The organism is Euzebyales bacterium, assembly GCA_035461305.1.
Lineage (GTDB): Bacteria > Actinomycetota > Nitriliruptoria > Euzebyales > JAHELV01 > JAHELV01.
The window spans coordinates 1-56,164 of the sequence record DATHVN010000109.1; the positions used below are offsets into that span (position 1 = coordinate 1).

Below are 56,164 nucleotides of genomic sequence, written 5' to 3' on the forward strand. Positions count from 1 at the left end.
GACCGGCTGGCCCGCACGATCCGGCGGTGGGAGACCGCCGTGCTCGCGTACTACGCGACCGATGGGCTGTCGAACGCCAAGACCGAAGCGATCAATGGACTGATGAAGAAGATCCAACGCGTCGGGCATGGCTTCCGCAACTTACGCAACTACCGGCTACGGTTGCTGCTGCATTGCGGCGGCGTCACATGGCAAGATCAACCCGCCGCGAGACTACGGAAGCGCGCTCCCCGCAAAGCGGTAGAGCCGGCAAAGGTAACTGACCGGGTCAACGCCGCGATGGACCTCCCGACGGCGCCGGCAAGAGGCGTGCCCACGCCGGCGTCGAGAATGGGCAGGCCGGGCCACGGTGGCCCGGCCCGACGTTGGTGGTTCGAACGGCTAGCGGCCGCAAGCCTCTCCGGTCAGGTGGAAGTGGATCACCTCGGCGATGGTGCCGGGTGGGCTCGTGCTGGCCACTCCTCCGATACTCCCACGCAGGCTTTGCACGCCCTGCGAGACACACGCGCCGTCCGCCGGACCGCCGAACCGCGGCTGCGCGGCAGCAGGCCCCGCCAGGAGCGTCAGTCCGAGCAGCGCCGAAGCAAAGACGGTCAACATCCGTCGGGTCATGACTGGGTTCCTTTCGAGTCGGTAGGGAACTGCACACTCGCTTCTTCGTTCGCGAGGCACAGTTCGGACGCACCTTTCTTCCACGCCAGGGCACCCGTGAAACGACAAGCTCTGCTACATGGCACGCCCGCCTCAGCGCGTCGGACTATCTCGCATGCCGAGATCGCCGCCGTTATCACGAGTGAGTGACGCACCGAGTGTGAGCCGTTCGTGACCGGCGGCCGCGTGCTGGTCGCACAGCTGGATCCGCCGCGGGCCGGGCTTGTCGAACCGCCACACGGCGCGGACCGTCGCCGGCCGAGGGCAGTTGCCGCCACCCTTGCCCATGTTGTAGTCGGTGAGGATCGCGCAGGCGTCCGGGAGTGGTCGCAGGCTCGGCATACGACGAGGCTAGAACGTACGTTCGACTGGCGTCAAGTGTGACGGCGGCGCTCTGCCCCTTGTCGCGTTCACGCGCTTCTGATGAGATTGGAGCCGACACTGAACGCTGTTCACGAACCGAGGTGATACGGGCCCGTGGAACTGGTCGTCCTCGTCATCACCGGCGTCGTCGTCTACTACGTAGTAACGGGCTTGACGAGGTGGTGGAACGGCTACCGGAATCGCCACAATCTGCCCCTCCAGGTCGTAGCGTTGACCGTGGTCGTGCTCGTGGCCGTCTGGGTCTCCCAGTCGGCGACCGGCGCGCGCGTCGCTGACCTGGCGATCGGCGCCGTGTTGGTGTTCGGCGTGCTCGCCGTTGCGGTGCTGGCGGTCGCTGGATGGCGGCGTGGCAGATCGCGACGGGCGGCTGAGTCGGAGGCTATGACGCGGCCGCGCCGGCCGCCGACGCGACGCAGCGGATCCAGATGGAAGAGCGTCGACAACGCGGCGGGCCGCGAAGTCTTCGTCTACGCGATGGGCGCGTTCGATAAGCGCAACGGCGAGTGCCGCACGATCAAGATCGGCTCCTCCACGGCGCCCGAACTTCGCTTGGCTCAAGTCCAGGACGAACAGGTCGGCCGGACCGAGACCGTCAGGTTGCTCGGCTGGGGCCCCGGTGGTGAGCGTCGCGAGAACATGATGCACCGACGGCTCAACGACTGGAGGTACGAGGCGTCGGAGTGGTTCGAGCCGTCACCGGAGGTGCTGGCCGCGGTGGCCAAGTTGGAGCGGTTGACCGACGACGGGCGACAGTTGACGCAGGCGACGACCACCCGTAGCGCATCACAGGGGTAGGTCAGTCCTCGACCGTGGCGTCATAGAACTGGACGACCCGCTCAACCGCTCATGGCCGGCGAGCTCGACCGCATGCTGGTCGCAGAGCAGGATCCGCTTGGGGCCTTCGGGCGGCTCGAACCGCCACACCGCTCGCAGCGTGGGTGGCTGCTGGCAGTTCCCGCTGCCGCGGCCGCTCACGGCGCACCCGTCGCGGCGTGGCTGTAGTGGCATCGCTCCGACAGAATGCCCGCGATGCCTCGAATGTATGTTCGTAGATGGCCGAACCCCCCGCTCCGCGAGTGGTGCGAGGGGCTCTACTGTTCATCTACCCAGCGAACGCCAGGGTCATGCCGGCGCCGACCAAGGTTCACGCAGAATGTGGATACGCCACCGGTCGCCGTCAGTGTCGACCACCGACAGGGCGATGCGGTCCTTGTAGACGGTGTGCGCTCGGGACACCGACGCGACGTCGTGCTCGGCGGTCAGCGACCGCGACACGAGGTATGCGAGACGTTCCGCGTTCACCGGTCGGCCCCGTCGAGGACGGCCGGAACGTCGCGTAGCAGCTCCTCGAGCCGCTCGACGGGCTCGGCTTCCCACGCGCCCGGCCGGTCGGCTGGCAGCGCTAGGAGCGCCCTGAGTCGGCTACTACCTGGAGCCACCGACCGCCTGAGCTGTGGAGCGTGAGGGGCACCGGGTGCATGGTTCTGCGACAGCGGTGGATGGGCGGCGCCGGACGTCTATGCTGGCGGAGCCTGGTCGCACCCGACTGACGGGGGACCAGGCTCCGTTCGGATCACGGTCCGGCGGAGTGGTCGACCGCCATCCGTGCGACGCGGATGCGGCGGCCCCGCGACCGTTCACGGTGCCAGTTCCACACTGAGGGGCGATGCGATGGCGCGACCGGGCCCGACGATCCCCGGGGTGGACCAACGTGCCGCCGACCGGGTGCTCGGGGATCCCGTGACCGCCATCGTGTTCGTCAGGGACCTCCTGCTGCTGTTCAAGGACTGTGCGTTCGATGCGCGCGTGCCGCGGCGTGACAAGTGGGTGCTGGCGGCCGTCGTCGCGTATGTGCTCAGCCCCGTCGACCTGATCCCTGACGTCATCCCGATCGTCGGTCAGGTCGACGACCTCTCGATCGCCGTCCTCGGGTTGCGACGTCTACTCCGTGGGGCCGGCCGGGGGGTCGTGGAGGATCTCTGGCGGGGTACCGACGACGGGCTGGCGCTGCTGTTCAGCGCCGCCGGCATGACGACTTGGAAGGACACGGCGTGAGCAAAGGCAGCCGTAGGAAGCGTGCGACCCGGCCATGGCAGAACCCGAGCGCGCTGCGTGACGTGAGCGACCTCGTCACCGCGTCCCGGTATGATGACGACTTGGAGCTGCCGGGTTACGAGGTCCGACGGATCGACGGTGCCAGCGCCGCCAAGGAGTACGCCTGCCCCGACTGTGGCAACGTGGTCGCCGAGGGCGAGGACCACGTGGTCGTATGGCCGGTAGGTGACAGCGACCTGCGGCGCCACTGGCACCACCATTGCTGGCGCATGGAGGTCCGCCGCAGCGACGGCGCGGCCCGCTGACCTGCTTCGTCCACCGGCGGCGCGTGCCGCCGGGTTCCGACGTTCGCGGACATCCGACGCAGGCCGCCGCGAGGTTGCCCACCCACATCTGACACGAAGACGCAGACAGTGAGAGTCGTTGTGCCCAACGTCGAACGCAAACAGACCAGACGAGAGCTGAAGGCCGCCAAGCAGGCCGCGCGCGAGGCGGCCAAGCGCGCCGAACGGCGGCGTGCGCTGGTGACCGCGGGCATCGTCGCCGCCGTCCTGCTGGTCGGCGGCGGACTGATCGCGTTCACGATCTTCGAAGAGCAGCAGGCCGCCGCCGAGCAGGAGCGGCAGGCGGCGCAGGCCGCAAGCGAAGCGGCCCAGCAGGCCAGCGAGGCCGCCGAGGAGGTGGCAAGCCGTCAAGTGGCGTGTGGTGCCGAGGCACCCGCCGCGGCCGATCCTGAGCGCCAGACGTTCGACGAACCGGAGCAGGTGCTCGAGGAGGGCACCGACTACGGCGCCGTTATCATCACGTCGTGTGGCGAGGTGACCATCGATCTCGCCGAGGACCGCGCGCCCGAGACGGTCAACAGCTTCGTGTTCCTCTCGCAGCAGGGGTTCTTCGACGGCCTGGAGATCTTCCGCAACGCCACATCCATCGGCGCACTGCAGACCGGGTCGGGGACCAACGAGGCGAGCTGGCAGATCGGTTACACGCTGCCCGACGAGCTGGATCTCGCCGAGTCCGAGGGTTATCCACCGGGAGCCGTCGCGATGGCGAACGCCGGTCCGGACACCAGTGGGAGCCAGTTCTTCTTCGTCTACAACGACCAGTTCGCCCTCGAGCCGAGCTACACACGGTTCGCCACGGTCACCGACGGCCTCGACGTGCTCGAGGAGATCGGTGCCATCGAGACCATCGGGCCGTCCGGTGAGACACCAGGCGAGGTGGTCTACATCGAGAGCGTCGAGATCGTCGAGGGCCCCTCGGGTGGCGGGGATGCGGCGTCCGAGGCGGACGACGCCGACGCCGGCGGCCGTTCCGAGGCGCCGGATGGCGAGCGCTGAACATGCGGCCCGTCCTGCGGGCTGATCACGACGAGGAGTTGATGTTGTCATGGACGTTGCCTGCGACGGTCAGGTCCCCGAAGGCTACGGCGACCGCAAGCCACAGTTCACCGCCGCCGAACAGGTGCTCGACGCGGGACGACCCACCGCCCGGATCACCACATCGTGTGGTGACATCGAGATCGAGCTGTACGGCGACGGCGCGCCGGTCACCGCGAACAACTTCGCCTTCCTCGCGGGGAAGCAGTTCTACGACGCCACCATGGTCCACCGCGTGGTGCCGGGCTTCGTGATCCAGATGGGCGACCCGACCGGGACGGGGACCGGCGGTCCCGGCTACCGGTTCGCCGACGAGCTCGCGCTCGCCCGGGAGCACGGCTACGCGCGTGGCACGGTCGCGATGGCCAACGCCGGTCCGGACACCAACGGCAGCCAGTTCTTCATCTGCCTCGACGACGTCGGGCTGCCGCCGCAGTACTCGGTGTTCGGTCGTGTGACCGCGGGCATGGACGTCGTCGACGCGATCGCCGACGTCCCCCTCCGTGGTGAGTCACCGATGGAGACGGTCTTCGTCGAGGCCGTCACCCTCGACTGACGTCTCAGGCGATCCACGTCGCCTGGGGCCTGTCGCCCCAGGTGAGCTGCACGGTCCAGGCGCGCCCGCAGGCCGGGCACCTGACCTGGGCGCGGCCGTCGGCGGCACCCTGCGGGATGACAACGGCCCGCAGGTGGCAGGGCGTGTGGCTGACGGCTCGCTGCCCGTCTCGGCGCGCCGGTACGTCGTACGTACTGCCCCATGGGAACAACCCTGTACGTGAGTAGGGCGACGAGGCACGGCCTGACCGCTCCTCTCGTTCGGCCATGGCGGCAGCTCCTCCCTCGTGCCCGCGTAGCATCCAAGAGACTGAGCACTTCGCACGACCACGGGCTGTCGGTTTGTGCGAGACTGCTCTACGCTGCGTTCTGCGTGAGCAGGCCGTTGCCTGTTGTGATACCTATACCAGTTGTCCCATACAGGTGTCATCTTGGCTGAGAGCCCAGTTCCCGTCAAGTCGGGTGGTGCGTCGGCGCATCATGGACGCCGGTGGAGGTGCCGGTGATGTCACTGGACGAGCGGACCAGCCGGCCCCTGTACCGGCAGGTCGCCGACGAGTTGCGCGTGCAGATCCAGGAGCGGCAGCTGGCACCGGGGCGCCAGCTGCCGACGGAGGCCAGGCTGATGGATCGCTACGGCGTGTCGCGCAACACGATCCGGCTGGCGCTCGGGGTGCTGCGGACCGAGGGCCTGGTCGTGACCGGTCAGGGACGCGGGTCGTTCGTGGCCGACGTGGCCGTCCGACGACGTCCGCGTGGCTCCGCCGCACTGCAGCGGCACATCGCGCGTGGCGACGGCGACCCCCTCGACAGCGACCTGAGCGAGGCGACCGACGGTGCTCGGGTCGAGGTCAGCGTGTCGACGCGGCCGGCCCCGCCCTTCATCGCTGACCGCCTCGGCCTCGAGGCAGGTGACAGTGTCGTCATCCGTCACCGCCTGCGGTTCCGCGACGCCGGTCCGGACCTGAGCAGCGAGAGCTTCCTGCCGGCCGATCTCGTAGCCGACAGCCCGTTGGGCATGCCCGGGCCACTGCGGGCCGGCGTCGTCGGCCTGCTCGCCGACCTCGGGCACCCGATCCGGCGGATTGCCGACGAGATCGGTGTGCGGATGCCCTCGCCCGCCGAGGCGCAGGAGCTGCAGATCGCAACCGGGGTGCCGGTGCTGACGGTGCAGCGGACCGCGTTCGACCGCGGGGACGCGCCGGTGCTGACCGTGAGTGCCCTGCTGCCCGGCGACCGCCACGTCCTGCGTTACGACGCCGCGATCTCCACCGTCGACGAGCAGCCCGTCGACGGTGGCTGATCCGCCGGCCGGTGTCAGTCCTCGTGCTCGTCGATGGTCTCGAGCGGAGGCAGCTCGTCGAGGCTGATCCCCGGTGACCGGACCCCGCGGTCGTATTCGCGCATCCGCCGCGGGTAACCCACGATCCGGGCGTCATAGAGCGGGACGCCGTGCTTGCGCGTCAGCGACCTGGCTTGCCTGTCGTCCTTGACCGGCCGACGCAGGTACTCACCGTCGGCCGCGACCACGACCATGGTCATGGCGTAGATCGAGGTGGGCGGCTCCGCGAACGCCTCGACCCCCGACCGGCTGGACATGAACTCCTCGAGCTCGCCCAGCGTCTTCGCGGTTGGACCACCGCTCGCGGGCTTCTTGCCGCGACGCCGGAAGCGGTCGAAAAGGCTCACCCGGTCAGTGTAGCGGCGCATCACCGCAGCGTGGGATCCTCGACCAGTTCGACCAGTACGCCCATTGCCGACGCGGGGTGTACGAAGGCGATGGTGCATCCACGCGAGCCACGTCGCGGATGGTCGTCGACGAGGCGGATCCCGTGTCCGTGCAGCTCGTCGAGCGTCCGCGCCACGTCGCGGACGCCGTAGCCGACGTGGTGGATGCCGGGACCGCCGTTGCGCTCCATGAACCGTGCCACGGGCGACGCGTCGGACAGCGGCTCGAGCAGCTGGATGTAGCTCTCGCCGATCGCCAGCAATGCCTCGGCGACCCCGTCGGACTCCATGCGCTCACGGTGGACGACGGTGAGCCCATACAGATCGCGGTGGTACGCGATCGCGTCCTCGAGGTCCTCGACGGCGTAGCCAACGTGGTCGATCCGCTCCAGTGGCATGTGCCGTCCTCCAACCGCCGTGTGCCGCCCGCGCCCACGCTAGCGGTGACCCTCCGACCGGGACGGCGCGGGGTGCGGTGCACCTTGGGCCAAGGGCCGGTGTGGGGGACGCCCGCAGCGACAGCGCGCGTGCACTCCCTCCGCCGTCGGCAGCGTGGGGTGTTCCTCCGGGTGTTCCTCAGCTCTCATCAGCGGCTTCGTGAGGTTCCTGGTCCTCAGGACTACGACCGACCCGCGAGACCGCGCAGCTGTCGGTCCGCGGACGACGTAGCCCTCTCTGCGTGAGATCGGCAACGAGCCGGGTCGCCCGGGGCGGCCAACCGCTGATCCGGTCGTGCTTCCGCCCGGCCGGCGGCATGGCGGGAGTCGTCGGCGGGCACGCTCGATCGTGACCCAGAGGGGAGGCACCCATGGACGATGCCGTAATCGTCGGCTACGCACGGACACCCATCGGCAGGTTCCAGGCCGGACTTGCGCCACTGACCGCCATGCAGCTCGGCGGCGCCGCCGTCGCGGCCGCCCTCGAGCGTGCGGGCGTAGCTGTGGGGCGGGTCGACCAGGTGTTCATGGGCCACGTGATCCAGGCTGGCCAGGGCCAGATCACGGCCCGGCAGGCCGCGCGTCACGCGCACATCGGCATGGACGTCCCCGCGACCACCATCAACAAGGTCTGCCTGTCCGGCACGAGCGCCGTCGCGCTTGCGGCGCAGCAGATCCAGCTGGGTGAGGCCGACGTCGTCGTCGCGGGTGGGATGGAGTCGATGAGCAACGGCCCCTATCTGCTATCCAGGGCGCGTGGAGGCTACCGCATGGGGGACGCGGAGACCGTCGACGCGACCGTCCACGACGGCCTGTGGTGCGCGTTCGACGATGCGCACATGGGGGCCGGCAGCGACCGGTCGAACGAGCGGTACGGCATCGATCGTGTGCGGCAGGACGCCTGGGCCGCGCGGTCGCACGAACGAGCCGCAGACGCGTGGAAGAACGGCCGCTTCGGGGAGGAGGTCGTCCCCGTCGAGGTGCCGCAGCGCCGTGGTGACCCGGTGCAGGTCGACGCGGACGAGGGAGTCCGCGCCGACACGACGGCAGAGTCGCTGTCGCACCTCCGCCCCGCGTTCAGCTCCGACGGCACGATCACGGCAGGCAACGCCAGTCAGTTCTCCGACGGCGCGGCGGCGCTGGTGCTGATGAGCGCGGCCCGGGCCCCCGAGCTCGGCATCGAGCCGCTGGGGCGCATCGTCGCCTACGGTACGGTGGCCGGCCCGGATCCGTCGCTGCACCATCAGCCTGCGGCGGCCGTGCGCCGTGCGGCCGCGAAGGTGGATCTGCCGCCCGACGGATTCGACGTCTACGAGATCAACGAGGCGTTCGCCGCGGTTGCGATCTGCTCGACGGATCTGCTCGGCGTCGACGAGGACAGGGTGAACCCCAGTGGCGGCGCGGTTGCGCTCGGCCACCCGATCGGCTGCACAGGAGCGCGGCTGGTGGGTACCACGCTGCTCGAGCTGCGCCGCCGTGGAGGTGGGCGTGGAGTGGCCAGCCTGTGTGGGGGAGGCGGGCAGGGCGACGCGCTGATCGTCGAGGTCTCCTGAGCCCACCGACTAGGCTCCTCGCACAGATGGCGTCTCGAAGCGGAACCGCAGACCGTCTGGAGGCACCGGACGGCGGGGCCGTCGGCCGCGTCCCCGCGGCCGATGCCCTGGTCGACGGACTCCTCGCCGGTGATCGCCGGGCGCTCGCGCGGGTGCTGACGCGTATCGAGGACGGGGCGGCCGACGTGGTGCGCGCGGTCGTCCGGCGCCTGCATCCCCACACCGGTCGAGGTGCGCTCGTCGGGATCACCGGGGCGCCCGGCGCCGGCAAGTCGACGCTTGTCAACGCGCTGATCGCCTCGTGGCGGTCGCAGGGCACCACCGTGGCCGTGCTCGCAGTCGATCCCAGCTCACCATTCTCGGGTGGCGCGTTGCTCGGCGACCGCGTGCGTATGCAGGACCACGTGCTCGACGAGGGTGTGTTCGTCCGCTCGATGGCCAGCCGCGGACAGCTCGGTGGGCTGAGCTGGACGACGCCGCAGGCGCTGCTGGCGCTCGATGCGGCAGGCTATGACCGGATCGTGGTCGAGACGGTCGGAGTCGGGCAGGCGGAGGTCGAGGTCGCTGCGCTGGCTGACACGACGGTCGTGGTCGTGGCGCCCGGCATGGGCGACGCGATCCAGGCCGCAAAGGCGGGCATCCTCGAGGTCGCCGACGTCTTCTGCGTCAACAAGGCCGACCGGCCCGACGCTGCCCGCACCGTGCGCGAGCTGCGCGAACTGCAGGCTCTCGGTGACGCCGACGGTCTCGACACGCCGATCGTGTCGACGAGTGCGAGCACTGATCAGGGGATCGGGGAGCTGCGCACGACGATTGACGCCCACCACGACGCGATGGTCATCGACGACCGGTTGCAGGAACGCAGACGCGCACGGGCACGGGTGCAGGTTCGCGAGCTCGCGCTGGGCACCGTCCGCGAGCGCGCGTCCGCGGTCGCGGGGGCCAGCGGTCTCGACGAGCTGGCGGCGGCGGTGGCGCGGCGCGAGTTGGATCCCTACAGCGCCGCGGATGAGCTGCTCGCTGCGCTCGATACAGGCTGAGCTCCGCCACGAACGGATGCGCAGGAGGTCACCCGGTGGCGTCCTCCTCCGGTGCCGCGGGCTCCGGGGCGGCGTCCGGCGCTGGCTCCGGTGCAGCCGGCGCCGCCTCGTCCGGAGCGGCCGGCTGCTCGTTGGTCTCCGGCTGCTGCTGCTCCCCGGCGCCCGCAGGTGCCTGCTGGCCGGCGTCGGGTTCGGCCGGCGCCGGCTGGCCGGCGTCGGGTTCGGCCGGTGCCTGCTGGCCGGCGTCGGGTTCGGCCGGCGCCTGCTCGGTGGTTGGCTCGTCGGTCGGTGCGGGCGCCTCGGTGAAGCGCTGCACCGCGAGCAGCACGGCCATCGTGAGCAGCGCGCTGATGATCAGGGCCCACAACCATTGCAGTGACCCGCCTCGGCGCGGACGAGTGACCGGTGTGGGTGGGGTGGGCGGGGTCGACGTCGGCGGAGGTGGTGCATCGGCGTCGCCGACCGACTGTGTGTCTGCTTCGGGTTCCTGCAGCAGGTGTGTGCCGCCAGACGACGGCGCCACACGCAGCAGCGCCGCGCGCATCTCCTTGGCATCGGCCGGCCGCTGCTCAGGATCCTTCGACAGGGCCTGGTGCACCAGCGCGACCAGCTTGGAACCCAGGTCCGGCCGCAGCTCCGCGAGGGGCGGCGGGTCGTCCTCGCGGTGGGCCAGTGCGAGTCCCACCGCACTGTCGTGCTCGAACGGTGGCCGGCCGGCGAGCATCTCGTAGAGGACGACCGCGGTGGCGTAGATGTCGGACCGCGGTGTCGCCCGTTCGCCCTTGACCTGCTCTGGGGACAGGTACCTGGGCGTGCCGATGACCTGGCCTGCCATCGTCAGCCCGGTCGTCGCGCCGTGCGTCGCCTTGGCGATGCCGAAGTCAGCCAGCTTGACACCCGGCAGCTCGTCGGGCCGCCCGGGGACGACGCCATCCGGCAGCAGGATGTTGGCGGGCTTGACGTCGCGGTGGACCAGGCCCCGCCGGTGTGCCGTGTGCAGCGCATCAAGCACCTGACTGCCGACGGCGACGGCGTGGTCCGTGTCAAGCCGTCCGTTCCGCTCGAGCACGTCCTCGAGGGTGTCGCCGCGCACGAGCTCCATGACGATGAACGGCTGCTCCAACGACGTGTTCACGTCGTAGACGGCCACCGCGTGGGGGTGGGTCAGGCTTGCGGCGTTCCGCGCCTCGGCAGCGAAGCGCTGTCGCGCCGTCGCCTGATCGTCCACGCGCAGCACCTTCACGGCGACCGCTCGATCGAGCAGGTCGTCGTGCGCTTCGTACACCGTCGCCATCCCGCCGCGGCCGAGTTGCTCCCGCAGTTCGTAGCGACCGGCGAGCACTGTGCCAACCACTGAGGCGATCGTAGTCGCTCATTCGGCGTGTGCCGGTATCATGCGGACGACGGGCCGAGTGCAGCCAGCGCACGTAGGTCGGCCTCGTCGAGCAGGCCCGGGATGAGCGTCCGATCGTAGGAGATCGTGGGCACCCCACCGACCCCGTCGCGGCGATGGGCGGCGAAGCGCTGGCGGATCTCGAGCAGCGCCATGCGGTCGCCGATGCGCCGTGCGGCCTCCTCGGGGGGCAGCCCGACGTCGCCGGCAAGCCGCCGCAGCACGGCGTGGTCGCCGATGTCATCACCGTCAGCCCAGAACGCGCGGTAGCAGCGTGCCCGCCACGCGTCCGCGCGGTCGAGCTCCCGTGCGAGCTCCTCGAGCAGGTGGGCGGCCGCGGTCGGTGGCAGCCCGGCGGGCCGCCGCAGCACGACGCCCTCGGCGCGTGCCTGCGCGGCGACGGCGTCGAGCTCGGCGATGAGGTCGAGCGTCACCGGCAGTGTCGCCTCGACGCCGACGACCTCGGTCCCCTCGATCCGCGCGGGCATGCCCTCGGCGATCAGACGTGTCACGCGGGCCACGGCGACCGCCGATGCGGGCGACGTGTAGTCGTGGAGCAGGACCAGCACGCCTGGCCTGCTCAGATCGCCCGGCGCACGGCGGCCATGTCGTCCTCGCCCACGCCGGCGTCGATCGCCGCTGAGAACTGCGCGGCGACCGCCTCGGCGACCCGCAGCGACAGGTCGTCGCCCGCCGCCTCCAGGATCAACCCCACGTCCTTGCGGGCCAGCCGCACCGGGAAGCTGGTGGGGTACTCGCCGGCGATCATCATCGGACCCTTGATCTGCGCGTACGGCGCGCCGACGGCGCCACCGTCGATCGCGTCGAGGAACTGCCGCGGATCGACGCCGAGGTGCTCGGCGAGCGCCATCGACTCGGCGAGCGCGACGGTCAGCGCGGCGATCCACGCGTTGATGACGAGCTTGAGGCGGCTGGCCTGCCCGACCTCGTCCAGCCAGATCGTCCGCGAGCCGACCGCGTCGAACACAGGGGTCACGCGATCGCGGACATCAGCCGTCCCGGCTGCGAGCACGACCAGTTGCCCGTCCTCGGCCGGCTTCCTCGTGCCGAGCACCGGTGCGTCGACGTGGACGACCCCCAGGTCCGCGGCGCGGGCTGCGAGCCTGGCCGACCATGCGTCGCCGACGGTGCTCATCTGCAGCCAGACGACGTCGGATCCGAGGCCCTCGGCGGCGGCGTCGATCACCTCGGCCACCACCGGGCCGTCGCTGAGCATCGTGATCACGATGTCCGCGCCGTCGACGGCGCCGGCCGGGGAGTCGGCGACGGTCACGCCGGCGTCGGCGAGCTGCTCGGCCCGTTCCCGGGAGCGGTTCCACACACGCACGGAATGGCCCGCGTCGGCGAGGTTGCGCGCCATCGGCGCGCCCATGTACCCGGTCCCGAGCACGGCAACGGTTGTCATCGCTGTCTCTTTCGGTCGCTGTCGTCGTGCCCGCCGCGTGGTCCGGCGGCGCCTGCGACCGCTACTCTCGCCGCCCGCGGCGGCTGTCAACCGTCATGGCTTGTTCGGTCTGGGACCTACAGGCGGTCGATCAGCCGGTCGACGTCCGAGGCGTCGTGGTACACGCCGAATCCGAAGCGCACCCACGAGCCGCGGTGGTCGACGACCACGCCGCGGCGGGCCAGCGCGGCGGTGACGTCGGCGGCCTGCGGCACCTCGAACGCCAGCAGGTGGCCATGCCGTCCCACCGTGGATGGTCCCACGACCGGGGTCCGGGTGCCGAGCACCGTCGGACCGCGCTCGGCGAGTGCCCCGAGGAATCGCCGCTGCACGCCACGCACATGGGCGTGGATGTCATCGACGGCGACGCCGGCGTCGTCCAGCCACCGTTGCACGGCGTTGAAGCGGTACAGCGGCGTCACGTCGAACGTCGCGCCCATGAACCGCTGGCCGCCCGGGCCGTAGGCCACCCGTGACGACCCCTCGGCCAGCGAGGAGAAGTCTGCGAACCATCCCGTGTCCCGTGGCCGCGGTCCGTAGCCCGGCGGGCAGTGCGCAAAGCAGACCCCCTCACCCGCCATCGCGTACTTGTAGCCGCCGGCCACGTAGAAGATCCGGTCCGCCAGCGCGCCGAGATCAGTGGGGACCGCCATGAACCCGTGGTAGCCGTCGACCACGACGTAGGGGCGCTCGTCGGGGACCGCCGCCACGACCGTGGCGACGTCGACCACCAGGCCCGTGCCGTACAGGACGTGGCTGAGGAACAGCAGGTCGTACGCGCCGGTCGCGGCCTCCGCCGCCAGTCGCGAAGTCATCGTGTCGGCCGGGTGGACCGGCACCCGGCGGACCGTGACCAGGCCGTCCTCGGTCAACCGCCGCACCTGCCGCTCGAAGCTTGTGAACTCACCGGCGGTGGTCAGGATGCGCACCGGCACGTCGAGGCACGACATGATCCGCGTCACCAGCTCGTGGGTGTTCGGCGCGATCGCGATGGACGCCGGATCCGGCAGGCCGACCCGCCGTGCGATCCAGCCCTGCGCTGCGGGCAGCACCGCGTCGAAGATGTGCGCCCACTTGTGATCGGCCAGCCGCGTGGCGTCGTGCCAGGCCTCGCGCTGGGCGGCATAGGTCACGTCGGGCCACGGGTGGTGGCTGTGTGCGGCGACGTGCAGTCGCTCGGGATCGGCCTCGAAGAACCGCGTGAAGCCGACCCGCAGTGCCGCGACGTTCATGATGTCTGGCTGTCGTCCCAGCGGAAACCCAGCTGCTCGCGGACGTGAGCGGGCAGACGGGGCAGCGCAGAGCGGGGGATGCAGAACGTCGGGAGGGCGAACAGATCAGGGAACGCGCGGTGGCGCTCGGCCGCCTTCTGCAGGTACACGTGCCCCGATGTCCCGCCGGTGCCGACCTTGTCGCCGATCATCCGGCGGACCAGCAGCGCGTGACGGTAGCGCCACGCGGTGAATCCCTCGTCGATGTCGATCAGTGCGACGAGCAGCTGGAACGGCAGGTGGAACATCGGCTCGTCGCGGTACAGCGTGATCAGCAGCGCTGCGAGGAACGCGTCGTGGGACAGGTGCCGCTGTCCGCGCGCGACGAGCTCGTCGTGGTGGTCGCGGTCGAACAGCGCCGTGAACCCCTCCACGGTCTGCTCGTGGGCCGTGAGCTGCTCGGCGCGCGCGTCGTCGTCCAGGCTGGGGTTGTCCACGATGATCCGCCGCTCTCCGCTGAGCATGGCGTCGACCGCACCGCGGTACGCGGTCCAGAAGTCGTAGTCACCGAACCGAAGGAAGGGGGTGCGCGCCAGCCACCGGTCGAGGTGGTCGCGCAGCGTCGGAGCGCGCTCGGCCGCGACGACGCGCTCGCGGTCCTCGGGAGTCAGGCGGGAGTGGTAGACCGCCCCCTTGATGCGTAGCCGGGTCTCCGCCGGCACCCCGAGGCGGTTCTCGATCAGCCGGAACTGCGCGCTCTGGAACCCCGACGCGGGCACAAGCGCGTCGCGGAAGTCGAGGAAGTCCAACGGGGTCATGGTCTCGAGCACCTCGAGCTGTCCGCGCAGCAGCGGCTGGATCGACACGATGCGGCGCAGGCGCGCCACCGTCCGGCCCAGCTCGCTGGTCGGAACCGTGTCGGCTGCCATCGTCTCCAAGACCGCGTTGAGCTCCCAAAGGATCTGCTTGAACCACAGCTCGAACGCCTGATGGACGATGATGAACAGCATCTCGTCGTGGGCGGGTGCGCCGTCGAGCGAGCTGACTGGACGCTGCGCGTCGAGCAACTTGTCCAACTCGAGGTAGTCGGCGTAGTAGCGCGGGGCTGCCATGGTCACCTGCCTCGGCCGTCGGGTCCGTCGGCCGATGCTACCCAGCCGTGCGGGCTCAGGGGGTCCCGGCGGTCCGCTCCGCCAGGCTCCACGCGAGGAAGGCCAGCAGCTCGGCGGCCTGGTGCGGTTCGAGCGGCGCGCTGCCCGTGCACCGGTCGCCCGACCACAGCGTGAGGACCATGACGTCGGCCTCGCCATGCCACGTTGCCCGCAGGTCTGAGTGCGACGTGGGCAGTAGCACCCGTCGAGTCGTTGGTGTCGGCTGGTCGGGCATCGCGACCCTCTCGTCCAGCACCATCAAGCCGCGTACGGCGCCCGACGTCAAGGCCCGGGAACCACCGGCAGATGACGCCGCCACCTGTGATACTGCGCCCGTGCATCCCTTCCTCGACGCACCGCTGCCGCTCGCGATCGCGCATCGCGGGGGCTCGGCCGACGGTACAGAGAACACCATCGCGTCCTTCGCGCGCGCGGTCGAGCTCGGCTACCGCCACCTCGAGACAGACGTCCGGGTGACCGCGGACGGCGAGCTGGTCGCCTTCCACGATCCCGGCCTCGAGCGGGTCGCCGGCACGGATCGGCGGCTGCGGGACCTGACCTGGGCGGAGCTGTCCCGGCTGCGGGTCGGTGGCCGTGAGCCGGTCCCGCGCTTCTCCGAGGTGCTCAAGGCGTTCCCCGACGCCCGGCTCCTCGTGGACCCGAAATGCGACGGCGCAGTCGACCCACTGATCTCGGCGCTGCGCGACCACGATGCTGTCGACCGCGTGTGCGTCGGATCGTTCTCCTCCGACCGGCTGCGGCGCGTGCGTGCGGCGTTCGGCGATGCGGTCTGCACCTCGATGGGACCCGGCGAGGCGCTCCGGCTGCGGCTGGCCGCGTGGCGTGTGCTGCCGCTGTCGGCCGTGCCGACCGAGCCCGCGTGTGCGCAGGTGCCCGTGCGCTACGGGCCGCTCGTGTTCGCCGAACCACGCTGCATCGCGTTCGCGCACGCCAGCGGTCTGCAGGTCCACGTGTGGACCGTCAACGACCGCGCGACGATGACGCGCCTGCTCGACCTCGGCGTCGACGGTGTCATCACCGACGAGCTGACGGTGCTGCGCGATCTGCTGGTCGCACGCGGGCAGTGGCATGGCGGCTGATGTGGTGCGGTCGGGCGTCCGGCGGCAGCAGCGCGCCTGGTACGTCTACGACTGGGCCAACTCGGCGTTCCAGACCACCGTGCTCACCGTGTTCCTCGGCCCGTACCTGACGGCGCTCGCCGAGGCAGCCGCCGTCGACGGGTTCGTGCGACCTCTGGGAATCCCCGTCCGCGCCGCCGCCTACTACCCCTACCTCGTGTCCTTCTCGGCGCTGCTGCAGGTGGTGTCGATGCCGCTGGTCGGCGCGCTGGTCGATCGGACCGGCCGTCGCAGGCTGCTGCTGGGCGTGCTGGCCTACATCGGCGCGATCGGCACGATGCTGCTGTACCTCGTCGGTGGTGACGAGTACCTGCTCGGGGGGCTGCTGTTCCTGGTGACCTCGGTCAGCTTCACGTGCTCGATCGTCGTCTACAACGCCTGGCTGCCCGACATCGCCAGCACCGAGGACCGGGACCGCGTGTCGTCCAGGGGCTGGGCGACCGGCTACCTCGGAGGCGGGCTGCTGCTGGCCGCGAACCTCGTCCTGCTGCAGCAGGCCCAGGCAGGCGCCCTCGGCCTCGACGTCAGCACCGCGGTGCGCATCAGCCTGGTGTCGGCCGGCGGATGGTGGGCGATCTTCACGCTGGTCCCGCTCGTGGGCCTGCGTGACGCACCGCCACGCCCGGTCGCGGGCGGTGGCTTCCGCCAGCTTGGCATGACCCTGCGGCGCCTCCGCGCCGCCCCCGCGACGCTGTTGTTCCTCGCCGCGTACCTGATGTTCAACGACGGAGTGCAGACCGTGATCTCACAGTCCGCGGTCTTCGCCGCCTTCGAGCTGGACCTGACCGAGGACGTCATCGTCGTGGCGGTGCTGATCGTGCAGCTCGTCGCGGTCTTCGGCGCGCTGCTGCTCGGATGGCTGGCGGACCTGGTCGGCGCGAAGAAGGTGGTGCTGGCCAGCCTGCTGATCTGGATCGCCGTCCTCGGCGGAGCGTTCGTGCTGCCGCCCGGTGAGGTGATGGCCTTCTACGCGTTGGCGGTGTCCATCGGGGTCGTCCTCGGCGGGACGCAGGCGCTCTCGCGCTCGCTGTTCAGCCACATGATCCCGGACGGCTCCGAGGCGGAGTACTTCAGCGCCTACGAGATCTCGGACCGTGGCACCAGCTGGATCGGTGCGCTGCTGTTCGGGGTGGCGGTGCAGGCCACCGGCAGCTACCGCATCGCGATCGTGTCGCTGGTCGTGTTCTTCGCCCTCGGGTTCGTCCTGCTGTGGTTCGCCGACATCCGCCGGGCCGCCGCCGAGGCAGGCAACCCGGCCCCTGCACGGGTCTGACAGTGCAGCTGCGGGCGGTGGGCGTGGACGGCACCCGCGGCGGCTGGGTCGCGGTCGTGGTCGTCGGCGACGAGATCGCCGACGTGTGGCGGGTGGCGGACCTTGCGACCGTGGCCGACCGGGTCGGAGCGGTCCCGTTCGGCATCGACATCCCTGTCGGCCTGCTGGATCGGGCGCGGCGTTCCGCCGACGTCGCCGCCCGCGCCCAGCTGGCGCACACTGCTTCGTCGGTGTTCCCCGCGCCGTGCCGGTCGGTCGTTGACGCGTTCAGAGCCGGCGCCGTCCGCGACCACGACGGGGCCAACGCGCTGTCGCGACGCGTGATCGGCGTCGGGCTGTCGCGGCAGACGTGGAACCTGGTTGACAAGATCGCCGAAGCCGATGCCCTGGTCGAGCGCGGGGTCGAGCTGCGCGAGGTGCACCCCGAGCTGGCCTTCCACCAGCGCGCGGTGCGGCCGCTGGCGAGCAAACGCACGTGGAACGGCGTGATGGCTCGCCTGGCGATCCTGCGCGCGCTGGGGCTGGAGCTGCCCGACCACGTCGAGGGCGGCGACCGGCTGGCACCCGACGACGTCCTGGACGCCGCGATCGTGGCGTGGACCGCGGCAGGGGCGCACCACCGGGCGGAGCTGCGCAGCAACCCCGACCCGCCCCGGGAGTGGGACCGCGGCCGTCCGATCGCCATCTGGACGCGTCCGTGACCTGCGCCGGCGTCCGTGGCCCGGTGCGGTGCGCCCGATGGGACGGACCGGTGGCGTGCGCCGATGGGTCCGGCCGGCGGGGTGCGTCCGATGGGGCCGGCCCGAAGCTTAGTCGGCCGTCCGCGTTGGCCTGGTAGAGCGCCAGGTGCCCACTGGTCAGCGCCGCGCCGGCGTCGCCGGCGTTCCCGAGCGCGGCCACACCGATCTGAAACGGCATGCGCAGCGGCTCCTGGCCGGTCGCGAGCGGCTGGCGTACACGGTTGCCATACCCAACCTGTCGTCTCCGCGCGGCGCCACCGCACGCGTCGCGGGCTGCAGCCGCGCCGATGATGCTGTCGGCACGAGGTGACCGACCTACGTGCGCTGGGTGTCAGACCGGCGGCTGTCCCGTCAGCACCTCGCCTCGGCGCCGACGGCGCTCGCGGTGCCGGCGGATGCGTGAGGCGACGGCCACCACGAGCACCAGCCCGGCCAGCAGCAGCGTCGCCGCGACACCCGCAGCCAGCCACGGTGCCGCGACCGCCAGGGTGATGAGCCCGGCGACCGTGACGTCCTCGGCGACACTCACGGCGATGTTGCTCGCCGGCTCCGGGGAGGCGTTGATCGCTGCGCGCAGCCCCGCCTTGACGGCGTGGCTGGCCAGAGCGCTCAGCCCGCCGGCCGCGGCGGCGAGGGCCTGCTCGACCGACGAGGCGTCGCCGGCCAGCAGCAGCCCGATCGCCGCGCCGAGGATCGGCCGGATCGCCGTGTGCACGGCGTCCCATGTCGAGTCGAGCCATGGGATCTTGTCGGCGACGAACTCCAGCCCGTAGAGGACGGCCGCGCCGACCAGGATCTCGGTCCGCTGCAGCGCCACGGGGATCGCGTCGACGCCCGCGTGGCGGCCGAGGAGGCCCATGACCAGCACGACGGCGTACGCGTTGACGCCGGTGGCCCAGCCAGAGGTGAACACCCACGGCACCAGGTCGGCCACGGTCACTGCTCCCAGTCTGGTCGGGACATCGGGGACACCCCGTGTCCGGGTCAGGGACCGAGGGGCCGAACCCGTCGGATCCCTGATGGTCCGGGGGCGTCCGCCGGGTCAGAGTCGTAACCATCACGGTATCCCCTGAGGAGCACGCTCGACATGATGACTGAGACAGAGACGGACGCGCCGGACACGACGACGGCGCAGGACGATACGACGAGCACCACCACGGCCGACCGCGCGGCCGGTGACGCCACAGGCGCGGCACCCCAGCTACCTCCACCCACGACGGGCGGACCGACGCCGTCGGCCGACAGCCGCAACCTCGCGGTCGTCGCGCACCTCTCGGCGCTGATCGGCCTGGCCGGCGTGCCGTCATTCATCGGACCGCTGGTCGTGTGGCTGCTGCACCGCGACCGTGATCCGTGGGTGGCCGAGCAGGCGCGCGACGCCCTGAACTTCAACCTGTCGCTGCTGGTCTACGCCGGAGCGGCGCTCGCGCTGACGATCCTGACCGTCGGGCTGGGCCTGCTGGTGGTCGTCCCCACCGCCATCGTGGCTGCCGCCGGCTGGTTGGTGGCGACGGTGCTCGCCGCGGTCAGGGCGGCCGACGGTGAGCGCTACCGCTACCCGTTGACGCTGCAGTTGATCAGCTGACCCGTGGCGCTCCGACCGCGCCGCGCCGACGGCCGGGGTCGACGGATGCGATGCATCGCGTGACCCCGGCCTTCGTCGTGTTGGATGATCTCGACCGGCGTGGACCGAACGGTCCATTGTCTGGTCCTCGCACCGGTGTTCCATGGAGTACTTCAGATCGGGGCGATCTCCGTTGCCCTGGGCTGCATCACACTGCGTCGGGGGCGTGCGGAGGCGCACCCCGCACCACGCCGTGGAGCGTGGTTCAGGCAGCGGCGGCAGGTTCCCACGGGGAGCGGCGACGCGGGCAGCGGCCTGCGGACTGGTCGGCGTGCACGGGCAGTACGGTGACCGGTGACGGTGGCTCCGTGGAGGCCCAGGCCAACGGGCCGGAGCAGGGCGGCAAGCAGGTCGCCTCCACGAGTCGTTGGCCGAGGTCGACGTCGAGACGGTGACCTCGTGGCCCTGGGTCTCGACCCGTCTTCGGGGGGCCAGGTCCACGCCGACCGCGTGGCCGCCATGACGGGTGGACGGTTCACATCAAGCCACGCGCGGGCGACGAGCTCGTCCCGCCGCTCGAGGCGCTCGACGGCCGTCGAGAGAGGTGGTGTGCCATGGACCACACCGCGTCGCTCTGTGACGTGGGCAGGAAGCCCCCGTGATTGCCGGAGCCGTGCCAGGACATCGTGCGCGCCCGCCGCCCACGATGCGAACACGATCATGATGGTCCGGTACGACGTCCGGAACCCTGCGGCGCTGCGGTCCGTCCAGGAGTCGGGCACCGAGCTGGCCCCTTCCTCGGGACGTGTTCGAGGCCGCCAGACGGTGTCGTTCGAGCTCTACGACGAGTTCGCCTCGTCCGACCGCGACTCCCAGGCTGTCTTCGCTTTGATGGGACGCGTACCAGCAGAGCGTCCGGGTGCGACATTGGTCCGGCGAGCCCGTCATCCTCGAGCAGGCGCGACCGCGGCAGTGGCGGTGGATCCGACGGCGGCTGACGGCGCGTGGTTGGTGACGACCGTCGAACGGCCGGGCGGCGGCCCGGCCGCGCCGCGGTTTGCGTGATCACGCGCGCACCTGCTAGAGCAGGGGCACCGCGTCCACCGACCCCGGGGATTCGCATGGCGGAGCAGCCCACGTTGGCAGCCGACGACGACCAGGCCATCCGCTACATGCGCGACAAGGTTGGTCCGGGCTGGGCGGTGCCGATGGCGTCCCAGCACCGCAACCTCGCCCGGCTCGGGGACTTCCTGCGCGCCGAGCAGGCGTCGGGACGGCGCTTCCTGCCCTCGGCGAGCCGCATCCTGGCCGCGTTCCGGCAGCCCTTCGACGATGTGCGCGTGCTGCTGGTCGGCCAGGACCCGTATCCGACGCCCGGGCACCCGATCGGCCTGTGCTTCTCGGTCGCGCCCGACGTACGCCCCCTGCCCAAGAGCCTGGCCAACATCTTCACCGAGTACCAGTCCGACCTGGGCCTGCCGGCACCGTCCAACGGCGACCTCACGCCGTGGACGAGGCAGGGCGTCATGCTGCTCAACAGGGTGCTGACGGTGCGTCCCAGCGACTCCGCCTCGCACCGGGGCAAGGGGTGGGAGGCGTTCACCGAGCAGGCGATCCGCGCGTTGGTCGCCCGTCGCCGGCCCATGGTGGCGATCCTGTGGGGCCGCGACGCCCGCAGCCTCAAGCCCATGCTCGGCGACACGCCGATCATCGAGAGCGCGCATCCCAGCCCGCTGTCGGCGTCCCGCGGCTTCTTCGGCTCACGCCCGTTCAGCCGCACCAACGCCCTGCTCGAGCAGCGCGGCGCCGCCCCGATCGACTGGCGGCTCCCCTGACCCCTGGATGACGGCAATCGCGTAGGGCCGCCCCGACCTTCGCTGCCTCACCTCGATGTTCGCATCACCACCTCGAACTTCGCATCACCACCTGTGGCATCGAACGGTGAGGTCAGGGGACCGCACCGTGAGGTCAGGAAGCGTTGACCGTCGTCAGGATCATGTCGGCGGCGCGGGTCCAGCCCGACGGGCCGATGCCGTCGATGCGGGTCAGGTTCTCGACGTCGAGGTCGGCCCACGTACCGTCGGGGCGCTGCACCAACATCGCGATGTCTGCGGCGGCGAGCATCGCGGTGTCGTTGTGCGTGTCGCCGATGCCGTAGATGAGCGGGCGCTGGCCGTAGTCGACCGAGAACAGCTCGCGCAGGATCCCGACCGCGGCACCCTTGTCGTGGTGTCCGCTCGCGGTCCAGAAGCGGGCGCCGCGCTGGAGGCCGAGGTCGACGTCGCCGAGGGCCTCGCGCAGCGCCGTCTCGTCCGCATGGCCGTCGATGACGAGGAACGGCTCTGTGTGATCCCGGTCTCGGGCGCACGCTGCGGCCTCCACGGACAGCCCGGTCCGGTCGGCGATCTCGTCGGCGTCCATGTCACCGAAGCCCCGCAGGGTCACGCCCAGCGCCCCCGCGGCCCGTGCTAGCCGTTGGCGGACCTCCTCGTAGCCGAGCCCGAGCACCACGACCGGTCCGGCGTCGTCGTGGACCGCTGCACCGTTCTCGATCACGAACCGACCGGTCAGGCCGAGGTCCCTGCGGTGCAGCTGCTGCTCCGCGCGGGTCTTGGCGGAGCAGCAGACGACCGGGACGCCGGCGTCGGTCAACACGGCGACCATCGCGGCCGCGGGCCCGGGTTCGTAGGTGTCGTGGTCGAGCAGCGTGCCGTCGAGGTCGGTGACCACGACGATCGGTGCAGTGATGCCCATGCACCCCACCCTCCCCAGGCAACGACGTCCTGCAACGAGCACCTCGACGCCACCGTCGCGGCGGCTGGGTAGCCTTGGCGCATGGCCTCCGAAGCAGGTCCGGTCGCCGCGCGATCGGGTGACGCCGCGACCGACCCGCACGGGTCGCTGGTCATCGCGCGTGGGCTGACCAAGCGCTTCGGCGACTTCACCGCCGTGGACGGCATCGACTTCGACGTCCGCACCGGCGAGGTGTTCGGGTTCCTGGGTCCCAACGGCGCCGGCAAGACGTCGACCATGCGCATGATCGCCGCGGTGTCACCGTTGACCGACGGCACGCTGCGCGTGTTCGGCCGCGACCCCGACGCCGACGGTGCCGAGATCCGTGCGCGGCTCGGCGTTGTGCCGCAGGAGAACAACCTGGACGAGGAGCTGTCGGTCGCCGACAACCTCTACATCTACGGCCGCTACTTCGGCACGCCGAGGGCCCAGGTGCGCGCGCGGATCCCCGAGCTGCTGGAGTTCGCGCAGCTGACCGAGCGCGCCGCCGACAAGGTCACGGTGCTGTCGGGCGGCATGAAGCGACGGCTGGTGATCGCCCGCGCGCTCATCAACACGCCGTCGATGGTGCTCCTCGACGAGCCGACGACCGGGCTTGACCCGCAGGCGCGCCATCTCGTCTGGGACCGGCTGCGCGAGCTCACCCAGCAGGGCGTGACGCTGCTGCTGACCACGCACTACATGGACGAGGCCGAGCAGCTGTGCGACCGGCTGGTCGTGCTGAGCGACGCCCGCATCGTGGCAGCGGGGTCACCGCACGAGCTGATCGCGACCCATGCTGGACGCGAGGTCGCTGAGGTCCGCTTCGTGCCTGGTGGGCGGGACGGCGCCCTCGCGGCGCTCGACGGGATCGGATCGCGCCAGGAGGTGCTGGCTGATCGGGTGATCCTCTACGGCGAGGACGCCGAGCGGCTGACGGCGGCGGTCCGCCGACGCGACGTGCAGGTCGCCAGCACGCTGATCCGGCGTGCCTCGCTGGAGGACGTGTTCCTCCGGCTGACCGGCCGTGGGCTGATCGAGTGACGCTGCACCCGCGCGTTGAGGACGCCATCCCGCGACCCGTACGCGGCGGCCCGCTGGCCGGTGCCATGCGGGTGCTCGAGGGGCACCTGGTCGCCTACCGGCGGACGTGGCGCGGCAACGTGGTGACCACGTTCGTCAACCCCGTGCTGTTCCTGTCGGCGATGGGGCTGGGTCTGGGCTCGCTCGTCGACCGCGGCGCCCAGCTGGGGTCGGTGTCCTATCTGACGTTCTACGCATCTGGCCTGCTGGCAGCCCAGGCGATGCAGACCGGTGTCGGGGACGCGGCGTTCCCCGTCATGGCCGGGTTCAAGTGGACGAAGACCTACCACTCCGCGCTGGCGACCCCGATCGCGATCCGTGACCTGGTCCTCGGACAGGCCGCGTTCATCCTGCTGCGGGTGACGCTGGCGGCCGTCGCCTTCGGGCTCGCGGCCGCCGCGTTCGGCGCGTTCCCGCTGACCGCTGCGCTGGCGGCCCTGCCCGTCGCGCTCCTGTGCGGCCTCGCCTACGCGATGCCGGTGATGGCGTTCACCGCGTCCCGGGAGAGCGAGACCGCGCTGATCAGCGTGTTCCGCTTCGGGTTGGTGCCGATGTTCCTGCTCTCGGGCACGTTCTTCCCGCTCGATCAGCTGCCGACCTGGCTGCAGGCGGTGGCGCGGCTCGTGCCACTGTGGCACGCGATCGAGCTGGTCCGGGCGATCACGCTGACCGACGCCTCCACCTGGCCGTGGGCGGCGCACGTCGCCTACCTGCTGCTGTGGCTCCTGGTGGGCGCGGTCCTGGCCCCACGGTTCTTCCGCCGCAGGCTGGTGGCGTGATGGTGCTGGGCCAGGTGATCGCAGCCGCGGCGGTGCGGGCAGGCGGCGCGGCCAGGGTGATCGAGCGCGACATCCTCGTGACCCGCAACAGCTGGCTCGTGTTCGTGTCCGGGTTCGTCGAACCGGTGTTCTACCTGTTCGCGATCGACGTCGGCCTGGGCGGCCTGGTCGGCGACGTGACCGGGCCGGACGGCACCCCGGTCAGCTACGCCGCCTTCGCGGCGCCCGCTCTGCTGGCCGCATCGGCGATGAACGGCGCCGTGTACGAATCGACCTTCGGCATCTTCTTCAAGATGAAGTGGGGCCGGATCTACGACGGGATGCTGGCCACGCCGCTGACGCCCACCGACGTGGCGGTGGGTGAGATCGGCTGGTCGCAGTTGCGGGGGCTGGCCTACGCGTGCGCATTCATGGTCGTCATGGCCGTGATGGGCCTGATCGCGTCACCATGGGCCGTGCTCGCTGTACCGGCCGCGATCCTCATGGGCTTCGCGTTCGGCGCCGTCGGCATGGCGGTCGCCACCTGGATGCGCAGCTGGGTGGACCTCGACCTGGTCAACCTCGCGCTGCTGCCGCTGTTCCTGTTCTCGGCCACGTTCTACCCGCTGGACGTCTACCCGCGGCCGTTGCAGGTGCTGACCCAGCTGTCACCGCTGTACCACGGGGTCGCGCTGATCCGCGGCCTGACGCTGGGGGCGATCGACTGGCAGCTGGGCGTCCACGTCGCCTTCCTGCTCGCGATGGCCGCCGTGGGCGCCGTCGTCGCGTCCCGCCGCCTGCACCGCCAGCTGCTGCCGTGAGCGACGCGCCACCCGTGGCCGGTGCGACCTAGCATGGTCGACGAGGCCGATGTCTGAGGAGGCGCACATGTGGTTCGCCCGGAAGAAGACCGAGATGGTGGCACCGTCTGAAGCACTGCCGGGGCGTGACCGGCCCGTGCCGACGGCGTCGACCCACCTGGTCACCGGCCAGCCCCTGCACCCACCGTTCCCCGACAGCACCGTGCAGGCGGTCTTCGGCATGGGCTGCTTCTGGGGCGCCGAGCGGTTGTTCTGGCAGACCGACGGCGTGGTGACGACCGCCGCGGGCTACGCAGGTGGATCCACGCCCAACCCCACCTACGAGGAGGTCTGCTCGGGCCGGACCGGCCACACCGAGGTCGTGCTGGTCGTCTACGACCCCGCCGCGGTGAGCTACGACGTGCTGCTCAAGGTGTTCTGGGAGAACCACGACCCGACGCAGGGCATGCGCCAGGGCAACGACGTCGGCACCCAGTATCGCTCGGCGATCTACACGACGACCGAGGAGCAGCGGGCGCGGGCTGAGGCGTCCCGCGCCGCGTACCAGGCGGCGCTGACCAACGCGGGCTTCGGGGAGATCACGACCGAGATCGCCGACGCCGGGCCGTTCTACTACGCCGAGGACTACCACCAGCAGTACCTGAAGAAGAACCCCCACGGCTACTGCAACCACGGGTTCTGCCAGGTCGCCTACGACCCTGAGCAGACGCCGACGAAGGTCGAGCTGCCGCAGGACTAGGGCCTGCTTCGGACCGGTCGTGAACCGGGGCGCAGCTGCGCCGAATGCCCGCCGGGACCGGGAGACAGGTTCTGGACGCTCAGGCGACCGCTCGCTCGGGTTGTGGCTCCTCGGACACGTCGACGTCCCACCACGCGGTCACGACGGTCCGTGTGGTCGGCACGCCGAGCTCGCTGACCAGCGCCGCGACCTCCTGACGGCGGTCGTCGCCGACGGCCAGGCGCTGGCATACGAACGCGACCTTGTCGTCCAGATCGGCGCCGTGGAGGCTGTTGGGCCGCTCCCACCGCTCGTGGCGGGGCGCGTAGCCGAGGTCGGCGAACACCTCGAGGGCGTCGTCGGCGGTGGGGACGTGCGGCCGCTCGACATCGTGGACGGCACGCCAGTACGGGCGGAGCCAGTCCAGGGGATGGCGGGTCGGGAACTCCAGGACGACGCGGTGGCGGGCGTGGGCGGTCAGCGCCTCGGCGAACGGCACCAGGGGCGCGACGTTGTAGATCACGTGGAGGCACACGACGACGTCGGCGACCGGGGCTCCGGCGGCCGCCTCGGGCCACGTACCCTGCACGGTGCGGACCGCCACGCCCGCGCGTCTGGCGGCCTCCGTGAAGGCGCGGAGCATCTCAGCGCTCTGGTCGGCGCCGATCAGCAGGCCGGCACGGTCCGCCAGGGGCAGGCTGCCCGCTCCGCCGCCGCAGCCGACGTCGAGCACGGACCCGCCCTCGGGCAGACGTGCGGCAGCGCGGCCATGGGTGATCGTCGGCGGCTGGCGCACCGCCTCGTCGGCGAGCTCGCTGAACCGCCGGACCGAGAACGCATGCGGGTCCGCGGGTGCGGCCGCCAGGATGCGGTCGGGGATCGCCCACCGCGCCAGGCCCTCACGCCACTGGTCCGCCGCGGTCACGGTCGACCGTCACGCGCACGGTCCTGCGGCAGCCGGGACGCGCGCCACAGCCCGGCGGCGATCGTGCGCATGGTCACGGGTGTCAGCGCTCCCTTTCCGAAGGCGAGGTCGGCGAGCAGGTGGGACGTCGCGGGCGACCGTGCCGCCGCGTGCACGAGGTGGTCGAGCACCGCACCGGTGCCGGCCAGCCGTGCCAGCCAGCGCGTGCTCCGGACGTGGGCGCCCAGGGCCGCGCGCAGCAGTGCACGATACCCGTCGAGCGGCGCCGCGGGCGCACGCACAGCGGCCTGCGCAGCCAACCTGCCGCTGAGGAGGGCGTAGAAGATGCCCTCGCCGGTGATCGGGTTCACCAGGGACGCGGCGTCGCCGGCCAGCAGCACCCGGTCGTCACCGAGGTGCATGCCGCCGGTCGAGAGGGGGAGCCGGTGGCCGCGCACGTCGGTCGCGCGCGCCCCGTGCGGCAGCAGCGCCACCATCCTGCGCTCCAACCGCGCGCGCGGGACGGGTGCCGCGCCCGCGAACACGCCGTAGCCGACGTTCGTGTGCTCGCCGTCGATCGGGAACGACCAGGCGTACGCCAGACCGGCGGTCCGCTCCCACAGCAGAAGCATCTCCGACGGTCCGTCGGGCGCCGGCGCGTAGCCGCGGATCGCGACGCCGGTGTGCCGCGGTGCCGCGGTGCCGACCGTCAGACGGCGCAGCTGCGAGTTCGCGCCGTCCGCACCGATCACGACGCGGCCCGCCACCTCGCCCTCCGTCGTCCGGAGACGCACGAGGCCGGCGTCGAGCTCGACCGCTCGCACCGTCGCTGTGCACCACGACGAGACGGTCGCACGGGCCGCCGCGGCGAGCCTGGCGTCGAGCACACGCCGCGGGATGACGTAGCCGGCCGCCGGTGGTGCATCGGCGACCTCCCGGCCACGGGGCGAGCGCAGGCGCAGCCGCGTCACCGGCGGCGATCCATCGACGACGCCGGGGACGCCGAGGCGGCCGAGCTCGGCGACTGCGTCGGGGCTCAGGCCGTCACCGCACGGCTTGTCGCGGGGGAAGGTCGCGCGTTCGACCACCGCGACGGCCGCGTCGGGCGCTACCCGGCGCGCGGTCAGGGCGGCGGCCGCACCCGCCGGGCCCGCGCCCACGATGACCAGGTCGTAGACCATGCGACCAGGGTGACACCGGTGCATGGCCCGCGGCGCATTAGCATGCTCGGTCGTGACCACTCCCGATCCGTCCTGCGCGTTCTGCCGTGTCGTCGCCGACGACGATCCCGACGTGCTCGTGTACCGCACCGACCAGGTCGTCGGCTTCCTCGACATCCGGCCGGTGTTCCACGGCCACGTCCTGCTGGTCCCGCGGGCGCACCACGAGACGCTGGACGACGTGCCGGCCGCGCTGGCCGCACCACTGCAGACCGCGACGCAGGTCACCATGCACGCGCTCCGTGAGGCCGTTGGTGCGCAGGGAGCGTTCGTCGCCAGCAACAACGTCGTCAGCCAGAGCGTGCCCCACCTGCATTGGCACGTGGTCCCGCGCACGCGCGGCGACGGGTTGCGCGGCTTCTTCTGGCCGCGCCACCCCTACGCCGACGAGGCCGCCCTCCAGCAGATGCGCGAGCGCGTCCGCGCCGCCATCCAGGCGGCGATGGCCCGCTGACCGCGTGACGGCGAGCGTCGGCGAGCCGTGCGTGGGGGGATCCGAGGGTGCGTGCGGCCTCGACGGCGAGCATCGGAGGAGCCGGGCTGCGGCGCGCCCGCCTGGCGGCAAGCCGCTCGGCGCGCAGGCCGTGTGCGCGGCTGACGCGGCTCAGGCGTCCGGGCCGGAGGAGGGCGGTCCCAGCCGGTGCAGGTGGCGCCACAGCAGGCCGTGGGCGGCCACGCCGACCAGCAGCACGATCGCCGCCGACCAGATGCCGAACGCGGCGCAGATGAGCGCCGCGGCAAGTGCGCCCGCCACGAGGACGGCGCGCATCGCGTTGACCTGCTCCATCGCTGCTCCTCAGCTGGGGACCCACCACATGGTAGGTCGTGCGCCGGCCAGCACCGCGGCGGTCGCCGGTGCCTCCGGGTGGTCGCGGACGGCCAGGAACAGCAGCACCAACGCGACGACCAGCAGGACCAGCAGGCCCGCACCCCATGCCAGCGCGCGACGCAGCTGGCGGCCCTCCTCGTCGACTGGGACGGGGGGCAGCGCCTTGTGGGGCGTCGGGGTGTCCGGCGGGTGCTCCACGTCGCCGTCGCTCGCGTCCGGCCTGGGTCCGGCGTCGTCGTCCCCGGGCCTCGTGCCATCGGGCGCCATGCGCAGCGACGGCGGTGCGAACGTGTCGCCCTCGGTGACTGCGTCGAGCGCAACCGCCACCTCGGCGGCGGCTGGGCGCGTGGCGGGGTCCTTGGCCAGCAGGCCGTCGATCAGGGGCGCGAGCGGTCCCAGGTGCTCGCCGGGGCGGTGGGGTCGCTCGCGCACGGCGCGCGTCGTGGCGACCGACCCGGCGTCGGAGAACGGCGCGCAACCCTCGATTGCGAAGTACAGGGTGGCGCCCAGGCCGTAGAAGTCGGCCATCGGCCCGACCCGCTCGCCGCGTGCCTGCTCCGGCGCCATGTACGCCGGTGTGCCCAGAACGCTGCCGGCCGCGGTCAGCGCGGGATCGTCGCCGAGCAGCGCGATGCCGAAGTCGGTGATGTAGACGCCGCAGTCGCCAACGAGGACGTTGCTGGGCTTGACGTCGCGGTGCACCACGTTTGCGGCGTGGACCGCCAGCAGCGTCGCGAGCAGCGACTGGCCGACCTGAGCGGCGCGCTGTGGTGTCAGCGTCCCGGTCCGGCGGACGACGCGGGTCAGGCTCGGCGCCTCGATCAGCTCCATGATCAGCGACACCTGCGCGCCGTCGTCGTACACGTCGTAGACCTGGACCACGCCCGGCGTTTGCAGCTTGGCGACCGCCTGCGCCTCGCGCATCGCCCGTGTACGGCTGCGCGTGCTGCGCGACTCACTGAGCACGATCTGCTTGATCGCCACGGGCCGCCGTAGGTGCAGGTCCTCACCGCGCCAGACGGCACCCGAACCACCGCGCCCGATCAAGGAACGCACCACGTAGCGGCCCGCGATCAGCTGGGTGCCGGGTTGGGGCTGTGTCACCTGGTCTCCACAGGTGGCCGGTGTGAGACGGCGCGGTGGTGTCCGGTCGCGCGCCACGCGACGCCAGCTCGGTTCGCCGTATTCCGCTGGTGACGCATACCGTAGCGGAGCGCGCCGAGACAGGGAATGGAACAATGCCATCTGACCCACGGATCGCCGTCGTCACGGGCGCGTCGAGCGGGATCGGCGCCGCCGTCGCGCGCCGCCTCGCCGACGACGGCATGACGGTCGTAGCGGTCGCGCGACGTGTCGACCGCCTGGACGCGATGGCGGCTGACCGTCCCAGGATCGTCGCCCACGGTGCGGACGTCGCCGATCGCGCCGCGGTTGACGGCCTCGCCGAGCGCGTGGGCGCGCAGTTCGGCCGGTGCCACGTGCTCGTGAACAACGCGGGCGTCCGTGGGGGAGCGTTCACTGGGCCTGGGAGCGTCGACGGCCTGCTGCACACCATGCAGGTCAACTTCGTCGGGGCCGTGCACACGACCGTGGCCCTGCACGACCTGCTCGCATCCAGCGCCCCGAGCCAGATCATCAATGTGGGGTCGGTGTCGGGCAAGGTCGGTGCCGGACCGCCCGACTACTGCGCGTCGAAGTTCGCCCTCGTCGGGTTCTCCGAGGCGTTGTCGCTGTCGTGGGCGCACAAGGGCATCGCCGTCACGCAGCTCAACCCGGGGTTCATCGCAACCGAGGGCTTCCCGCAGAGGCGACTGGTCGCGTCGCGCCTCAGGCGGTTCGTCGGCGCCCCCGAGGACGTCGCCGCCGCGGTGGCCGACGTCGTGGCGTCACCGGTTCGCGAGCGCACCGTGCCGCGGTGGTACCGGTCGCTGGTGACCCTGCGCCATGTCGCCCCGCCGCTGTTCTGGGCCTTCGCGTCGCGCACGTCACGGGCGCGTGGCACCCGCGACGGCTGATGGTCGACCCGCAGGCCGTCTTCGCCTGGGGCGTTGCCGCCGGCGACCCCGCACCCGACGGCGTCATCCTGTGGACCAGGGTGCCGGCGTCTGAGACCGCTCCGGTCGACGCGGCCTGGACGATCGCCACCGACCCGGCGATGCGCGACGTCGTCACGACCGGGAGCGCAGCCGCGGCTTCGGGCACCGACTGGACCGTCAAGGTGCGGGTGCGCGACCCCGGGCTGCGCCCGTTCACCACGTACTGGTACCGGTTCGAGGCCCTGGGCGCGAGCAGCCGGACGGGACGGTTCAAGACGCTGCCCGACCCGGACATGCCCCTGGGCCGTCTGCGTCTCGGGTACGTGTCATGCCAGGACTTCACGTCCGGGCGCTTCCACGCACTCCGGTTGCTGGCTGACGCGGACGTCGACTACGTGCTGCACCTGGGCGACTACATCTACGAGTCCGCCGACGACCCGCGGTTCCAGCGTCGCGGCCCTGCCGACCGTCGGTTGGTCCTTCCGGGTGGCCGGGTACGGGCCGAGACCCTCGACGACTACCGCTGGCTGTACCGCGCGTATCGTCGCGACCCGGATCTCCAGCGCCTCCACGAGCGCTTCGCCGTCATCCCGATCTGGGACGACCACGAGTTCGCCAACGACGGCTACGGGGTCCACGACACCGACACCACCGACGAGGCGGCCAACGCCGACCCTGCCCGGCGCAGTGCAGCCTCGCAGGCCTGGGCGGAGTACCTGCCCGCCGACGTGGCCTTCGACCCGACCGCGGAGCCGCTCGACCAGATCCGCATCTACCGTCGTGCCGTGTTCGGCGACCTCGTCGACCTCGTGGTCACCGACGAACGCCTGTACCGCGACGGCCCGCCCTGCGGTCTCGCACGACAGGACCGGTACGCGACCCGCGGCTGTGCGGCGCGCCACGCCCCCGACCGCACGATGCTCGGTGCCGACCAGCGGCGCTGGCTGATCGACACGCTGACCGGCTCGTCACGCCCGTGGAAGCTGTGGGCCAACGAGACGATGCTGCTGCCGTTCCGGCTACCGGGGTGGCTGGTGCGCCGCCTGCACCCGCACGCGGGTGACGTGCCGATGCGGTCGGAGGTGCTGGTCAGCCTCGACCAGTGGGACGGCTACACGGCCGAGCGGGCGACGCTGGCCGACGCGCTGGTCGACGTCGACGGCCTGGTCGTGCTGACGGGCGACCTGCACTCGTTCATCACGGGGACGCTGCGGACCGATGACGGACGGGTCGTCGCGACCTGCCTGATGGTCGGCTCGGTCACGTCGGCCAACCTCGCCGAGATGATCGCTGGGCGCACGCTGCCGAGCGTGCCGCTGCCACTGACCCGGCTGATCCGTGGCTCGAACCCGCACCTGTCCTACGTCAACTCGAGCGCCCATGGCTACAACCTGCTCGACATCACGCCGGACCGGCTGCGATGCGACATGGTCGCGGTCAGCGGGGTGCGCGCCCCGTTCGCGTTCCAGTGGACCTTGCACACCGTCGAGGTCGCGGCGCCCCCGCGGTGACGCGTCGAGGTTCCTCGACTTCCGTCGTCGTGTGCGGCATCGTCTGTCCATGGGTACTCCGATCGACCGCGCCGCACATGTCCGGGCCACGGCGGAGCCTCGATCCCAGGGGGCACGGCGGGATCTGACGGCGCTGCCGAAGGTCCATCTCCACCTGCACCTGATCGGCTCGATGCGCCCACGCACGCTCGCCGACCTCGCCCGCCGCAACGGCGAGTGCCTGCCCGCCGAGCTGTCCGCGCTGACATGCCGCGTCAGCTCGCCGCCGACGACCTACCACGGCGTCACGCCGACCGAGGCGGACGTCCGGGGCTTCGCGCGGTTCGACGCCCTCTACGTCGCCGCGAAGCGTCAGGTGCGTGGCCTCGACGATCTCGGGCGGCTCGTCGGCGAGCTGGCGGCCGACGAGGCGGACGCGGGATCGCGCTGGGTCGAGGTGACGGCGAACCCCAGCCTGTACCACGGGCGGCTTGGGCCCGACGAGGCGGTGCTGGAAGCACTGCTCGAGGCGGGCCGCCTGGCCCAGCGCACGACCGGTGTGGGCGTCGGCTGGGTCGTCAGTGCCGACCGGCGCTTCCCGGACCGCGCGACGTCGCTGGCCGAGCTGGCCGTGCGCTACGCCGGTGACGGGGTCGTCGGCTTCGGGCTGGCCAACGACGAGGCCGCCAACCCGACGACCGCCTTCGGGCCCGCGTTCGACATCGCCCGCGACAGGGGCCTGCTGTCGGTGCCGCATGCGGGTGAGCTGACCGATGCGGCCGACATCGTCGGAGCCGTCGACCGCTTGGGCGCGGATCGCATCGGCCACGGGATCCGCGCGATCACGGACCGCCGGGTGCTTGAGCAGCTCGTCGACCGGCAGGTCTGCCTCGAGGTGTGCCCCGCGTCGAACGTCGCGCTCGGCGCCATCGACCACCTGGCGGAGCACCCGTTGCCGCAGCTGCTGGCCACGGGGTGCGCGGTCACGCTCGCGGCCGACGATCCGCTGCTCTTCGGGTCGGGCCTCGCCGACCAGTACCTGATCGCCAGACGCGTGTTCGGTCTCGACGATGCCGAGCTCGCCGAGCTCGCACGCTGCGGCATCCGCGCGGCCGGCTGCCCGCCGCACCTGCGCGACGAGCTGCTCGCCGAGGTCGACGACTGGCTGGCGGACGTGCCGGCGGACGCGGCGGCCTGACACGACGCCGCTCAGGCGTCCAGCACTCCGCGGGCCGTGATGAACACGTCGTCGAGCATCTCCGGCGTCAGGCGACCGGTGAACGTGTTCTGTTGGCTGGGGTGGTAGCTGCCGAGAAGCGTGTACCCGCCGACCGTGGCCCGCGCGCCGTGGCCGAACCGCGGTCGGGGATGGACCGGGCCGAGCTGGCGCAGCAGCGCCTGCCATGCGAAGCCGCCGAGGGCGACCAGCAGGCGGGCCGGCAACAGCTCCAGCTCGCTGTGCAGCCATGCCGCGCAGGTGTCCCGCTCGGTGGCCGTCGGCCTGTTGGCGGGGGGCGCGCACCGCACCGCGGCGGTGATCCAGCAGTTCCGCAGCGTCAGGCCGTCGCCGCGCCGCCGCGACGTGGGCTGTGACGCGAAGCCGGTCCGGTGCAGTGACGCGTAGAGGAAGTCCCCGGAGCGGTCACCTGTGAACATGCGGCCCGTGCGGTTCGCGCCGTGGGCCGCGGGCGCCAGGCCGACGACCACCATGCGCGCAGCGGGGTCACCGAACCCCGGCACCGGACGTGCCCAGTAGTCCCAGTCGGCGTAGGCCGCGCGCTTGTCGCGACCCACGCGCTCGCGCCACGCGACCAGCCGTGTGCACGCCCGGCACCGCGCCACGCGGTCCGACAGCACCTCGAGGCCTGTGGCGTCCGCCGCGGGCGTCCCGCCGGTCACGTGACGACGGCGTCGTCGAGATCGGGATCGGCCGCGCGGTCCCCCGGGCCCATCGTCCGCAACGTCGAGACCACCAGCTGGGCGACGCCCGCGTTGCGTACCGACCGCAGGTCAGCGGGCACCACATGCCGCGGCGCCGCATCGGTGGAGGTCTCGGCGATGGCCTCTTCGAACGCAGCCATGACGTCTTCCCAGTGGGCGCGCATGTCGACGTCGCCGCGGTTGAACTTCCTGTGCTTGTCGGGCTCGTCGAGCCTGGCCCGTACCCGCTCGCGCTCGTGGCGGTGCGCCGTGCCGCGCAGTTCCAGCGTGTCGCGAGGGTTCCGCCGCGCGAGCTGTGGTGCCTCGCCTGGCGGGATGCGGGTCGGTGCCAGCAGGTCCGGGTCCATCGGCGGAGTGTAGGCGCTCGTCGGGTGCCCGGTACCGTCTACTCGCGATCCTCCGACCACTCGGGGCATCCAAGCGTTTCCCAGATCCGCTCCCGCACCAGCAGCTGGTAGCCGACCCACTCCTGGGCGAGGCGGCGGCCACCGACCAGGAGCCTGGTCACGAAGTCGCGGGACCGCGCAGGCAGCCACGCCGTCAGCACCCGCACCTGCTCGATCGGCAGCGGCGTCGCGGGCGACGGTGTCCCGTGGCGCACGAGCAGGTCGTACATTTGAGCCGCGGGCTCGACCTGCGGCAGCCCCGCTGCCGCCGCCCGCTGGTCGGCACGTCGCGCGGTCTCGAGGTCGGTGGCGTCGAGGTCGCCGTAGTACAGGATCCGGTCGATGGTCCGGTCGAGCGTGCGCGCGAACTGGACCGAGCTCGCGAAGTAGGAGCCCGCGCCGTGGGCGACCAGGCCGATGGCGGTCGACGGTGCCTCCACCAGCGCGCGGCGGACGCTGGCGAACATCTCGTGGCCGGACACGACGAGCAGGGTCGCCGTCTGCCCGACCGCGCTGTACACGAACGGGGGTGGCACCGGGACGCAGCACAGCAGCTCCCAGCTGAGCCGGTGCGGACCGAACAGCTCGGTCGTGGCGAGCTCGTGCAGCCGGTCCTCGTGGCCCGCGCCGAACAGGTGCAGCGACCGTTCCCGCGGGGGCACGATGACTGCGGTCGCCGCCTCCTCGGCCAGCCAGCGATTGATCCGCAGCAGGTCGTCGAGCTGAGCCTGCGTCAGCTCGACCTCCGCCGCCCACGCCAGCTCCGGCGCCCACCGCTCGGCGCGCGCGATCCCGAGCCGCTGCGTCCGCTCGGATGCCGGCAGCATCTCGATGCGGCGGGGCAGCGGAGGGTCGCGCCGGTCCCACGCGCGAGGGTTCACGGGTAGCGACAGCCAGCTGGCCTGCTCCAGCTCGTCCAGCGCGCGACGGAGACGCTGGCGGCGGTCGTCGGCGACCAGCAGCTCGGGCGCCGAGCTCAGGAAGCAGCTCCAGATCTCGGCGAGCTGGATCCGGTCCCGCTCGACCGCCAGCAGGCAGCGGCGCAGCCGCCAGGCCAGCGGGCTGAGCTCGCTCACCGGCCCCGTGGGACAACGGCGACCGTGTCCGCCCGTCTCCACATATGTGTCGCCTCGACCCTGCCCTGCTCGCTCTCGCCGACCGTCGCGCGCTCCACGTGGAGGTTGCCGGACCGTGCGTCCCGACGCTCGTTGCGCAGGCGGATCCAGTGTGGCAGCACCCCGACCGCCTCGCGGTCGTCGACCGCTGTCGCATAGACCAGCTGCACCCCCATCGCGTCCGCTAAGCGTCGCTGCAGCTGCAGCAGCGTGACGTTCGACGACGTGCCGATCGGGTTGTCGAGCGTGAGCATCCCGCCGGCCGTCTGCGTCTGGCGGACCTGGGCACGCAGCCGCGCGAGCGTGCAGTACAGCAGGATGGCCGCCGTCAACTGTTCGCCGCCCGAGAACGTGGCGAGCTCGGTGACCGGGACGCGCTGGGGCCGCAGGGCCGGGTTCGGCTTGAGGATCTGGACCGCGAACCCCTCGACGCCGACGGCCGCATGCACCGCGCGCTGCAGCAGTGGCACGCCTGCGGGACGCACGCCCTCGTCGACGAGCTCGTCGACCATCACCTCGAGGCGTGCGAGCAGCTCGTCGTCGATCGCCGGTGCGGCGTAGCGGATATGCAGGAAGCGCTGGTCGGACCACTCCCCGAAGCCCGCCGGCAACGCCGAGACCTGGTCGGCCTGGCGCAGCAGCCACAGCCCGCGCTGGGTGTCGGCGGCGATCTCGCGTACGAGCAGACGCCGGTGGGCGGTGAGCTCCTCCAGCTTCTGCTCACACTGGGTCAGGCGCATGCGCAGCTGGTCGACGAGCGTTGCGTTGTCGCGCGCCACTCCCACCGGGTCGCTGCCGAGCCGCTCGCGGATAGGGCCGTCGAGCGGTGAGAACCGGTCGTCGGTCACGAAGCGCCGGACGTCGGCAGCGGCGCCGGCCGCCGCGCCCCCCGCGCGGTCGACGCGGTCCGCGCCCTCGTCGATCCGCGTGAGGAGGTCGTCGACCAGAGCCCGGGCGCGACCAGGGTCCTCGGGCTCCCACGCGGCGGGGGCGAACCGGCGGTCGTCGCCGAGGTCGATCAGCTCGGGCGTGTCGCCGTCGTCGGCGGCGCCGTCCTCGCCGCGGCGGGGCTGGAGCAGCAGGTCGATCATGTCCGACAGGCGGACGGGGCGCGGCGGCACCGGACCGGTCACGCCGGCCACGAAGCGCGCGACGGCGGGCAGGCCCTCGGCCGCCGTGCAGGCCAGGAGTGGGCCGAGCAGCTGATCGCCCAGCTCGAACGCACGGCTGTCGGTGCTGACCGTGAAGCGTTGGCGCTCCTGCTCCTCGAGGAACGTGGTGCGTGCGCGCAGCAGCAGGGCGTGCAGCTCGAGGTGGCGCAGCTGGCAGTCCTCGATCAGGTCGAGGAGGATGCCGGCGGCGGGGCGCGTGTCGTGCTCGCCGGCCAGCCCGCGCACGGTGGCGACGAGGTGGCGCTCCGTCTCGAGGCGCTCGGCGAGGTGCGCGAGCGCATCCGCCAGCAGGTCGGGTACGTCGGCCTGCCAGTCGACCTGGCGGATGTCGTGCCGTGTCGCGTCGAGGACGCGCTCGACGTTGGAGGCGTACTGGATGGAGCGCAGGCGTGCGGCACGCGCCGTGTGGACGGCCTGATCGAGCCTCCCGCGCCGCAACTGGGACGCCAGGATGGCCTCCGCCGCCGCGTGCGCGTCGGCGATGTCGCGGTCGAGTGCTCCAACGAAGAGGATCACCGCCTCGTCGGTGGCACGCAGCACCACGCTGCCGTCCGGCGCCTCCACCTCCTCCAGCAGCTTGAACGCGACCTCGGCCCGACGGTGGCGGCGGCCCGACCAGTCGCTGTAGGGCAGCGCGAACGCCTCCCGCCGGTGACGGTCGTTGAGCAGTCCCGTGACGACGGCGTCGGCGACCCGTCGGGACTCCTCGGGGGGACGGTCCGGCGCCGACATCCGCGCGAGCTGGGCCAGGCGCTGGCGCACCTGCTCGCCGGTTGCGCCGAACTCCAGGCCCATGTGGTCGATGACGGTGTCGATGGCTGCCAGCGCGAGGCCGCGCAGGTCGTAAGGCGACCAGTCGCCGTCGCGCAGCGCCTTGCCTGCCTCCAGGTCGTGCAGCGGCGCGGTCCGCAGCAGGGCCCTGACGCGACGCACGAAGCTGTCATCAACCCACGGTGCGTCGGTGAGCGGGAGGCGGGGCGTGGCCGTGTCGACCATGGGGCTGGAGCCTATCGAGCGGTGTCAAACCGATTTGCAGCCTCGGAGGCCCGTGACGATCGCCGGCCGTGAGGTCGACCACTGCAGCCGGCGGTACGCATCCGAGCGCGTTTCCCAGCTGTACCTGGGCGGAGTCCCGAGCGAGATGGCTTGGGTGCCGTGGGAGAGGGTCGTGACACTGATGACAGATGACCAGGCGAAGTCCATCGCCCGACTCTGGGGCGCACGCAGGGTTGGAACGACATCGTCGACCCCTGACGATCGACGATCCTCAGCGACTGCTCAGAGTCCGTTCGGCGGCAGCGCGAACACGTGGGGAAGCATCGCAACCGGGATGCCCGCTGCCAGCGCAAGGGTGTTCGTAGCTGCCGCCGGAGGGACGCACAGCTCGGGACGTCCGCTGAAGACGACGGCCGTCTCCATACCTAGCCGCGGAGCCTGCATGACCCACTCGGCGACTTCGAGGTGCAGTTCGCCGATGTTGGGTCCGCTGCTGGAATAGAAGTCCGATAGGTCCTCCACCTGAACGCCGATCTGTGGAAGAACACCGGACAGCCAACCGCGGATGTCGGGCTCGTCGATCAGGTGGAAGACTTCTCCATGTTCCCGATGCGGTGGATGATGGCCGTACGCGCGTCAGCTGCCTCCTGGGGCATCAGTTCGCCAATCGCCGAAGGCAGCCGCATCGGCCCGATGATCGTGAGTGAGCCAGCCATTCATCAGCATTCTGTCGATCGAGCGGTAGCACCCCGTCCTGGCGACGTGCTCGATCAGTCAGACGACGATGTCATCGCGCAGTCCGAGGACCGGCCGCGCAAGGCGATCGATCTCTTCCTGTGGAACGCCGAGCTCCTGGAGAGCTACGACCAGGTGGCCGACAAGTGTGTCGAACTCGCCGTTCGTGATGTCCAGATGCTCGTCGGCATCGCGCATGCTGGCACCAGAGTAGGTGTTCGGGCCACCGGCGACGGCGGTGATCATCGCGCGCTGGTGAGCCTTGAGGCGCGCGAGGTTCACCCCTTCGAAGTGGTGGTTGACGCGTTCGTCGGCGAGCACCTTTCGATAGAAGAGGTCCACCGCGGCCCGGACTGCATCAGTACCGCCGATCCTGTCATACGGTGGTCTGCGGCGCACCGTCTCCCAGAGCCATCGTCTTCTCCTGTTCGTCCCGTTCGAATGGTCGTACGTCAGGCACTGTCACGATCGTCTCGCGAAGTCCGAGAATCGTCGGCGTCAACTGCTCAACGAGCCGGGGATCCTCGGCGGGTACGAGGCGCGCGTGTACTGGGACGGCGTTCAGTTCGTGGTGCCTCGCCGATCTCGGCGCGCCGGGCGCGGGCGAACGCGACGGTCTGCGCCCAGAACTCGCCGTCGTCGTCCTGCTCCCACCAACCGGTGACCTCCTCACGAAGTCCGTGACGACGGACGTAGTTCAGTAGCGCACCCACCTGCCGCTCGCTGATCGTCTCGCCGGGATCGCTCGACTGCTGCGCTGCGGTCTCGAGCGCGGCCAGATCCCGGACGAGTTGGGCTTCCGTATCACGGCGGATCGCGCCGGTTCGCGCGAGAACGGTCACGGCGAAGTCCGGCCGATCCGGCTCCTCCCAGAAGTAGGCGAGCAGGCGCGCATGGGGGTGCGAGATCGTCATGCGGCCCGGTTGTCGTCTTCCGACGTCTGGCGCGTACGTGTTACCTCGAGCCGATGCGCCAGCACGTCGTGTTCGACTGCCCTCCAGCATGGCCCCTGACCCTTCGATCACGGCATGCTACTACGATGAGTCTGGTCAGCGTAGCAATATGTTGGCATGTGACCACTCGGATGGGCTAGTCAAACGGCGGTTTTCGCCGGAACGGCGGTGTCGCCCGGCCGGAGGCGCGGTGCGACACCGGATTCCTCGGCCGGGACCGGGCCTGCATTTGTCACGACCGACATCGACGTACTGGCAGCTGATCGATGCACGCCGTCGCCCAGCGGTCCCATCCGAGCGCCAGCGGGTCTTGGCGCTCGTACACGGTATCGCCGATGCGACGGCGACCACGTTGTTCGCGGGCAAACCGCACGCTGGAGGTCGTCGACCACATCGGCGACCTGCCGGCTGACGTGGATGGTGATCCCAACGCGCACCGAGCACTCGGCTTGCGCCCAGCCCGTGTCATCACCAGGACTCCTCGTGGCAGCTTGCTGACGCAACAGTCGTGTCCGGTGCTGGCGCCGGCTGGAGGTCCAGGGCAATCGGTGTAGGGCCGCTTCGGATGGTCGTCGCTGCCCCGCGCACACTGCATTCCGGCGTTCCGGTGCTTCTCGACTTCATTGCGGACTGGTTCGTGAGACGTTGATCCACGACTCTCGTGGCTCGACCTGGATCGAGGCGACACCTGCCGATCCGTCGGACCGGGGGCAGGGGTTCGAACCTGATGTTCTGCCCGCCCGTCGTCGATCACAGCCACGCGACGTCCCCACACGCCACAGGCGGACGGATCGAACGAAGCGCTGGCCGCTCTCACGACGTCTGTGCCGAAGTCCTCGATGCGACCGGGGCAACCGCGTCGCGATCTCACAGATGCGTGAGCGGTGACTACCTCCAGTCGGTGACCGCCCGTCGCCGACCTCCATGCGCAGCCGAAGCTGTCCGACCACCGCTTCTCGGCGACCACGGCCGACCGCGTGCGGCGGTCGGGACTCAAGCCCTGACGCCCGGGGCGGTCAGGCCACCGTCTCGATCGTCGGGCGCAGGTCCCGTTCGGGCGGCGTCCACGTCATGGCGTCCGCCGGCACCTGGTCGCCGGATCGTATGTCGCGGACGCTGTCGCTGTCGACCTCACCGTGGGCCGGGAACCACACGAAGGGGATGCCGCGGCGGTCGGCGTGGCGGATCTGCTTTCCGAAGCGGACTGGCTCGTGGAACACCTCGGCGGCGATGCCGCGTGCGCGCAGCTCCCGGGCGATCGCGGCGGACCGGTCCCGGGTCTCCTCGGCGACCAGAGCGACCAGCACGCACGTGGGTGTCGAGCGCGAGGCCGCGATGGCGCCACCGCCCAGGAAGCGCCCGAGCAGGCGGGATACGCCGACCGAGACACCGACACCGGGCAGCGCGTGCCCGTCGCCGGACGCCAGGTCGTCATAGCGCCCGCCCGAGCAGATCGACCCGAGGTCGGCGTGGCTCTCGATGGTCGACTCGTAGACGGTGCCGGTGTAGTAGTCGAGACCGCGGGCGACGTGCAGGTCGGCCAGGACCGAGCCGTGCGGTAGCGCGGAAGTGGCTGCGATCACGGACGCCAGCTCGTCGACGCCCCGTGCCAGCAGGTCGTCGGTGACGCCGAGCGCCGCGACCTCGTCGACGAAGCCCGTGTCGGGCGTCCGGATCGTCGCCAGCCGGAGCCAGCGGTCCGCCTCGGCGTCGTCCATGGCGACCTGGTCGCACAGCATCTCGCGCACGGCGGCCGCGCCGACCTTGTCGACCTTGTCGAGCGCGCGGACGACCTCGGTCGTGTCCTCACGGCCCAGGCCGGCACCGAAGCCGTCGAGGATGCGACGGTTGCTGACCAGCACCGTGGCGCGTGGAACGGGCAGGGTCGCCAGCAGCTCGTGCATGATCACCGGCATCTCGGCGTCGAAGTGCAGCGGCAGCTCGCCGTCGGCGACGACGTCGAGGTCGGCCTGGTAGAACTCGCGGTACCGCCCCTCCTGCGGTCGCTCGCCACGCCAGACCTTCTGGATCTGGTAGCGCTTGAATGGGAAGCGCAGGTGCCCGCGGAACTGCCGGACGTAGCGCGCCAGCGGCACGGTCAGATCGAAGTGCAGGCCCAGCTCGTCGGCGTCGTCGTCACCTTGCAGCCGGCCGACGGTGTAGATCTCCTTGGTCGTCTCGCCCTGGTGCACGAGGTGCTCCAGCGGCTCCACGGCGCGCGTCTCCAACGGCACGAAGCCGTAGAGCTCGGCGAGGTGCCGGATGCGGTCGAGCAGCTCCTGTTCGACCATCCGCTGCTCGGGCAGCCACTCGGGGAAGCCGCTGAGCGGTGTGATCTGCGATCTGGAGGACACTGCGATGACGACCTTCCACACCACGCCCGCACGGCGTGGCGGCGTGTGACACGGGGTCGGAAGCGTAGCAGCGGCACCTCGGCTCCGGCCGTCCGCGCGCCCGCCCCCGGATGCCGGGCACGACCCGATTGCACTGTACCCACACGGGTGCGTAGCATCCGTGACATGTTCGAGATCAGCCCCTCAGCGGGGTACACCCAGACACTGCGCTGCGCGCTCCGACAGGAACCCGGGATGCTCGGGCGGCTGACATCGGCCATCGGCGAGGCGGGCGGCGACCTCGAGGCGCTGGAGATCGTCGGGCACCGGGACGGCGTCGTCATCCGCGACATCAGCGTGATGGCACGCGACGAGGACCACGCGCGGCAGATCGCCGACGCGGCCTCCAAGGTCGACGGTGTCGAGGTGCTCCGCGTCACCGACCGCATCTTCGAGCAGCATCGCAACGGCAAGCTCGGTGTGGTCAGCAAGATCCGAGTCCGCACGCGCAACGACCTGTCGATGGCCTACACCCCCGGGGTCGGGCGTGTCTCGCGCGCCATCTCCGAGCATCCCCAGCAGGTCTGGGACTTCACCTTCCGCGGCAACACCGTCGCCGTGCTGACCGACGGGACGGCCGTGCTGGGCATGGGCGACATCGGCCCGGAGGCCGCGCTGCCTGTCATGGAGGGCAAGGCCCTGCTGTTCAAGGAGTTCGCCGACATCGACGCCTTCCCCGTGTGCGTGGACGTGTCGAGCGCCGACGAGCTGATCGCGGTCGGCAAGGCGATCGCCCCGACGTTCGGTGGGATCAACCTCGAGGACATCGCGTCACCGCGCTGCTTCGAGGTCGAGCGGGGGCTCAAGGACGCCCTGGACATCCCGGTGTTCCACGACGACCAGCACGGCACCGCGGCCGTCGTGCTGGCCGCGCTGATGAACGCCGCGAGGACCACGGGCCGGTCGATGGACGAGCTGCGGATCGTGATGCTGGGGATGGGTGCGGCCGGCGTCGCGTGCGTCGATCTGCTCAACCACGTCGGCGTCGCCGACATCATCGGCTGCGACCGCGGTGGCATCATCCACCCCGGGCGCGACGACCTCGACGACGTGAAGCGTGCCGTCGCGGAGCGGACCAACGCGGAGCACCGCACCGGAGGCCCCAAGGACGCGTTCGACGGTGCCGACGTCTTCATCGGGCTGTCGGGCCCCAACACCGTCGAGCCCGCGTGGGTGGCGAGGATGGCCAACGACGCAATCGTGTTCGCGCTGGCCAACCCCGTGCCCGAGATCATGCCCGAGCTGCTGCCCGACACCGTCGCTGTCATCGCGACCGGCCGCAGCGACTACCCGAATCAGATCAACAACGTGCTGGTGTTCCCCGGCATCTTCCGAGGGCTGCTCGATGCGCGTGCCACCAACGTCAACCTCGACACCGAGCAGGCTGCCGCGCAGGCGCTGGCCGACATCGTAACCGAGGAGGAGCTGTCGGCCGACTACATCATCCCGTCGCCGTTCGACGAGCGCGTGGTCCCCGCTGTCGCCGAGGCCGTGCGCTCGCAGGTCACCGCCGCCGGCGAGGCACGGGCCACCGCCGAAGACGACTGATCTCCGCAGCGGCCGGTGGCGATCGTGACCGTCAGCCCGCGCTGAGGCTGACGCCGAGCACCGGGCCTGCCAGCGCGACCATCACGAGCGTGATGAGCACGATGCCGACGCCGTTGAGGATGATGCCGGTGCGCGCCATCTGCTGGATCGCGGGAAGCCCGCCGACGCCTCGACCTGCTGACCGATGAACGCGTCGACGCCGGTTGCCGCTGGTGGCGGCCGCGAGCGACAGCCCGCCGCCGAACAGCAGCACGATGCCCCACGGCGGCTGCGTCGCCGACTCCCAGTCGAGCACGAACACACCGGCTCGCGGGTGATCGGCCACGCGAACAGCACCATGGCGGCGCCGATGGCGATCGCGGCATCGTCGCTGCCCTCCAGCGTGGTACCGGCCGCCCAGCCCTGCAGCGGGGTGCCGATGATCCACAGCAGCGCCGTGAGCGCGAACACGCCCGCGACCACCTTCTCGCCGCGAAGGCGGTGCCCAGCTTGGAGGACGGTCGCGACGCTCGGCGCGCCACGTCCCGTGATGCTGCTGCCGATCGGGCCTGGCGGTCCTTGAGCTGGTGTTCGACCGTGTGGAGCACGTCGATAGCCTCCGGCCGGTACCCTGCGACGCACCGGATAGACCTCCGGGTCCCCACCCGCCACGAGGTGGGCGGGGAGGCGGGTTCCGCGTACAGGTGCCGCGTGGTCCACGCCAGCGACCGGCGGGATCCCCCGGCGGACGACAGCGACGGAGGAAGCGGACATGAAGGCGATCCGAGTGGGCGCGATCGGCGGACCGGAGGAGCTGCAGCTGCGCGACGTCGACGACCCCACGCCGGAACCCGGCGAGGTGCTGGTCCGCGTGGCCGCCGCTGGGCTGAACTTCATCGACGTCTACCACCGGACGGGCCGGTACCCGCTCGACGTGCCGACCGGCATTGGCATGGAGGGCGCCGGCGTCGTCGAGGAGGTCGGCGCAGGCGTCACCGACGTCACTGTGGGTGATCGCGTCGCGTGGGCGGATGTGCTCGGCTCCTACGCCGAGCTGCAGACCGTGCCGGTGTACCGCGCGGTGGTGGTACCGGAGGAGATCCACCTGGAGGTGGCCGCGGCGGTCATGCTGCAGGGCATGACCGCGCACTACCTGGTCACCAGCACCTTCCCGCTGCGCGCCGAGGACACGGCGCTGGTCCATGCCGGAGCCGGGGGGGTGGGTCAGTTCCTGGTCCAGCTCGCGTCGCGGACCGGTGCGCGCGTACTGGCGACGGTGTCGACCGCCGAGAAGGCCGAGCTGGCGGCCGCGGCGGGAGCCCACGAGGTCATCCGCTACACCGAGGTCGACTTCGCCGAGGAGGTCGAGCGCCTGACCGACGGCGGCGTGGACGTCGTCTACGAGTCCGTTGGCAGGGAGACGTTTGACCGTAGCCTGACATGCCTGCGCACGCGCGGCTACCTGGTGCTCTACGGCCAGTCCAGCGGACCCGTCGAGCCGTTCGACCCGCAGCGGCTGGCCGCCGGGGGGTCGCTGTTCCTGACGCGGCCCACGCTGTTCCACTACATCGCCACGACGGAGGACCTGCGATGGCGGGCCGGCGAGCTGTTCGACGCCATCGCCGAGGGCAGCCTGACCGTGCGCATCGACCGCGAGCTGCCGCTGTCCGACGCTGCTGAGGCCCACCGCTACATCGAGGGGCGCGGCACGCGTGGGAAGGTGCTGCTGGTGCCCTGACCGGCGCGTCGCGTCTGGCCGCTCGGGGCGTTGGGTACGCTGCGCGTCGCCGACCCGACGTCGAAGGAGCGCGTGACGTGACCTCAGGCAGCGACAGCGATAGGTCGTGTGGTGTGACCTATGCAGAGCAGTTCCGCCGCAGCGTCGACGATCCCGGTGGGTTCTGGCGGGAAGCGACAGGACTGATCACGTGGGACACCGAGCCGGAGACCGTGCTCGACGCCAGCGACCCGACCCACCCCCGCTGGTTCGCCGACGGGCGGCTGAACACCTGCTACAACGCCGTGGACCGTCATCTCGACGAACGGGGTGACCAGATTGCGATCGTCCACGACTCGCCGGTGACCGACAGCATCACCCGCCTGACGTACCGGGAGCTGCACGACCAGGTCGCCCGGTTCGCCGGCGCGCTGCGCGACCTCGGTGTCGAGACCGGTGACCGCGTCATCATCTACATGCCGATGGTGCCTGAGGCGGCGATCGCGATGCTGGCCTGCGCACGGATCGGCGCCGTGCACTCGGTGGTCTTCGGCGGGTTCGCGCCCCGCGAGCTGGCCGTGCGCATCGACGACGCCACGCCCAAGGTCCTGGTCGCTGCGTCCTGCGGCATCGAGCCGGCGCGGGTCGTCGAGTACATGCCGATCATCAACCGGGCACTCGACATGGCGACCCATCAACCCGATGCGTGCGTCGTGCTCCAGCGTGACGCCCGTCCCGCCGATCTGACCGAGGATCGCGATCACACGTGGGCCGACGTGATGACGGCGGCGGAACCTACCGACTGCGTGCCGTTGGCCGGCGACGACCCTCTCTACATCCTCTACACCTCCGGTACGACGGGCAAGCCGAAAGGTGTGCTGCGTGACAACGGCGGTCACGCGGTGGCGTTGCGTTGGAGCATGCCGAACATCTACGACACCCATCCGGGTGAGGTGTTCTGGGCCGCGTCGGACGTCGGCTGGGTCGTCGGCCACTCGTACATCGTCTACGCGCCGCTGCTGACGGGCTGCACCACGATCATGTACGAGGGCAAGCCGGTCGGCACCCCGGACGCGGGGGCGTTCTGGCGGGTCATCGCCGACCACGGAGTGCACACGCTGTTCACCGCACCGACCGCGTTCCGGGCGATCAAGAAGCAGGACGCGGAGGGGGCGCACCTCAAGGGCCACGACCTGTCGCACTTCCGCGCGCTGTTCCTCGCCGGCGAACGCACGGACCCGGACACCTACGACTGGGCGACCGGCCTGCTGGACCGCCCGGTGGTCGACCACTGGTGGCAGACCGAGACCGGGTGGCCCATGGTCGCCAACCCGATCGGCATCGAGCAGCTGCCCATCAAGCCTGGCTCGGCCGCCGTGCCGGTCCCGGGGTGGCGGGTCGAGGTCCTCGAGGAGCACGGCCGCCAGCAGTCGGCAGGGGAGGAGGGCGCGATCGCCATCCGCGTGCCCCTGCCCCCGGGTGCGCTGCTCACCGTGTACGGCGACGACGACCGCTACGTTCGCGAGTACCTGTCGAGGTTCGACGGCTACTACCTGACCGGCGATGGCGGCTACATCGACGAGGACGGCTACGTGTTCATCATGGGCCGCACCGACGACGTGATCAACGTCGCCGGTCACCGTCTGTCGACCGGCGCGATGGAGGAGGTCGTCGCCTCGCACGCCGACGTCGCCGAGTGCGCCGTCGTCGGCGTGGCCGACCAGATGAAGGGCCAGCTGCCCGTCGGCTTCGTGGTCCTCAAGGCCGGCGTCGACACCGATCACGATGTGCTGCGGGCCGAGCTGGTGCACATGGTGCGAGACGAGGTCGGCGCAGTCGCGGCGTTCCGTGACGTGCGCGTCGTCGACAAGTTGCCCAAGACGCGGTCCGGCAAGATCCTGCGTCGTACGATGCGCAGCATCGCGGACGGCAGGGACTACGCGACGCCGTCGACGATCGAGGATCCTGATGCGCTGGCGACCATCGAACGGGCGGTGGGTCGTTCCTGAGGGCGCACGCGTCGACTGTCCGGCCGGCCGGACCGCGGGGTGCAGCGGCTACAGGGCGTGTGCGAAGATGTTCAGAGGGCATCCTGCTCCTGCAGTCGAGGACAGGCGGAGGCGGCGTGAGGTTGAGCAGTGCTGCGGGAAGCCACGTGGGGTTGATCCGCCCCCAGAACGAGGACAGCTACCTGTGTGAGCCTCCCCTGTACGTGGTCGCCGACGGCCTCGGCGGTCACGCGGCGGGTGAGGTGGCGTCCGCGCTCGTCGTGGAACGTCTCGGCGAGCTGCGCTTCGACGAGGACACGACCGCCGACGCCGCGCAGCATGCGCTGACGGAGGCGGTGCGCGACGCCAACCGCAGGATCCACCACTCCGCCGCCGAGGACCCGCAGCACGCCGGCATGGGCACGACCGTGACAGCCGCTGTCGCGGTGGGCGAGACACTGTGCTTCGCCCATGTCGGCGACAGCCGCGGCTACCTCCTGCGGGGTGACGGGCTGTCGCAGATCACGGAGGACCACACGCCCGTCCAGCGTGCGGTCCGCGCCGGCGTGATCTCCGCCGAGGAAGCCCTTCACCACCCCAGCAGGCACGTGCTGGCGCAGGCGGTAGGGCTCGATGTCGACGTCGAGATCGACACGCCACGCGTTGACCTGCAGCCCGGCGACCGGGTCGTGCTGTGCACTGACGGCATGACCGACCCGATCCCCGACGCCGACATCCCCGGCGTGATCGGTGACGCCGACACCCCGGAGGCCGTCGTCGAGGCGCTCATCACGGCGGCGCTGCAGCGCGGAGGCCCTGACAACGTCACGATCGTCGTCATCGACGTCGCAGCATGATCAGTCAGACGTGGTCGCGCGACACGTCGCCCTGGCGACGCGGTGGTCGGCGGGGCGGCCGGACCCACGACGGGAACGGCTGATGTCCGCGCGCGGCCGGACGTCGCTCGTCGAACGTGCGGCCGCGCTCGGTGTCACCGACCAGCGGGTCCTCGACGCGATGGCCCAGGTGCCGCGGGTGGCGTTCGTGCCGCCGTCGGCCAGGTTGGTCGCCAACCGCGACGCGCCCATCCCCATCGGACACGGGCAGACCACGTCGCAGCCGACGTTGATCGCGCACATCGTCGCCTCGCTCGAGCTGGCGCCCAACGACCGGGTGCTGGAGGTCGGGACCGGGCTCGGGTACCAGACGGCGCTGCTGGCGCTGGTCGCTGAGCAGGTCTACAGCATCGACCGGTTCGCTGACCTGGTCGAGACCGCACGCGGCAACCTCGCCTCCCGCGGGATCCACAATGTCGTCCTCACGGCGGGCGACGGAACCCTGGGATGGCCTGAGTACGCGCCGTTCGACGCGATCGTGGTGTCCGCGGCCTTCGCCACGGTGCCGCCGCCACTCGTCGAGCAGCTGGCGGAGGGCGGACGGTTGATCCAGCCGCTTGGTGAGCAGCACGGCGACGACCTGGTCCGGTTCGTCAAGCGTGGCGGCAAGCTGGTCGTCGACCGGCACCTCGGTGCGGCCCGCTTCGTCCCGCTGCGGGGTGACCACGGGCTGGCCGACGACCGTTGAGCGCCGGCGGGGTCCCGGTCGCGCGGTGTGACGTCGACCGCGCGGTGGCCTGACCGCCATGCCCGTGATGGTGACCGGAGCCGAGCAGGGGCTCGGAGCCGCCGTGACCGATCAGCTGCTGGCGTCCGGTGGTGAGGTCCGCGCCTTCCTCGACGCGACCGACGTCGGTGCCGACGCGGCGGCCGCGCTGCGTGCGCGTGGCTGCAAGGTCGCGGTGGGCGAGCTCGACGACGAGGGGCACCTGGAGGCCGCGCTCGCGCAGGTGCACACCGTCGCGCACTGTGTCGTCGGGCCCCTGCTGGAGCCAGCCGTGCAGGTCGTGAACGCCGCGACGCTCGCGAGTGCACTGCTCGGCGCAGGCGTGCGCCGGCTGGTGTGGGTCCGCGAGTTGGCTGTCGACCCGGCCAACCGGTACCTGGCCGCGCTCGATGAGATCGGCGCGCTGTTCGAGGAGCTGCCTGTGGAGACCGTCACGCTGTCGACCGCCCTGAGGTACGGGCCCGCCGATCGGTTCACCCGGAGGCTCGCCAGCGGGTGGGTGCCGGCGACCGACGTCGATCTCGCGACGCCCCACGCGCCGATCCACGTCGACGACGTGACCCGGGCCGTCGTCACCGCCGACCGGCAGCGTGATGCGGTCGCCGACCTGCACATGCGCCTCGGACTGCTCGGGCCCGAGACCATGCCGCTGGGGGATCTGCTCGGACGGCTGGGTGCGGCCGCCGTACGCGGCGGGAAGCCGTCCGGCGACGCGCCCGCATGGGTCGCCGACTGGCTGTCCCACCCCGCGGTCGCGCCGCCGGACGGTTCCGCGCCCATGACGGTGGCGCGGGGGGCGACCCACCTGCAGAGCCCGGCCTCCCGCTGACCGTGTGTTAGTACCGGCACCGCGAGGGGGTACACGCACACGGCGTGCCCATCGATTCCAAGGCGGTCCGAAGTGAGCAACGAGTACTACTGGTGCCAGAAGCATCACCGCGTCGAGACGAGCGCCGGGACGTGTCCCGAGCGCGACCTGCTCGGTCCCTACCCGACCGCCGACGCCGCGCGCAACTGGAAGCAGCAGCACGATGCGCGCGAGGACCGGTGGGAGGAGCAGGACGAGGCCTGGGAGGGGAAGTGATGCCCGACGGCATGGAGCGGCAGGTCGGTGAGCACGTGGTGCTGTCGGGAGCCGGCGACGGCGTCGTGACCCTGCGGATCGACCGCCCACCCGTGAACGCCCTGAACTTCCAGGTGTGGGACGAGCTGCTCGAGGCCGCCACGCTGCTGTCGACGGATGCCGAGGCCCGGGCCGTGGTCCTCTGGGGTGGCGAGCGCATGTTCGCCGCAGGCGCGGACATCAAGGCGATGGCCGGCGAGTCGTTCCAGAGCTTCGCCGCGCGCGCGGGCGCCCTGCAGGAGGCCCTGCGTGCGGTCGCGCGCCTGCCCCAGGTCGTGATCGCAGCGGTGACAGGCTACGCCCTCGGCGCGGGCTGCGAGCTGGCGCTGACGGCGGACTTCCGCTTCGCGGCCGCGGACGCCAGGCTGGGCCAGCCCGAGATCCTGCTCGGCATCATCCCGGGGGCCGGGGGCACACAGCGCCTGCCACGCCTCGTCGGCATCCAGCGCGCCCGCGAGCTCGTGTACTCCGGCCGGATCGTCGGCGCCGACGAAGCGCTCGACATCGGGCTCGTAGACGGCGTGTGCGCAGCGGACGAGGTGTACGACGTGGCGCTCGAGCAGGCCCGGGCCTACGCCCGTGGTCCGTTCGCCCTCCGGCTGGCGAAGCAGGCGATCGACCAGGGCATGGAGCTGGACCTCGACGCCGCACTGCGCCTCGAGTCGTCGCTGTTCACCGCATGCTTCGCGACCGAGGACCGTCAGATCGGCATGCGCTCGTTCATCGAGCGCGGCCCCGGCAAGGCCGAGTTCACCGGCCGCTGACGTCGGTCAGCGGGAGCGCTGGGCTCTACCGGCGGGGGCTCAGGACGCAGAATTCGTTGCCCTCCGGATCCACGAGGACGACCCACGTCACGTCGTCGGCCTGGCCGACGTCGGCAGGCTGGGCTCCCAGTGCGCGCAGCCGGGCCACCTCCGCGTCCTGGTTGTCGTCGACGAGGGGCGCGACGTCGAGGTGCACCCGGTTCTTGCCGGGGGTCGGGTCCGGCACCGCGACGATGTCGAGCGCCGGCGGCCTCCCGTCGGGGTGGCACAGGGTCGCGACCAGATGGCTCTCCGCGCGAATCTGCCAGCCGCTCGCCTCCGCCCAGAAACGGGCGAGCCGGCCCGGGGCCACTGCGTCAACGACGATGGCGGCGAGCGTGCCGGGCTCGTCGAAGCGCGAGTCCGGCGCCAGCACGCAGCACTCGTTGCCCTCGGGGTCGGTCAGCACGACCCAGCTGACGTCGGTCTGGCCGATGTCGGCGTGCTGCGCACCACGGGCGACGAGGCGTTCGACGATGGCATCCTGATCCGCCGCCGTGGCGCTGGCCAGATCGAGGTGGATGCGGTTCTTGCCCACCTTCGGCTCCAGGACCGGCACGAAGACGAGTGCGATGTCGGCCTCGGGGCCACCTGCCGGCTCCACCGCCGCCTCCCGGTCGTCGGTGTGCACCACCGACCAGCCCAGGGCCTCGGCCCACCACCGGGCCTGCGCGACGTGGTCGTTGCACGCGATGACGACGTGCTGCAGCCGTGTCCCCATGCGTGGCAGCCTTCCACCGCAAGCGGGCCACACGCAACCGCCGTGGGCGTCCCGGGCACGGTCACGCGAACGCTAGGCTGCCCGATCATGGAGTACCTCGACGCCGCGTGGGATGCGGGCATCACCTCTGTCGACGTCGCGCGCTCCTACGGTCGGGCCGAGGCGTTCCTGGCCGCGTGCTGGAGCCGTCCGCGGGCCCGATGCTGTCGACCGCCCACGAGGCGGGCATGAGGTGATCGTCAAGGAGGGCGTCGCCAACGACCGGCTGACGCCACGGGGTGGCGACCCGGTCGTCCGCGGCGTGCTCGACCCGGTCGGGGCGCGCCAGGGGGTGACGACCGATGCGGTCGCGCTGGCCGCGGTCCTGGCGCAGCCGTGGGCCGACGTCGTCCTGTCGAGCGCCGCGACCGTCGCGCACCTGCACGCCAACATGCGGGCGTTCGACGTGCGGCTGACTTCCCGGGACGGCGACGCGCTGGACGGCATCGCGGAGCAAACCGACACCTACTGGGATCACCGTGGTGACCTGCCGTGGGGGTAGGCACGCCGCGGACACCGTCTCGCCAGTGCAGGGCGGCCCGTGGCGCGAGAATGTTACCGTCGGGTAACCACGAGAGCCGGAGGAGCCTGTGAGGATCATCTGCCCTGTCAAGCGGGTGCCGGACACCGCCGCGACCAAGCACGTGGACCCTGACGATCACACCGTGGATCGCGACCGGTCCGACCCGGTGCTCAATGCCAACGACGAGTGGGCGATCGAGGAAGCGCTGCAGATCGCCGAGCGCACGCCGGGTACCCAGATCATCGCGTTGTGCATGGGTCCGGACGAGGCGGGGTCGACGGTGCGCAAGGCGCTCTCGTACGGGCTGGATGGCGCGATCCAGGTGACGGATCCGGCGCTGGCCGGCAGTGACGCGGCAGCGACGGCGCGCGTCCTGGCCGGGGCCCTGGCGGGCGAGGACTATGACCTGATCGTGATGGGCAACCAGTCGTCCGACGCGCGGACGATGCTGGTGCCGGCGATGCTCGCGGCGCACCTCGGGGTGCCGGCGCTGACGTTCGTGCGCGACCTGCAGATCGACGGCGACGTCGTCACCGCGCAGCGGGAGACCCCGGCCGGCTATCAGGTGGTGCGGGCGCGGAGACCGGTCGTGGTGTCGGTGGTCGAGGCGATCAACGAACCGCGCTATCCCACGTTCAAGGGGATCATGGCGGCCAAGAAGAAGACCATCGACGTGCGCGACCTGGCGGCGATCGACGTACCGGCAAACCGGGTGGGCCTGGATGGGTCGGCCACTGCGGTCGTGGACGTGGTGCCTCGGCCGCCGAAGCAGGCGGGCCGCGTGGTGACCGATGATGGATCGGGCCAGCTGGGCGCGAGGGCGCTGGCCGACTGGCTGGTCGAGCAGAAGATCCTGTAGGAGGACCGGACATGACGATACTGGTGGTTGTCGAGCACGACGCCGGAAGGCTGGGCAAGGTCTCGGGGCAGATCCTGACCGCGGCGCGTGGGCTGGCCGACGACGTGCACGCCGTCGCATGGGGACCGGGCGCGGCCGACGTCGACGGGCGGGTGGGAGCGTTCGGTGGGTCGGTGGTGCACGTGTCCGACGATCCGATCGTGACGGCGTATGCAACGGGTCCACAGGCCGCGGTGGTGGCGGCGGCCCTGGACGCGTCGGGCGCGGACACCCTGCTGTATCCGGCGGATCCGTTCGTCACCGACGTGGTCGCGACGGTCGCGGTCGCCCGCGATGCCGGCGTGATCACCGACGCGGTCGACCTCGCGGTCGGCGACGATGGCGGTCTGATCGCGACGAAGGCGATCTTCGGTGGCGACATGATCTCGACCTGCAGGGTCAGGCCCGGCCTGCTGGCGTGCATCGGTGTGAAGGCGAACGCGTTCACCGCCGAGGAGGCCGGTGGCGACCCCGCCGCGGTCGACGTGCTCGACGTGACGGTGGACGACGCAGCGCGTGCCATCGAGGTGGTCGACGTCGTGGAGCAGTCGTCGGGGGACCGGCCCGAGATGACCGAGGCGTCGATCATCACCGCAGGTGGGCGCGGCCTGGGTGACGCCGAGGGGTTCCGCCTGATCGAGCGGTTGGCCGATGCGCTCGGAGCCGCGGTGGGTGCCTCCCGGGCTGCGACCGATGCCGGCTGGTATCCCCACCAGCATCAGATCGGTCAGACGGGCAAGACCGTCGCCCCGCAGCTGTACATCGGTTCGGGGATCTCGGGGGCGATCCAGCACCGCGCGGGCATGCAGACCTCGCAGCTGATCGCGGCGATCAACACCGACGGAGACGCGCCGATCTTCTCCATCGCCGACTTCGGGGTCGTGGGGGACCTGCATGTGGTGATCCCGGCGCTCATCGAGGAGATCGAGCAGCGCGCCGGCTGACCCGTGGACGCCGCACCGATCATCAGGCCCGTCCGCGCCGACGAGCACGACCGCGTCGCCGAGCTGACCCTCGCGGCCTACGAGCGGCTCGGCGTCGACGTCGGGCCCTACCGCGCGTCGCTCGCCGACGTCGGCGCGCGCGCCATGGCGGTGGAGGTGCTCGTCGCGGTGCGGGGCTCGAATGTGGTGGGCGCCGTGACCTACGTGCCGGACCGCGACAGCGCCTACGCCGAGTTCGATGATGCGGACGCGGCGGGGATCCGCATGCTCGCGGTGGACCCGGACGTGCAGGGCACAGGCGTCGGCACGGCGCTCGTCGAGGCGTGCGTCGCCCGGGCGGCTGCGACGGGACGCAGCAGGATCGTGCTGCACAGCACCGCCGACATGGCGGCTGCGCGGCGGCTCTACCGTCGCCTCGGGTTCCGGCGCGCGCCGGATCGGGACTGGCAGCCCCAGCCCTACGTCGCTCTGCACGGCTACGTCCTCGCGCTCGACACTGCCGCGGCGGCCGGCAGAGCGCGTAGCGTGGGCACATGATCTACCTCGACCACGCCGCAACGACGCCGCTCGCACCGGAGGCGCTCGCCGCGATGCTGCCGATGCTCGAGGACGGCTACGGCAACCCGTCGTCGATCCACCAGGCCGGGCGGACGGCCCGCGCCGCGGTCGAGCGCGCCCGTGAGCAGGTCGCGGCCGCCCTCGACGTCCATCCTCTCGACGTGCTGTTCACCTCCGGCGGCACCGAATCCGACAACCAGGCAGTCAAGGGCATCGCGTGGGCGGCCCGGGACGCCGGACGTGGCGAGCACCTGATAACCACCGCGATCGAGCACCACGCCGTGCTCGACGCGGTCACGTGGCTACGCGACGCGCAGGGCTTCGACGTGACCGTCGTCCCAGTGGGATCCGACGGCCTCGTGGATCCCGACCGCGTGCTCGACGCGGTGACCGACCGCACGGTGCTCGTGTCGATCATGGCGGCCAACAACGAGCTGGGAACCGTCCAGCCGCTCGACGTCGTCGGACCGCGGCTCGCCGAGGGCGACGTGTGCCTGCACACCGACGCCGTGCAGGCGTTCGGCCGGACGCCGCTGCGCATCGACGACTGGCACATCGGCGCACTGTCGCTGTCGGCGCACAAGTTCAACGGGCCGAAGGGCGTCGGGGTGCTCGTGCTGCGCCGCACGGTGCCGGCGACCCCGGTGCTGCACGGTGGGGGACAGGAGCGCGGGGTGCGGTCCGGAACGTTCAACGCGCCCGCCATCGTCGGCTGTGGTGCGGCGGCCGAGCTCACGATGGCTGGCGTCGAGGACGAAGTGCCGCGGCTGCGTGCCCTGCGTGACACCCTCATCGACGGCCTGTGCGTCCTCGACGGTGTCACGCTGAACGGGTCGCCGACCGTCAGGCTGCCCCACAACGTCCACCTCGCGGTTGCCGGCTGTGACGGTGAAGCGCTCATCACGGCGTTCGACGCCGGCGGGGTGTGCGCTTCGGCCGGTTCGGCATGCCAGTCCGGTGCCGCCGCGCCCAGCCACGTGCTCGCGGCGATCGGAGCGGACGCGGACAGCGCGCACGTCCGGCTGACCTGCGGCCGGACCACGACCGCCGACGACGTCGATCGCGCGATCCCGATCATCCGCGACGCGATCAAGCACCTGCGCGACCACGGCGGAGGCTTCCTCTAGGCTCGTGAGACCGATCCCACGCATCCGCACTGGAACACGCGTTCGATCGGTGTCAAGATGGTGACATGCGGGGTGATCGGATCGAGATCGTGGTCGACACCGGTGACGGTGTGCAGACCTTCGACGTGGTTGCCACGCGAGCGGGTCGGCGGGTCGAGGCGTCGACGAGCCGGAGCGTGGTGGAGGTCGTTGAGCTGACCCGCGGAGGCACGATCGTGCGGACCGCCCGTTTCATGGCCAACCGCGTGGTCGCGCTCGTCGAGCACCCGGCGAGTGAGCAGCGCCGTCCTTCCCCGACGCCCGACGACGCACTGGCGCTAGCCCTGCCCGACGCGGGCTGAGGCCGGACCTGCACGCGCGGACCCGCGTGCCGTGCCGGCACCGGGGTGGATGTGGGCGCCGGGCGGCGCGCGTATCGTGAGGTCATGCGCGTGCTCGTGGCGATGTCGGGCGGCGTCGACTCGTCGATGGCCGCCGCGCTGCTCGTGGAGCAGGGCCACGACGTCACCGGGGTCCATCTGAAGATGGCCGAT

At 71.4% G+C, this 56,164-nt stretch carries 62 protein-coding genes (1 of these 62 cut by a window edge); 37 read left to right on the forward strand and 25 right to left on the reverse strand.

Annotated features, from left to right (window positions below):
* Both VK923_09865 and VK923_09870 read left to right on the forward strand, forming a co-directional pair.
* Positions 1-801 (forward strand): transposase (locus tag VK923_09865; GenBank protein ID HSJ44974.1); only part of this gene is annotated, 801 nt, incomplete at its 5' end.
* A gap of 327 nt (positions 802-1,128) precedes the next feature.
* The gene (locus tag VK923_09870) at positions 1,129-1,830 is read left to right on the forward strand and encodes a GIY-YIG nuclease family protein (protein ID HSJ44975.1); all 702 of its coding nucleotides are present in this window, start codon (positions 1,129-1,131) and stop codon (positions 1,828-1,830) included.
* A gap of 327 nt (positions 1,831-2,157) precedes the next feature.
* Here VK923_09870 and VK923_09875 read toward each other — a convergent pair whose 3' ends face one another.
* Entirely contained in the window at positions 2,158-2,337 is a 180-nt protein-coding gene (locus VK923_09875) for a hypothetical protein (protein ID HSJ44976.1), read from the reverse strand.
* 399 nt (positions 2,338-2,736) lie between these two features.
* On the opposite strand from VK923_09875, the gene VK923_09880 reads away from it, so the two are divergent.
* From VK923_09880 to VK923_09900, 5 genes are all read left to right on the forward strand, one after another.
* The gene (locus VK923_09880) at positions 2,737-3,090 is read left to right on the forward strand and encodes a DUF1232 domain-containing protein (protein HSJ44977.1); all 354 of its coding nucleotides are present in this window, start codon (positions 2,737-2,739) and stop codon (positions 3,088-3,090) included.
* Positions 3,087-3,395, forward strand: coding sequence for a hypothetical protein (locus tag VK923_09885; protein ID HSJ44978.1), 309 nt, complete (start codon positions 3,087-3,089; stop codon positions 3,393-3,395). The genes VK923_09880 and VK923_09885 overlap by 4 nt, the downstream gene beginning before the upstream one ends.
* Positions 3,396-3,503: 108 nt before the next feature.
* Positions 3,504-4,430: a peptidylprolyl isomerase gene (locus tag VK923_09890; GenBank protein ID HSJ44979.1), complete on the forward strand. Its 927-nt coding sequence runs from the start codon at positions 3,504-3,506 to the stop codon at positions 4,428-4,430.
* 49 nt (positions 4,431-4,479) lie between these two features.
* Positions 4,480-5,025, forward strand: coding sequence for a peptidylprolyl isomerase (locus tag VK923_09895; protein ID HSJ44980.1), 546 nt, complete (start codon positions 4,480-4,482; stop codon positions 5,023-5,025).
* A 504-nt stretch (positions 5,026-5,529) separates the two neighbouring features.
* Positions 5,530-6,327 (forward strand): GntR family transcriptional regulator, encoded by a 798-nt coding sequence (locus VK923_09900; protein ID HSJ44981.1) that lies wholly within the window; start codon positions 5,530-5,532, stop codon positions 6,325-6,327.
* Positions 6,328-6,341: 14 nt separating this feature from the next.
* On the opposite strand, the gene VK923_09905 is transcribed toward VK923_09900, so the two are convergent.
* Entirely contained in the window at positions 6,342-6,734 is a 393-nt protein-coding gene (locus tag VK923_09905; protein HSJ44982.1) for a hypothetical protein, read from the reverse strand.
* Positions 6,734-7,150 carry a methylmalonyl-CoA epimerase gene (mce, locus tag VK923_09910; GenBank protein ID HSJ44983.1) on the reverse strand — a complete coding sequence of 139 codons (417 nt, stop codon included), beginning with the start codon at positions 7,148-7,150 and terminating at the stop codon, positions 6,734-6,736. Before mce ends, VK923_09905 begins: the two co-directional genes overlap by 1 nt.
* Before the next feature lie 410 nt (positions 7,151-7,560).
* Here mce and VK923_09915 point away from each other — a divergent pair, with 410 nt between their 5' ends.
* Positions 7,561-8,742 carry an acetyl-CoA C-acetyltransferase gene (locus tag VK923_09915; protein ID HSJ44984.1) on the forward strand — a complete coding sequence of 394 codons (1,182 nt, stop codon included), beginning with the start codon at positions 7,561-7,563 and terminating at the stop codon, positions 8,740-8,742.
* A 26-nt stretch (positions 8,743-8,768) separates the two neighbouring features.
* Positions 8,769-9,782: a methylmalonyl Co-A mutase-associated GTPase MeaB gene (gene meaB / locus VK923_09920; protein ID HSJ44985.1), complete on the forward strand. Its 1,014-nt coding sequence runs from the start codon at positions 8,769-8,771 to the stop codon at positions 9,780-9,782.
* A 28-nt stretch (positions 9,783-9,810) separates the two neighbouring features.
* Here the strand turns inward: meaB and VK923_09925 are convergent, their stop codons facing one another.
* The 6 genes from VK923_09925 to VK923_09950 are packed head-to-tail and all read right to left on the reverse strand — an operon-like array spanning position 9,811 to position 15,204.
* Positions 9,811-11,136, reverse strand: coding sequence for a protein kinase (locus VK923_09925; protein HSJ44986.1), 1,326 nt, complete (start codon positions 11,134-11,136; stop codon positions 9,811-9,813).
* A 38-nt stretch (positions 11,137-11,174) separates the two neighbouring features.
* A complete protein-coding gene (locus VK923_09930) occupies positions 11,175-11,744 on the reverse strand; it encodes a DsbA family protein (GenBank protein ID HSJ44987.1) in 570 nt (189 codons plus the stop codon).
* A gap of 11 nt (positions 11,745-11,755) precedes the next feature.
* Complete coding sequence (locus VK923_09935; protein ID HSJ44988.1) at positions 11,756-12,691, reverse strand: NAD(P)-dependent oxidoreductase; 936 nt, start codon at positions 12,689-12,691, stop codon at positions 11,756-11,758.
* Positions 12,692-12,717: 26 nt separating this feature from the next.
* On the reverse strand, positions 12,718-13,872 hold the full coding sequence (locus VK923_09940) for an aminotransferase class V-fold PLP-dependent enzyme (GenBank protein HSJ44989.1): 1,155 nt from the start codon (positions 13,870-13,872) through the stop codon (positions 12,718-12,720).
* The gene (locus VK923_09945) at positions 13,869-14,963 is read right to left on the reverse strand and encodes a tryptophan 2,3-dioxygenase family protein (GenBank protein ID HSJ44990.1); all 1,095 of its coding nucleotides are present in this window, start codon (positions 14,961-14,963) and stop codon (positions 13,869-13,871) included. The genes VK923_09940 and VK923_09945 overlap by 4 nt, the downstream gene beginning before the upstream one ends.
* A 55-nt stretch (positions 14,964-15,018) precedes the next feature.
* A complete protein-coding gene (locus VK923_09950; protein ID HSJ44991.1) occupies positions 15,019-15,204 on the reverse strand; it encodes a hypothetical protein in 186 nt (61 codons plus the stop codon).
* On the opposite strand from VK923_09950, the gene VK923_09955 reads away from it, so the two are divergent.
* From VK923_09955 to VK923_09965, 3 genes are read left to right on the forward strand one after another with little or no spacing between them, the layout of a single operon-like run.
* A complete protein-coding gene (locus VK923_09955) occupies positions 15,191-16,102 on the forward strand; it encodes a glycerophosphodiester phosphodiesterase (GenBank protein ID HSJ44992.1) in 912 nt (303 codons plus the stop codon). The two genes, VK923_09950 and VK923_09955, sit on opposite strands and share 14 nt — an antisense overlap.
* Positions 16,092-17,414, forward strand: coding sequence for an MFS transporter (locus tag VK923_09960; protein HSJ44993.1), 1,323 nt, complete (start codon positions 16,092-16,094; stop codon positions 17,412-17,414). Before VK923_09955 ends, VK923_09960 begins: the two co-directional genes overlap by 11 nt.
* Positions 17,415-17,416: 2 nt before the next feature.
* Positions 17,417-18,115: a DUF429 domain-containing protein gene (locus tag VK923_09965; GenBank protein ID HSJ44994.1), complete on the forward strand. Its 699-nt coding sequence runs from the start codon at positions 17,417-17,419 to the stop codon at positions 18,113-18,115.
* A gap of 370 nt (positions 18,116-18,485) precedes the next feature.
* Here the strand turns inward: VK923_09965 and VK923_09970 are convergent, their stop codons facing one another.
* The gene (locus VK923_09970; GenBank protein HSJ44995.1) at positions 18,486-19,088 is read right to left on the reverse strand and encodes a DUF4126 domain-containing protein; all 603 of its coding nucleotides are present in this window, start codon (positions 19,086-19,088) and stop codon (positions 18,486-18,488) included.
* A gap of 153 nt (positions 19,089-19,241) precedes the next feature.
* Here VK923_09970 and VK923_09975 point away from each other — a divergent pair, with 153 nt between their 5' ends.
* Both VK923_09975 and VK923_09980 read left to right on the forward strand, forming a co-directional pair.
* Entirely contained in the window at positions 19,242-19,739 is a 498-nt protein-coding gene (locus tag VK923_09975; GenBank protein ID HSJ44996.1) for a DUF4870 domain-containing protein, read from the forward strand.
* A gap of 1,100 nt (positions 19,740-20,839) precedes the next feature.
* Positions 20,840-21,553 (forward strand): uracil-DNA glycosylase, encoded by a 714-nt coding sequence (locus VK923_09980; GenBank protein ID HSJ44997.1) that lies wholly within the window; start codon positions 20,840-20,842, stop codon positions 21,551-21,553.
* A gap of 133 nt (positions 21,554-21,686) precedes the next feature.
* Here the strand turns inward: VK923_09980 and VK923_09985 are convergent, their stop codons facing one another.
* Positions 21,687-22,472 (reverse strand): HAD hydrolase family protein, encoded by a 786-nt coding sequence (locus tag VK923_09985; GenBank protein ID HSJ44998.1) that lies wholly within the window; start codon positions 22,470-22,472, stop codon positions 21,687-21,689.
* An 81-nt stretch (positions 22,473-22,553) separates the two neighbouring features.
* Between VK923_09985 and VK923_09990 the strand changes: the two genes are divergently transcribed.
* The 4 genes from VK923_09990 (at position 22,554) to msrA (ending at position 25,891) form a co-directional block, all read left to right on the forward strand.
* Positions 22,554-23,534: an ABC transporter ATP-binding protein gene (locus VK923_09990; GenBank protein ID HSJ44999.1), complete on the forward strand. Its 981-nt coding sequence runs from the start codon at positions 22,554-22,556 to the stop codon at positions 23,532-23,534.
* A complete protein-coding gene (locus VK923_09995; protein ID HSJ45000.1) occupies positions 23,531-24,352 on the forward strand; it encodes an ABC transporter permease in 822 nt (273 codons plus the stop codon). The genes VK923_09990 and VK923_09995 overlap by 4 nt, the downstream gene beginning before the upstream one ends.
* A complete protein-coding gene (locus VK923_10000) occupies positions 24,352-25,152 on the forward strand; it encodes an ABC transporter permease (protein ID HSJ45001.1) in 801 nt (266 codons plus the stop codon). The genes VK923_09995 and VK923_10000 overlap by 1 nt, the downstream gene beginning before the upstream one ends.
* Before the next feature lie 67 nt (positions 25,153-25,219).
* Positions 25,220-25,891 carry a peptide-methionine (S)-S-oxide reductase MsrA gene (gene msrA / locus VK923_10005; protein HSJ45002.1) on the forward strand — a complete coding sequence of 224 codons (672 nt, stop codon included), beginning with the start codon at positions 25,220-25,222 and terminating at the stop codon, positions 25,889-25,891.
* Between the two features lie 79 nt (positions 25,892-25,970).
* Here the strand turns inward: msrA and VK923_10010 are convergent, their stop codons facing one another.
* Together VK923_10010 and VK923_10015 are read right to left on the reverse strand one after the other, a co-directional pair.
* Positions 25,971-26,795: a methyltransferase domain-containing protein gene (locus tag VK923_10010; GenBank protein HSJ45003.1), complete on the reverse strand. Its 825-nt coding sequence runs from the start codon at positions 26,793-26,795 to the stop codon at positions 25,971-25,973.
* Positions 26,792-27,955, reverse strand: a complete 1,164-nt coding sequence (locus tag VK923_10015) for a geranylgeranyl reductase family protein (GenBank protein HSJ45004.1) — start codon at positions 27,953-27,955, stop codon at positions 26,792-26,794. The genes VK923_10010 and VK923_10015 overlap by 4 nt, the downstream gene beginning before the upstream one ends.
* A 52-nt stretch (positions 27,956-28,007) precedes the next feature.
* Here VK923_10015 and VK923_10020 point away from each other — a divergent pair, with 52 nt between their 5' ends.
* The gene (locus VK923_10020) at positions 28,008-28,448 is read left to right on the forward strand and encodes an HIT family protein (GenBank protein ID HSJ45005.1); all 441 of its coding nucleotides are present in this window, start codon (positions 28,008-28,010) and stop codon (positions 28,446-28,448) included.
* A 150-nt stretch (positions 28,449-28,598) separates the two neighbouring features.
* On the opposite strand, the gene VK923_10025 is transcribed toward VK923_10020, so the two are convergent.
* Together VK923_10025 and VK923_10030 are read right to left on the reverse strand one after the other, a co-directional pair.
* Positions 28,599-28,781, reverse strand: coding sequence for a hypothetical protein (locus tag VK923_10025; GenBank protein HSJ45006.1), 183 nt, complete (start codon positions 28,779-28,781; stop codon positions 28,599-28,601).
* 9 nt (positions 28,782-28,790) lie between these two features.
* A complete protein-coding gene (locus VK923_10030; GenBank protein HSJ45007.1) occupies positions 28,791-29,927 on the reverse strand; it encodes a serine/threonine-protein kinase in 1,137 nt (378 codons plus the stop codon).
* A 134-nt stretch (positions 29,928-30,061) separates the two neighbouring features.
* Between VK923_10030 and VK923_10035 the strand changes: the two genes are divergently transcribed.
* The 3 genes from VK923_10035 to add are packed head-to-tail and all read left to right on the forward strand — an operon-like array spanning position 30,062 to position 33,547.
* Complete coding sequence (locus tag VK923_10035) at positions 30,062-30,838, forward strand: SDR family oxidoreductase (GenBank protein HSJ45008.1); 777 nt, start codon at positions 30,062-30,064, stop codon at positions 30,836-30,838.
* Complete coding sequence (locus VK923_10040) at positions 30,838-32,370, forward strand: alkaline phosphatase D family protein (protein ID HSJ45009.1); 1,533 nt, start codon at positions 30,838-30,840, stop codon at positions 32,368-32,370. Before VK923_10035 ends, VK923_10040 begins: the two co-directional genes overlap by 1 nt.
* Positions 32,371-32,419: 49 nt before the next feature.
* A complete protein-coding gene (gene add, locus VK923_10045) occupies positions 32,420-33,547 on the forward strand; it encodes an adenosine deaminase (GenBank protein HSJ45010.1) in 1,128 nt (375 codons plus the stop codon).
* Between the two features lie 11 nt (positions 33,548-33,558).
* Here the strand turns inward: add and VK923_10050 are convergent, their stop codons facing one another.
* The 8 genes from VK923_10050 to hisS form a co-directional block, all read right to left on the reverse strand.
* Positions 33,559-34,248, reverse strand: a complete 690-nt coding sequence (locus tag VK923_10050) for a uracil-DNA glycosylase (GenBank protein ID HSJ45011.1) — start codon at positions 34,246-34,248, stop codon at positions 33,559-33,561.
* The gene (locus tag VK923_10055; GenBank protein HSJ45012.1) at positions 34,245-34,637 is read right to left on the reverse strand and encodes a hypothetical protein; all 393 of its coding nucleotides are present in this window, start codon (positions 34,635-34,637) and stop codon (positions 34,245-34,247) included. The genes VK923_10050 and VK923_10055 overlap by 4 nt, the downstream gene beginning before the upstream one ends.
* A 38-nt stretch (positions 34,638-34,675) precedes the next feature.
* Complete coding sequence (locus tag VK923_10060) at positions 34,676-35,752, reverse strand: hypothetical protein (GenBank protein ID HSJ45013.1); 1,077 nt, start codon at positions 35,750-35,752, stop codon at positions 34,676-34,678.
* Positions 35,749-37,959, reverse strand: a complete 2,211-nt coding sequence (locus VK923_10065) for a hypothetical protein (protein HSJ45014.1) — start codon at positions 37,957-37,959, stop codon at positions 35,749-35,751. Before VK923_10065 ends, VK923_10060 begins: the two co-directional genes overlap by 4 nt.
* A 282-nt stretch (positions 37,960-38,241) precedes the next feature.
* Positions 38,242-38,481 carry a hypothetical protein gene (locus tag VK923_10070; GenBank protein HSJ45015.1) on the reverse strand — a complete coding sequence of 80 codons (240 nt, stop codon included), beginning with the start codon at positions 38,479-38,481 and terminating at the stop codon, positions 38,242-38,244.
* Between the two features lie 252 nt (positions 38,482-38,733).
* Positions 38,734-39,093 carry a group 1 truncated hemoglobin gene (locus VK923_10075; protein HSJ45016.1) on the reverse strand — a complete coding sequence of 120 codons (360 nt, stop codon included), beginning with the start codon at positions 39,091-39,093 and terminating at the stop codon, positions 38,734-38,736.
* 107 nt (positions 39,094-39,200) lie between these two features.
* On the reverse strand, positions 39,201-39,608 hold the full coding sequence (locus VK923_10080; protein ID HSJ45017.1) for a hypothetical protein: 408 nt from the start codon (positions 39,606-39,608) through the stop codon (positions 39,201-39,203).
* Positions 39,609-40,663: 1,055 nt separating this feature from the next.
* Entirely contained in the window at positions 40,664-42,001 is a 1,338-nt protein-coding gene (gene hisS / locus VK923_10085; GenBank protein HSJ45018.1) for a histidine--tRNA ligase, read from the reverse strand.
* A 165-nt stretch (positions 42,002-42,166) separates the two neighbouring features.
* Between hisS and VK923_10090 the strand changes: the two genes are divergently transcribed.
* Positions 42,167-43,588 (forward strand): NAD-dependent malic enzyme, encoded by a 1,422-nt coding sequence (locus VK923_10090; protein ID HSJ45019.1) that lies wholly within the window; start codon positions 42,167-42,169, stop codon positions 43,586-43,588.
* A gap of 31 nt (positions 43,589-43,619) precedes the next feature.
* On the opposite strand, the gene VK923_10095 is transcribed toward VK923_10090, so the two are convergent.
* Positions 43,620-43,913 (reverse strand): hypothetical protein, encoded by a 294-nt coding sequence (locus VK923_10095; protein HSJ45020.1) that lies wholly within the window; start codon positions 43,911-43,913, stop codon positions 43,620-43,622.
* A gap of 426 nt (positions 43,914-44,339) precedes the next feature.
* Between VK923_10095 and VK923_10100 the strand changes: the two genes are divergently transcribed.
* The 7 genes from VK923_10100 to VK923_10130 all read left to right on the forward strand — a co-directional run bounded on the left by VK923_10100 (position 44,340) and on the right by VK923_10130 (position 50,782).
* On the forward strand, positions 44,340-45,305 hold the full coding sequence (locus VK923_10100; GenBank protein HSJ45021.1) for a quinone oxidoreductase: 966 nt from the start codon (positions 44,340-44,342) through the stop codon (positions 45,303-45,305).
* Between the two features lie 77 nt (positions 45,306-45,382).
* Positions 45,383-47,293, forward strand: a complete 1,911-nt coding sequence (locus VK923_10105; GenBank protein HSJ45022.1) for a propionyl-CoA synthetase — start codon at positions 45,383-45,385, stop codon at positions 47,291-47,293.
* Between the two features lie 116 nt (positions 47,294-47,409).
* Positions 47,410-48,129 carry a Stp1/IreP family PP2C-type Ser/Thr phosphatase gene (locus VK923_10110; protein HSJ45023.1) on the forward strand — a complete coding sequence of 240 codons (720 nt, stop codon included), beginning with the start codon at positions 47,410-47,412 and terminating at the stop codon, positions 48,127-48,129.
* 82 nt (positions 48,130-48,211) lie between these two features.
* On the forward strand, positions 48,212-48,856 hold the full coding sequence (locus tag VK923_10115; GenBank protein HSJ45024.1) for a protein-L-isoaspartate(D-aspartate) O-methyltransferase: 645 nt from the start codon (positions 48,212-48,214) through the stop codon (positions 48,854-48,856).
* A gap of 67 nt (positions 48,857-48,923) precedes the next feature.
* The gene (locus tag VK923_10120; protein ID HSJ45025.1) at positions 48,924-49,724 is read left to right on the forward strand and encodes an NmrA family NAD(P)-binding protein; all 801 of its coding nucleotides are present in this window, start codon (positions 48,924-48,926) and stop codon (positions 49,722-49,724) included.
* 72 nt (positions 49,725-49,796) lie between these two features.
* On the forward strand, positions 49,797-49,979 hold the full coding sequence (locus tag VK923_10125; protein ID HSJ45026.1) for a hypothetical protein: 183 nt from the start codon (positions 49,797-49,799) through the stop codon (positions 49,977-49,979).
* Complete coding sequence (locus tag VK923_10130; protein ID HSJ45027.1) at positions 49,979-50,782, forward strand: enoyl-CoA hydratase-related protein; 804 nt, start codon at positions 49,979-49,981, stop codon at positions 50,780-50,782. The genes VK923_10125 and VK923_10130 overlap by 1 nt, the downstream gene beginning before the upstream one ends.
* Before the next feature lie 25 nt (positions 50,783-50,807).
* On the opposite strand, the gene VK923_10135 is transcribed toward VK923_10130, so the two are convergent.
* A complete protein-coding gene (locus VK923_10135; GenBank protein ID HSJ45028.1) occupies positions 50,808-51,542 on the reverse strand; it encodes a VOC family protein in 735 nt (244 codons plus the stop codon).
* A gap of 232 nt (positions 51,543-51,774) precedes the next feature.
* Here VK923_10135 and VK923_10140 point away from each other — a divergent pair, with 232 nt between their 5' ends.
* The 7 genes from VK923_10140 to mnmA form a co-directional block, all read left to right on the forward strand.
* Positions 51,775-52,083 (forward strand): aldo/keto reductase, encoded by a 309-nt coding sequence (locus tag VK923_10140; protein HSJ45029.1) that lies wholly within the window; start codon positions 51,775-51,777, stop codon positions 52,081-52,083.
* A gap of 88 nt (positions 52,084-52,171) precedes the next feature.
* Positions 52,172-52,963 (forward strand): electron transfer flavoprotein subunit beta/FixA family protein, encoded by a 792-nt coding sequence (locus VK923_10145; protein ID HSJ45030.1) that lies wholly within the window; start codon positions 52,172-52,174, stop codon positions 52,961-52,963.
* Between the two features lie 11 nt (positions 52,964-52,974).
* A complete protein-coding gene (locus VK923_10150; GenBank protein ID HSJ45031.1) occupies positions 52,975-53,946 on the forward strand; it encodes an electron transfer flavoprotein subunit alpha/FixB family protein in 972 nt (323 codons plus the stop codon).
* Between the two features lie 3 nt (positions 53,947-53,949).
* Positions 53,950-54,483, forward strand: coding sequence for a GNAT family N-acetyltransferase (locus VK923_10155; protein HSJ45032.1), 534 nt, complete (start codon positions 53,950-53,952; stop codon positions 54,481-54,483).
* A complete protein-coding gene (locus VK923_10160) occupies positions 54,480-55,631 on the forward strand; it encodes a cysteine desulfurase family protein (GenBank protein ID HSJ45033.1) in 1,152 nt (383 codons plus the stop codon). The genes VK923_10155 and VK923_10160 overlap by 4 nt, the downstream gene beginning before the upstream one ends.
* A 65-nt stretch (positions 55,632-55,696) precedes the next feature.
* The gene (locus tag VK923_10165; GenBank protein HSJ45034.1) at positions 55,697-55,972 is read left to right on the forward strand and encodes a hypothetical protein; all 276 of its coding nucleotides are present in this window, start codon (positions 55,697-55,699) and stop codon (positions 55,970-55,972) included.
* An 84-nt stretch (positions 55,973-56,056) separates the two neighbouring features.
* Positions 56,057-56,164, forward strand: partial view of a tRNA 2-thiouridine(34) synthase MnmA gene (mnmA, locus tag VK923_10170; GenBank protein ID HSJ45035.1) — the start only. The gene runs 981 nt beyond the window's last position; the window shows 108 of its 1,089 coding nt (coding positions 1-108); the start codon lies at positions 56,057-56,059; its stop codon lies beyond the right edge, outside the window.

Bases quoted from the DNA above. Each gene is read 5' to 3' on its own strand.
- VK923_10150 (HSJ45031.1), top strand. From the start codon at position 52,975: ATGACGATACTGGTGGTTGTCGAGCACGACGCCGGAAGGCTGGGCAAG.
- VK923_10000 (HSJ45001.1), top strand. From the start codon at position 24,352: ATGGTGCTGGGCCAGGTGATCGCAGCCGCGGCGGTGCGGGCAGGCGGC.
- VK923_09940 (HSJ44989.1), bottom strand. From the start codon at position 13,872: ATGAACGTCGCGGCACTGCGGGTCGGCTTCACGCGGTTCTTCGAGGCC.
- VK923_10015 (HSJ45004.1), bottom strand. From the start codon at position 27,955: ATGGTCTACGACCTGGTCATCGTGGGCGCGGGCCCGGCGGGTGCGGCC.
- VK923_10100 (HSJ45021.1), top strand. From the start codon at position 44,340: ATGAAGGCGATCCGAGTGGGCGCGATCGGCGGACCGGAGGAGCTGCAG.
- VK923_10080 (HSJ45017.1), bottom strand. From the start codon at position 39,608: ATGACGATCTCGCACCCCCATGCGCGCCTGCTCGCCTACTTCTGGGAG.
- VK923_10035 (HSJ45008.1), top strand. From the start codon at position 30,062: ATGCCATCTGACCCACGGATCGCCGTCGTCACGGGCGCGTCGAGCGGG.
- VK923_10055 (HSJ45012.1), bottom strand. From the start codon at position 34,637: ATGGACCCGGACCTGCTGGCACCGACCCGCATCCCGCCAGGCGAGGCA.
- VK923_10160 (HSJ45033.1), top strand. From the start codon at position 54,480: ATGATCTACCTCGACCACGCCGCAACGACGCCGCTCGCACCGGAGGCG.
- VK923_10065 (HSJ45014.1), bottom strand. From the start codon at position 37,959: ATGGTCGACACGGCCACGCCCCGCCTCCCGCTCACCGACGCACCGTGG.
- VK923_09900 (HSJ44981.1), top strand. From the start codon at position 5,530: ATGTCACTGGACGAGCGGACCAGCCGGCCCCTGTACCGGCAGGTCGCC.
- VK923_10135 (HSJ45028.1), bottom strand. From the start codon at position 51,542: ATGGGGACACGGCTGCAGCACGTCGTCATCGCGTGCAACGACCACGTC.
- VK923_10090 (HSJ45019.1), top strand. From the start codon at position 42,167: ATGTTCGAGATCAGCCCCTCAGCGGGGTACACCCAGACACTGCGCTGC.
- VK923_09980 (HSJ44997.1), top strand. From the start codon at position 20,840: ATGGCGGAGCAGCCCACGTTGGCAGCCGACGACGACCAGGCCATCCGC.
- VK923_09985 (HSJ44998.1), bottom strand. From the start codon at position 22,472: ATGGGCATCACTGCACCGATCGTCGTGGTCACCGACCTCGACGGCACG.
- msrA (HSJ45002.1), top strand. From the start codon at position 25,220: ATGTGGTTCGCCCGGAAGAAGACCGAGATGGTGGCACCGTCTGAAGCA.
- mce (HSJ44983.1), bottom strand. From the start codon at position 7,150: ATGCCACTGGAGCGGATCGACCACGTTGGCTACGCCGTCGAGGACCTC.
- VK923_09990 (HSJ44999.1), top strand. From the start codon at position 22,554: ATGGCCTCCGAAGCAGGTCCGGTCGCCGCGCGATCGGGTGACGCCGCG.
- VK923_10120 (HSJ45025.1), top strand. From the start codon at position 48,924: ATGGTGACCGGAGCCGAGCAGGGGCTCGGAGCCGCCGTGACCGATCAG.
- VK923_10165 (HSJ45034.1), top strand. From the start codon at position 55,697: ATGCGGGGTGATCGGATCGAGATCGTGGTCGACACCGGTGACGGTGTG.
- VK923_09975 (HSJ44996.1), top strand. From the start codon at position 19,242: ATGATGACTGAGACAGAGACGGACGCGCCGGACACGACGACGGCGCAG.
- add (HSJ45010.1), top strand. From the start codon at position 32,420: ATGGGTACTCCGATCGACCGCGCCGCACATGTCCGGGCCACGGCGGAG.
- VK923_10025 (HSJ45006.1), bottom strand. From the start codon at position 28,781: ATGGAGCAGGTCAACGCGATGCGCGCCGTCCTCGTGGCGGGCGCACTT.
- VK923_09905 (HSJ44982.1), bottom strand. From the start codon at position 6,734: ATGCGCCGCTACACTGACCGGGTGAGCCTTTTCGACCGCTTCCGGCGT.
- VK923_10130 (HSJ45027.1), top strand. From the start codon at position 49,979: ATGCCCGACGGCATGGAGCGGCAGGTCGGTGAGCACGTGGTGCTGTCG.
- VK923_09895 (HSJ44980.1), top strand. From the start codon at position 4,480: ATGGACGTTGCCTGCGACGGTCAGGTCCCCGAAGGCTACGGCGACCGC.
- meaB (HSJ44985.1), top strand. From the start codon at position 8,769: ATGGCGTCTCGAAGCGGAACCGCAGACCGTCTGGAGGCACCGGACGGC.
- VK923_09960 (HSJ44993.1), top strand. From the start codon at position 16,092: ATGGCGGCTGATGTGGTGCGGTCGGGCGTCCGGCGGCAGCAGCGCGCC.
- VK923_09915 (HSJ44984.1), top strand. From the start codon at position 7,561: ATGGACGATGCCGTAATCGTCGGCTACGCACGGACACCCATCGGCAGG.
- VK923_10115 (HSJ45024.1), top strand. From the start codon at position 48,212: ATGTCCGCGCGCGGCCGGACGTCGCTCGTCGAACGTGCGGCCGCGCTC.
- VK923_09945 (HSJ44990.1), bottom strand. From the start codon at position 14,963: ATGGCAGCCCCGCGCTACTACGCCGACTACCTCGAGTTGGACAAGTTG.
- VK923_10040 (HSJ45009.1), top strand. From the start codon at position 30,838: ATGGTCGACCCGCAGGCCGTCTTCGCCTGGGGCGTTGCCGCCGGCGAC.